The following is a 43,093-nucleotide window of genomic DNA, read 5'->3' on the forward strand; positions in this document are numbered from 1 at the left end:
GTGAAAGCCTTGTTCGGCAAGCCAGAAGTCCGCTACGCAGCCGGCTAACCACGGCACCTTTGGGTTACTGGTCAATAAGCGTCCTCCGATCTCGCCGGCCCCGCCGAGATTCATGCCGACCGGCGAACGACGGAGTTAAGTTAACGCCAACATCGACGAACTGAAATATAAAGCGGACGGTCACGGAGGTGGCTCATCCGACCTGGACATCTCTCCCGGACGCGGCGGGCTCGGTGGCCACCGGTGGCGTTCGCCCGGGCAGCAGGAGCGGGGTGGCGGGCAGGAGAACGCCGGAGACAGTGATCGCCGCGAGAGGGCTGGTGAGGGTCGCGAGGACCCCCCAGAGCACCACCAGGACCGCCTGGACGAGTCTGCTGACGGCACTCCACGTGCTGAGGACGCGTGCGGTGTGGCCGAGCGGGGTGCGGTGCAGTCGCTCGGTCGCGGAGATCGGGTTGAAGACACCCATGCAGGTGATCAGCAGTCCCTCGACGACGATCACGGTGACGAGTCCGGGGATGCCCGGCTGGACGAACGCGAGACCGAGTGGGAAGACCGAGCGCAACCACCCGGAGACGATCATGACCCGGTGCCGTCCGTGGCGGGCCACGAGGCGCGCGGACAGGCGGGCGCCCGCCAGGCCGCCGAGCGCCGGGATGCCGAAGGCGAGACCGTACTGCCACGCCGGGAGGTGGTACTGACCCAGCAGGAGCACGGCCAGCAACGGCGCGGTGGCCATGATGAGGCCGCCGACCAGGATCGAGTTCAGGAACAGCCCGCGCAGGGCACCGTCGTGCAGGATGAACCGCCAGCCGACCAGAAGATCGGCGCCGCGCATCCGGCCGGCACGGGCCGGGGGCGACGCGACGTCGCCGCCGCGGATGCGCAGGACCGCGAGCGCCGAGAGCAGGTAGCTGAGGGCGTCGGCCGCGACGGTGACGACCGGGCCGAGCAGCCCGACCAGCGCGCCACCGAGGGGCGGGCCCACCGCGGTCGCCGCCCAGTTCGTGGCCTCGAACCGCCCGTTCGCCACCAGCAGGTCATAGCCCTGGACGAGGTACTTGAGGTACGCGCCGGACGCGGCGGCGAAGGCGATGCCCGCGGTCCCGGAGAGGACCGCGACGACCAGCAACTGGCCGTAGGACAGCAGACCGAAGGCGTACGCGAGCGGGACACTCGCCATGGCCACGAACCGGAGCAGGTCCATGCCGACCAGCACCGGACGCTTCGCCCGGCGCTCGACCCACGGCCCGAGCGAGAACGCCACGACCGCCGCGACTGCCGGCCCGGCCGCCGCCAGGATCGACACGGCGAACGCCGGTGAGTGCAGGACGCGAACCGCGATCAACGGGAACGCGCCGAAGGCTATCCACGTGCCGTACGTGCTGACGGCGTAGGCCGACCACAGCCAACCGAAACCGGACCCCCACCGCGCGCGCATCCGCCCCCCTCGTGACAACCGACGCTCGGGTCCGGGTAGCACACCAACGCCGTCGACGTCGGCGCAAACAACCGCTCACCGGGCGTGTCACAACCGTCGGTTGTGCGGGTGGATGATGGGCCGATGGATACCGAGGCGGTGCGGTCGTTCGTGCGGGCGGCCGAGTTCGGGCAGTTGCAGCACGCGGCCGAGGAGCTGGGCGTGACGCAGCAGGCCGTGTCGAAGCGGATCGCGGCCCTTGAGCGCGCCCTCGACGTCCGGTTGTTCACGCGTACCCCCCGAGGGGTCGAGCTGACACTCGACGGCCAGGCGTTCCTCCCGCACGCCCGGGGCATCGTGGCCGGGGTGGACCGCGCCCTCGCCGCGATCAGACCGGGCTCGCGGGCCCTGCGGATCGACGTACTCGGCCTGCGGTCCGCGCAGGCAGTCGTCCTGCACGACTACTGGCGGTCACATCCGGAGATCGATCTCGACGTGGTGACCCTGCGGGTCACCGACCCGCGCGAGGCGGTCGCCGCCGTCCAGGCGGGCGATGTCGACGCCTCGTTCCGGTCGGTCACCGACCCGGCGACGCTGCCGCGCGACGTACGGATGGTCCACGCGTTCGACTCGCCGCTGGAACTGCTCGTCGGCCCACGGCACCCGCTCGCCGCCGCGCGCACGCTGACACCGGCCCGACTGCGCGGGCACCGGATCTGGGTGCCGGGCATCGCGCCCGGAAGCGAGTGGGCGGACTTCTACGACCAACTCGCCACCGAGTTCGACCTGCGCATCGACGCCGCCGGCCCGAACTTCGGCAACGAGGTGCTGCTCGACATCCTCGCGGCGTCCGCCGACGTGGCGACCCTCGTCGACACGCGCGACCGGTACCTCTGGCCGACAGGCCACGACCTGCGGCGCATCCCGATCGCGCGCCCGACGCTCGCGTACCCACTCTCGCTCATCCTGCGCCGCGCGAACCCGCACCCGGGGCTACGCGCGGTGATCGACCACTGCGCGGGCCTGGCGCCGTCACCCGCGGGGACGTGGCGCCCGTCCTGGGCGCTGGCACCGACGGTCAGCTCCGGAGAGGGCAGGCGCTAGCAGGACGTCCGGATGTCGAGAACGACCGGGACCCCCTGCGTGACGCTGCCGTCGCTGGCCTCAAGCCGCGGCACGTACCGGCCGGGCGCGACACCACTGAGACGGAACGCGGCCAGCACCTGGACGACGTGTCCGTCCCCGGAGCCGGGGAGGGCGGTCAGCGGGCTGTACACCTCGACGCCGTTCGGCATGCCCGTGTAGCCGACGGAGATCGGCGCCGACCAGGTGCCGTCGAGGACGACGAAGTAGTACAGGGTGCGCGGGTCGTCCGGGGTGGCGCAGATGCGCTGCGGCAGGTCGACGAGCGTCCAGGTCGACGAGGTGCCCGCCGTCGGGGCGGGTGCCGCCGTGACCGGGCTGCCGCCGACGAGGGCGAGCAGCATCGTCGCCGTCGCGGTGGCGGCGATCCGTAGGGCTGTGCGGGAGAACGTCATCGTGAACTCCTGAACTCTGCGACGTGTCGACAGGGTCAGCTCGCCCGGTAGGTGAGGTAGAAGCCGGTCGACCAGCTGTGGACGTTGTTGAGCTCGGCCGCCGGGCCGCTGCAGTCGGCGGTCCGGTAGCCCGGGACGCTGCCGAAGCCGCCGCTCCAGGTGAGCAGCCACCTCGCGTCGGCCGGGACCCGGTGGCAGAGTCCGTCGGGGGTGGCCTGCCTGCCGACCACTTCGGTGGGGTACGCCGAGTAGAAGACCAGGCCGACGTCCGGGCTCTGGAACGGCTCACCAGCCACCGCGGGCGACGCCGGTACCGTCGCGGCAAGGGGGGGGTGATCACGACGGCGGCGAGTATCCCGGCGATGCGGTGCACGGAAATACGCATGGCTGTCCTTTCGCGACGACGTTCCGGGGGCCTCGGTCCAGTCGTTGACATAGCGATGTTTGCCGATGCAACGATCCGCCGAGTATGCCCGTCTGTCAACCGCCCCCGGTGACGTCGAGCCGCGTCGGCAACGGTGTGGCGGCTCGCTTCGTGGCGCTGCCGCGGGTCGGTGCGGGGTGGCGTCACGACGACGTCCTGGCCCTGATGTTCGTCAGTTGTCACCCGGTGCTCCCGCCCGCTCAACCGGGCCGTCGCCGTGGCCATGGCCACCGGTCCGGCGCGGGCGCTGGCCATCGTGGAGGAGCTCGTCGCCGCCGGCCGACTCCCCCGCTCACATCTGGTGCCGACCGTACGCGGCGAACTGCTGGCCCGGCTCGGGCGGCGGGCCGAGGCCCGCGCCGAGCTGGAACTGGCGGCCCGGCTCTGCGCCAACCAGCGCGAACGCTCCGTGCTGCTGCGCAGGGCGGCCACCCTGAGCTGACGGGCTGCGACGGCGCACGTCACCCGTGCGGCAATCCGGTGACGTGAACGGTGACGACGTGCGAACCCCTCGCGCCCAGGTCGGGTCCAGCCCGCAGCACCTGTTGGCGACCGTGCTCGGCGAGTATCTCGACTCGGCGGACGCCGATCTGCCGTCTGCGGCGGTCATCGCTGTCCTGCGGGAGTTCGGGGTCAGCGAGTCCAGCGCTCGTGCCGCCCTGTCCCGCCTGGTCAGGCGTGGCCTCATCGCGACGAGGGCGGACCGGAGGCCCCCGGTCTACCACCTGACGCCCGAGGCGATCGCCCGGCATCGCGCGCGGATGCGGCAATTCCTGACCTTCGGTGCCCAGCCGCCGCACTGGACCGGCGACTGGGTGCTGGCCTCCTTCTCGATCCCGAGCTCCGGTCAGGCGTCGCGGCACGCCGTGCGCAGGGCGCTGGGCGCGCTGCGCTTCGCGGGCCTGTACGACAGCGTGTGGATCCGGCCGGGGTCCGACGCCACACCCGCGAAGGGCGTGCTGAGTGAGCTGCTGAGCCACGTCGAGGGCGCCCGGTGGCCGGTCCTGCACGTCCGGTTCGACGAGGAGTCCGGACCGCACGGGCCGGCCGCCGCGTACGACCTGGCCGCGCTCTCGTCCGCGTACGCGAACTTCATCCAGCGGTACGCGCCGCTGCGGCTGGCCGTGCGTGACAGCGCGGTGGGTGCGGCACGGGCACTGGTGGCGCGGACCTCGGCCATGGACTCCTGGCGGAGGTTCGCCGACATCGACCCGGACCTGCCCGACCATCTACTGCCGAAGCCGTGGCCTCGCCGGGAGGCGAGGGAGACCTTCCTGGAGATCCACTCCGCGCTCGGCGCGCTCGCGCAGGCGCGGCTGGTCGAAGTGGCGACACCGCACTGGCCGGAGGCCGCCGCGTGGATCACCCACTTCGAGGCGTCGGACGACCTTTCGACACCGGGATCGACCGCCGGCAGGCGCGCGGGCTGACGACGGCGGTGGCCGCCGCACGATAGACGAGACATTGACACTTTTCGTTACAGCAGTGATAGTAACTGCACGCTGCTCCCATCGGATCGCCTGTGGGGACCCCGCCGGGTGGTCGACGCGTACACATCGACCTGGCCCGTGGCCTGCGCCGACCACCGGTCACTGCGCGAACGAACAGCCGCCACCGCCGCCGCCGCCGCAGGGAGCCCACGTGACATCCGTTGGAGGGGTGCATGAGAAGAAGAGCGAAGATCTACGCGGGCTTGGCCGCCGCCGTCGTCCCGGTCGCCTCGGTGATCATCGCGCTCGGCGCGACACCGGCGGGTGCCGCCGTCGGCGGTTCCGGCCCCTATCCCGCCGACTACGAGACCTCGGCCAGCCTGGCCAACCACACCATCTTCCGGCCCCAGACGCTCCCGTCCGAACGCCTCCCCATCTTCGTCTGGGGCAACGGCGGATGCTCGGCCAACGGCCTCTCCCAGGGCAACTTCCTGCGCGAGATCGCCTCGCACGGCTTCCTCGTCATCGCCAACGGCGCTCCGAACGGGTCCGGCTCCACCAATTCCCAGATGCTGACCCAGTCGATCGACTGGGCCATCGCGGAGAACTCCCGGCAGGGCAGCAAGTACCTCAACAAGATCGACACGACCAAGGTCGCGGTCGCGGGCTTCTCCTGCGGCGGACTGGAGGCGTACGCCGTCTCCAACGACCCACGCGTCACCACGACCGGCATCTTCAGCAGTGGCCTGCTCAACGACGCCGACGATTACCAGCTCAGGAGACTGACCAAGCCGATCGCCTACATCATCGGTGGACCCAGCGACATCGCCTACCCGAACGCCATCGACGACTGGGGCAAGCTGCCGTCCGGGCTGCCCGCCTTCATGGGCAACCTCAACGTCGGGCACGGCGGCACCTACGACCAGACCAACGGCGGTGAGTTCGGCCGCGTCGCGGTGCTCTACCTCAAGTGGCGCCTGAAGGGCGACACCACCGCCGGCGCCAACTTCGTCGGCGCCAACTGCGGTCTCTGCCGTACGCAGTGGACCGTCCAGCAGAGGAACCTGACGCTCGACGGCGGCACGCCGCCCACCACGCCACCGCCGACCACGCCACCGCCGACCACCCCTCCGCCGACCACCCCGCCGCCCACGACTCCCCCGCCCACCACCCCGCCACCCACCACTCCGCCGCCGACCGGCACCGCCTGCACCGCTACCTACGCCGTGCAGGACCAGTGGAACGGTGGATTCGTCGCCAACGTCACCGTCACCGCCGGAAGCAGCGCCCTCAGCGGTTGGCGGGTCACCCTCAACCTGCCGAGCGGCGCGACCGTGACCTCACTGTGGAACGGGGTCGCGACCGGCAGCAGCGGCACCATCACGGTCACCAACCAGAGCTACAACGGACGGCTGGCCGCGGGCCAGACCACCAGTTTCGGATTCCAGGGCACCGGAAACGGCAGCGGCACCACCGCCACCTGCACCGGAAGCTGAAATCGACTCGCCTCAGCGGCCGGCGCGTGACGCGCCGGCCGCCGAGCGTGTTCCGCCGCACCGAGGAGACGACGATCGCCGGGAACACGTTGGCCGACATCCTGCGAGCGGCAGCGAACGGGCAGTTCCCGCCGGCGGACGGCGGGACCACCGTCGTACCGCAGCCATGCCACCGCGACGCCGGAGTCATCGCGTTCACCGCACACTCTGTGGTGTTCACCGACGAAGACCCCCAATGGGTACGTCGCACCCTGGCGACTCTCGACTGCGACGGCCTGGCGGCCACGATGAACCCGCGCTTCCTCGCCGCGCTGCTCGACCGCACCGGGCGATCCACCGACACCATCGACCTCCTGACGGTCGCGAGCCCTCTTCCCGGCGCGCCCCCGCTGACGCTGACCGAGGTGACGAAGAGCGGGCACGGCCGCGCGGGCCGGGCGCGTCGGCGTCGCGACGACGTCCGGGTCTGGGCCGCCGACGGCGGGGTGGTCATCCTGGGTCGAGGCGTGGCGGGTCGCTGGGAGACGTCGGTCGAGGTCGACGAGGGATGCCGTCACCGGGGCCTGGGACGGGCGCTGGCGACGGCCGCCCGGCATCTCGTACCCGACGGGCAACCGCTCTGGGCACAGCAGGCCGCCGGCAACGCGCGCAGTGTGCGCGCCTTCCAGGCGGCCGGGTTCCGCCCGGTCGGCGCGGAGGCGCTGCTCCTGCCACCGGCCCGGGTATAGCGCCCCCGCCGCGACCGGGCGTCCGTGCGGAAAGTCGGGCCCCGCCGTCCGTCAGGAAACCGCTTACCTCGGATCTATTGACGCTCGCAACTGGCTGTCAGTACCGTGATGCGGGCAGCGAGAAAGCGCTTTCCGACCCTCACCGTCCGACAGGGAGCGCCCCCCATGCCCAAACACCTGCGCGCGATCTGCCTCGCCCTGCTCACCGTCGCCACCATCCTGAGCACCACCACCGCCCTGCCCGCCGAGGCGGCCCCACGCTTCCGGGTGCTGGTCTTCTCGAAGATCACCAACTTCTACCACGACTCGATCCCGGCCGGCGTCGCCGCGATCCAACAGCTCGGGACGGCGCACAACTTCGAGGTGGTCGCCACCACCGACGCGGGCGCCTTCACCGACGCCAACCTCGCCACCTTCGACGCCCTGGTCTTCAACAACACCAACTCCACCCCCGCCTCGGGTGACCTGCTCAACGCCAGCCAGCGCGCGGCGTTGCAGACGTTCATCCGCAACGGCGGCGGCTGGGCCGGGCTGCACGCCGCCTCGGCGAGCGAACGGGACTGGCCCTGGTACGAGGGCCTGGTCGGCACCATCTTCGACCACCACCCCGACTTCTCGGCCACCGGCGGGACGTACCCGGGTCGGGTCAAGGTCCTCGACCGCGCCCACCCCTCCACCCGCAACCTGCCGGAGCTGTGGGAGCAGAGCGAGGAGTGGTACAACTGGCGGACCAACCCCACCGGCAACGTGCACACCCTCGCGCAGATCAAGGTGCGTGACGGGATCAACGGCCTGGACGAGGGCGTCGACCACGCGTACTCCTGGTGTCAGCGCTACGACGGCGGCCGGTCCTGGTTCACCGCCGGCGGGCACGCCAGCTCCCGGTTCAGCGAGCCGGCGTTCCTGGAGCATCTGCGCTACGGCATCGAGTGGGCCGCCGGCGCGGTCGCTGGCGACTGCTCGGCGACCGAAACCGGCACCTTCGAGCGGGTGGGTCTGGTCACCGAGAACCTGGCCGACCCCTTCGAGCTGGCCGTCGCCCCCGACCGCAGGGTCTACTACATCCAGCGCACCGGCGCACTCAAGGTGGTCGACTCGAACACGCTCCAGGTCACCACGCTGCTCGACTTCGCGTACACCTCGGCGATGACCGACCAGTCCGACGGCCTGCTCGGGATGACCCTGGACCGTGACTTCGCCAGCAACGGCTGGGTCTACCTGCTCTGGTCGGACAAGACCCTCAAACAGCTCAACCTGTCGCGGTTCACGGTGGCGAACAACAGCGTCGCGCTCTCCTCGGAGAAGCGGCTGCTGACCGTCCCGACGCACCGGGGCGTCGGGCGGGCCAACTCGCACATGGGCGGATCGCTGGCCATGGACGCGGCCGGTCGCCTGTACGCCGCGATCGGCGACAACACCGACCCGTTCGCCTCCAGCGGCTACACCCCCATCGACGAGCAGTCCGGCCGGGCCGCCTGGGACGCCCAGGGCACCGCCGGCAACACCAACGACCTGCGCGGCAAGATCCTGCGGATCACTCCGCAGGCCGACGGTACGTACACCGTGCCGAGCGGCAACCTCTTCCCGGCCGGCACGGCGAGAACCCGGCCGGAGATCTACGCGATGGGCATGCGCAACCCGTTCCGGATCACCATCGAGCCGCAGACGAACGCGGTGCTCGTCGGTGACTACGGCCCGGACGCCCGCGCCGCCGACCCCAACCGCGGCCCGGAAGGGACGGTCGAGTTCAACCGCATCACCGCCCCCGGCAACTACGGCTGGCCGTACTGCGTGGGCAACAACATCCCGTTCAACGACTACAACTTCGCCACCAGCACTTCCGGGGCGAAGTTCAACTGCGCCGCGCCGACGAACAACTCCCCCAACAACACCGGCCTGACCACCCTGCCGGCGGCGAAGTCGGCGCTGGTCTGGTACGCGTACTCCGCCTCCACCCAGTTCCCGGAGGTAGGCACCGGCGGTGGCGGCCCGATGAGCGGGCCGGTCTACGACTACGACCCCGCGAACACCCGCACCACCAAGTTCCCGGAGTACTTCGAGGGCAAGTGGATCACGTACGAGTTCACGCGTAAGTGGTTCAAGACGCTCTCGATCCACCGGACGGCGCAAACCTTTACCAACTCGCGCTTCGGTCCCACCGCGGTCGGCGACCTCCAGTCGATCAACGGGATCTTCGACAACATGAGCTGGATCCAGCCCTTCGAGGCGGAGTTCGGCCCGGACGGCTCGCTCTACGTCATCGACTTCGGCGAGGGCACCGGCAGCGGTCGCGGCGGCAGCAACGCCGGCGCCGGCATCTACCGGATCGACTACGTGGCCAACGGCCGACCACCGACCGCGAAGATCGCCGCCACCCCGGACAGCGGGCGCGCGCCGCTCACGGTCAGCTTCTCCTCGGCCGGCACGACGGCCGGTGACGGCACGGCGCTCAGCTACGCCTGGGACTTCACCAACGACGGCACCACCGACTCCACCGCCGCCAATCCGAGCTTCACCTACCCGACCGCCGGGACGCACACCGCCCGGCTGACCGTCCGCAACAGCGGCAACGGGCTGACCGCCACCGCCGTCACCGACGTCGTCGTCGGCAACACCCGGCCGACGGTCACCATCAGCGTGCCCGACGGTGGCTTCTTCGACTTCGGGGACAAGATTCCGTACACGGTGACGGTCACCGACCCGGAGGACACCACCATCGACTGCGCCAAGGTGACCGTGCAGACGCAGCTCGGCCACGACACGCACGCCCACCCGCTGGACGTCTACACCGGTTGCTCCGGGTTGCTGGCCACCGAGGCGGACGCCGGCGACGGGCACGGGCCGGGGCAGAACCTCTACACCCTGATCACCGCGCAGTACACCGACGGCGGCGCGGCCGGCGGCGTGCCGGCGCTGACCGGCTCGACCCGGGTCCAGTTGCAGCCCAAGAGCAAGGAGGCCGAGCACTTCACCGCCCAGTCCGGCCTCATCGTCAACGACCGGACCACCGCCCGCGCCGGCAAGCGGCTCGGCGACGTCGACCACAACGACTGGGCGGCGTACGGGCCGGTGGACCTCCGCAACATCGGCTCGGTGACGCTCGGGGTGACCAACGGCGGCCTCGGCGGCACCATCGAGCTGCGGACCGGCTCGCCCACCGGGACGTTGATCGGTACGGCCACCATCGCCTCCACCGGAGGGTGGGACAACCTGGCGTCGCCCACCGTCACGCTGACCAACAAGCCGACCGGCACCATCACCCTGTACGCGAAGTTCGTCAACGCCGCCCAGGTCGGCGGCACGCCGGACCTGATGTCGCTGGACTGGATGCGGTTCAACGGCGCCGGCGTCAAGCAGGAGCCGGGCGGGACCCTGTCGATCGCGGCAAACCCGACCGGCGGTGCCGCTCCGTTGACGACCACGCTGACCGCCACCGCGACCGCGCCGTCGGGGCAGAGCATCACCGACTACGCGTGGGACTTCGGCGACAACAGCACCGTCACGCACGGTACGACGCTGCGGTCGACGAGTCACAGCTACCCGCGCAAGGGCACCTTCACCGCGCGGGTGACGATCACCTATACCGGCGGGGAGACGCGATCGCTCAACCTGACCGTCACGGTCACCTGATTGCCCGCCGCAGCGGGCGGGGCCAGCCCTCGCCCGCCCCGTGGGGCGGCTGGCACCGCGGATCTGACCGGTAGAGCCGCGAGCGGAGGTGTTGCCGGACCCTGGCGGTGGCGCTGATCGTTTCCGCTCGGTCGTGGCAGGGAACTGTTCGGGTCGAGGTGAGGGGGAACCATGAGCCGATACGCGCTGTCGCCGACCACCCGAGCCATGATCCTGCCGTTGCTCGGCACCGTCGCGCTGAGCACCGCCTGTACGACGGGCGCAGACGCGCCCGAGTCGGCGTCGTCCACCGGGTCGGCGACGACTCGAACCCGAACGGCGAGCGCACCGGAGGCGACACGTCCAGCCAGATCGCCGTGGCCCGGGTCGACGGCGTGGTGACGGTCTTCAACGACCGGGGCTGGGAAGGCAGCAACGGCAACTTCGCCATCCTGGACCGGACCCTGCGCGACGGCGTACGCGCCATCGACGCCTGGCAGCGCTAGGAAGAGCAGTGGGGCGGCGCACAACGGCGCCGCCCCACGATTTCGGTACGGCTACTCCTCCCAGGCGCTCTGCTGGGTGTAGACCAGGTTGCCGGGGACGACCGTGCCGTTGGTGCGGTACTCGGTGTACGCCCAGAAGTCGCCCGCGGGCAGCGGCTGGTTGGGCTTCAACGTGAAGTTGAGGCTCTTACCGCGCTCGGTCGCCGACGGCAACGTCAGCGTGGCCGGCGAGTACGTGGCGTCGCGGCCGATGATGGCATGACCAAACTGGAAGTCCACGACCGGGCCACCGGGCACCTGGGCGAACACGTACGCCGTGTAGCGCCCCGGCTCGGGCAGGAACTTGTAGGCCTGCTCCGCGCTGGTCCAGTACCTGTCACTGCTGTCGACGAGGGTGTCGCCCTTGTACAGGTACAGGTCGAGGTTGGTGTTCGGGTCCTCGGTGTTGGCCTCGACGATGATGCCGGCGGTGTTCGCCGGCACCGTGAAGTCAATCTTCTTCACCCCGGACGCGCTGGGGTCGAAGACGCCGCCGTACACGTCGGCCGGCATCGAGTATGACTCCCGGCGCATCGGCGTGTAGCCGGTGCTACGACCGGTGAGCGGCCCGCTGAACCCCGGCTGGGCATAGCCGAACGAGCCGCTGGCCATCCGACCGAACTCCTCGCCGTCGTCAGCGTACGGCCGGGGGGTGATACCCCACGGGCGGGCGGCGACGGGGATGCGGGCGCTGTGGGCCTTGCCGCGCCAGGTGATCGACCCGGTGACGTACCGGTCCCAGGGGGCGCTACCCCGACGAAACGTGATGGTCACCGTCGCGGACTTGCCGGGCGCGAGCGTCACCGACGCGGGTGACACCGTGACCTTCATGCCGGGCAGGCCGGACACCGACGACCGGTAGGTCTCCCGCGTCGTGCCCACGTTGGTCATGGTGCGGGTGACGGTCACCGGGCGGGTGCCGTCGTACTCGCGCAGCGAGATGGCCGGCAGGTTGAGTTCCTTGCCATCGGGCTGGGCCGTCTCACTGAACGTGACCAGGTCGGCCGCGGCCGGTTCGATGACCAGCCCCGGGTCTATGGCTCCGGCCAGGTTGATGAAACCGCTGCCCTGGTCCAACGGGCTGGTGGTGCCCCGGGTGTCGGTGGCGGTGGTCCGCAGGGCCGAGGCGACCGATCCCGGCGACCAGGTCGGGTGCGTGGCGCGCAGGATCGCCGCCGCGCCGGCCACGTAGGGCGAGGCCATCGAGGTGCCGGAGTACGCGTCGTAGTTCCGCCCGAAGTTGCCTGCCGGCGAGACCGCCGCGATGATATCCGCTCCCGGCGCGACCAGATCCGGCTTGAAGACGCCGAGGGTCACCATGGCCGGGCCGGTGGAGGAGAAGTCCGCCACGCTCGGTACGCCCGGAACGCTGGAGCCGTCGCCGCCGCTACGCAGGGAGACAGTGGCATCGGTCGGGTGGCGCATCAGGTAGTTGAACAGCGTGCCGGCCTGCTTCTCGGTGTTCAGATAGACCACCGGGAAGTTGTAGACGGAGTTGACCCGGTAGTTGCCGACCGGGGCGAACACCACCATCGCCGTCCCACCCTTCTCCTTCACCTCCATCGCGGAGTCGAAGGGGGTCGACAGCGCGCAGGCCACCACCTTGCCCTTGATCTTGCCCGGGTCCAGGCTGCCCGGCTCGCAGTATGCCGAGCCCTGCTCCAGCGAGCCGGCCTGGTCGCCGAAGACGATCTGCCGCGAGCCGCCGGGCAACGCGTCCAGCGAGCCGCCGACCAGCTTCGCGCCGTCGCCCAGCTTGACGGTGGCCTCGTCGAGGTTGGTCACCGCCGCGCCCACCGTGGTGACCCAGGGCGCCGCGTTGCTGATGGCCCCGCTCACGATGCCGGTGTTCCCCGCCGACGCCGCGACGAAGACCCCGGACAGCGTGGCGTTGAGGAAGGCGACGCCGATGGGGGTGTTGGCCTCCCAGTCGCCGAAGTCGCTGCCGATGGAGAAGTTCAGGACCTGCACACCGTCGGCGACGGCCGCGTCGATGCCGGCGATGATGTCGGCGTCGAAGCCCATCCCGCCCCAGAGCACCTTGTAGACGGCGATCTGGGCGTCCGGCGCCACACCGGAGACCGGACCGAAGGACCGGCCGTCGATCGTGACGTCCCGCACCGGCAGACCGGCGGCGGTGGACGCGGTGTGCGTACCGTGCCCCGCCATGTCGCGGGGGGACAGCACCTCACCCTCGGGCACCGAGCCACCGCCGGCGAGCCAGGTGTCGGCGAAGTACCGGGCACCGACGATTTTGCCGTTGCAGTGCTCCGCCACGAAGGCGACGCCGGTCTGGCACGTGCCGTGCCAGCCCTTGGGGGCGGGCATCTTCTTGGCGAACGACGCGCTCTCCGGCCAGATGCCGGTGTCCAGGATGCCGACCACCATGCCCGCGCCGGTGGCGGGGCCGGGCTTGACCGGCGTGACCGGCTTGGCGGCGGACTCCACGGCGGAGGGATCAACGGCGGAGGGATCAACGTTGGACGTACCGGCGGTGGTGGCGCTCGGGGAGGCCGCGAGCGGCGTCGCCGATCGGGTGCCCAGTGCCCGTGCGGCGGTGACGGCGCGGACGCGCTTGTCGGCCCGCAACGCGGTCGCCTGCTTCGCGGTCAGCGTCGCCGAGAACCCGTTGAAGGCGGCGGTGTAGGCCGCCTTGACCTGGACACCGGCCGCGGCGGCGACGGCGGACCGCTGCGCGTCGAGGTGCCGGCGGTACGCCTGCGACGGTGCAGACGTCACGTCGAGTCGGCTGCCCGGCGTCGGGCGGGTTCGCGCCAGCCCCGACGTCCCGCCGACGTACGTGGTCAGCGGCTCCTCAGCCAACTCGACGACATAGACCCCGGAGCCGGTGGCGTCCACGGCGGTCTTCGGGCTGGTCCCGTCGGCGTCGGCGCGACGATCGGCCCCGTCGGTCAGGGTGGTGCGCCTGTCGGATCCGTTGGTGAAGTAGCCAGGGCCGCCGCTGGCCGGCCGGTCTCCGGGGGCCGCCGACGCCGATCCCGCGACACCGGTTGTGCCGGTGATCAAAGCGATGACCAGCGTCGGTATCGCCAGTCTTCGCAGGTTGTTCCCGCTCGTGCGTATCGACACGAGACTCCCTTCCATCGCTCCTGTGCGGAGCTTTCCCATTGAACGCGACCCGCATGGGAGCGCTCCCCCACCTAAGCCCCCGACGGTTAATCGAGGGTTTGAACGGTGTTACGGATCGCCGGTGCACATAAGATCACGATGTGTCGACGGTGCCTAGATCATGTTTCCGCCGCGACTGAGGGGAGAATCACCCGCTACGGCCAGAGCCGCACCACGGCGACGACGGCGGCGATGACGACCGCGGGCAGCACCACGTGGATCACCAGGAGCACCCAGGGCAGCAGGCGGAACGCCCTGGCCAGAGGGCTCTCCGCCGGGGTGTAGCGGACCGGGGACCCCATGCCCGTCCGCACCCAGACCAGCCCGGCCGCGTCCGTGAAGCGGATCCTCGCCTGCCCGACGTACGCGGCGCTACCGGTCAGCTCGAAGCGGACCACCTCGGACTTCTCCACGACGGCGAAGTCGACATGACCAACCCGGCCTGGCTCCCCCACGCCTGCATCCAGTCCGTGATCTTCGGGGCTTCGGCGGCGAGCATCGGATCAGGGTAGGTACGGAACGGCTCCCTGCCTATGGGACGCGTCGATCGGGAAGCGACCCTGACGCCACTGCCAGTGCCGCCCGGCCGACAGGTGGTCGACGATCGCGCGTTGCAGGACGGTGCGGCGCGGCAGCTCGTCGAGCGGCGTGGTCAGCGTACGGAACACGAACCGCAGCACCTCGACGTCGGCGTCCAGCCCCTCCGGCTCCTGGTAGGGCTCCAGCTCGAACCGTCGCTGGAACCGGATGATGTTGGAATCCTCGGGCAGGTACTCCCGCAACTGGGGGTCGAGTAGCCACGAGCCGCAGGAGAACGCCGTGTAGCGCTCGTCGGGGAAGTGGCGCGCGAAGAAGGCGCGGCCCTGGTCGAGCGACGCCGAGACCGCCTCCGGGGTCAGCGGCCCCGCGTCGGGGATGTGCAGGCCGATGGCGCCGTCGCCGCGGTGGTGCTGCAACCGGCCCAACTCGTAGACCGCACCGCGCACGTGCAGCGTCAACCAGCTCTGCATGACCGGCCAACCCTCGCCGCGCATCCGCCGGTCGACGGCCAGGTTGCGACCCAGGTCGGCGAGGGTCGCCCAGGACACGGCGTCGGGAACGCCGTGGTCGCGGTGGTAGCCCCGCACCACCTCGACCAGGGCGAGGTACGCGTACACGTAGAGATGCCGCCAAGCGGGACCACGGTCGCGCGGCAGCTCCGGGCCGGGCGGCAGCCAGCCGTACCCGCCGAGATCCGCGCGGACCAGCGCGATCGAACGGTCGAGCAGCCAGCGCAGCTCCGGCGTCCACAGTGGTGACCCGTCGTCCGGCCAGCCTGCCATGATCTCGGCGGCGTCGTCCGGCGGCACCGCGAGCCGGTCGAGGATCGCGGGCGCACCGGCCTTGGCGGGCAGCGGGGCCGAGGGCCGGTCGCCGGCGAGCCGGTGCACACGCTCGACGGCTTCGACGGGTGCCCCGAGCAGGGCTGCGGTCTCGAACAGATCCACGCGGACGACCCTACCGCCGACCGGCGTCTCCCCCACGGCCCGGACCGCCCCGCGTCGATCAGACGACGTGGCGTAGGTAACCGGCGATGGCCGCGTCCAGCACCTCCGCGCCCGGCCGTGCCCAGACCTCGGCGGAGAAGACCTCCACCTCGATCGGGCCACGATAGCCGGCCGCGTCCACCGCCTCGCGCAGCCGCCGCAGCTCGATGCACCCGTCGCCGGGCAGCGCCCGGCCGAGCAGCACGCCCTCCGGCAGCGGCGTGACCCAGTCGCAGACCTGGAACGCGGCGATCCGCGCGCCGGCCCGGGCGATCTGCGCGTACACCGTGTCGTCCCACCACACGTGGTACGCGTCCACGACCACGCCGACCACCGCCGGATCGAACCGCTCGGCGATGTCGAGCGCCTGGCCGAGGGTGGCGATCACGCAGCGGTCGGCGGCGAACATCGGGTGCAGCGGTTCGATCGCCAGCCGTACGCCGGCCGCCGCCGCGTGCGGCGCCAGCTCGCCGATCGCGTCGGCGACCCGACGCCGGGCACCGTCGACGTCCCGGCTGCCCGCCGGCAGCCCGCCGGCGACGAGCACCAGCTCAGGCGCGCCCAGCGCGGCAGCCTCCTCGATGGCCCGTAGGTTCTCCGCGCGCCAGTCGTCGGCGGAGAAGAAGCCGCCCCGACACAGCGAGGTGACGGTCAGGCCGGCGTCGCGGACCAGCTCCGCCGCACGGGCCAACCCGTACCCGGCCACCGGCTCCCGCCACAGCCCGATACCTGGTACGCCCGCCGCCACACAGCCGGCGACCACCTCGGGCAACGGCCAGTGCTGGGCGGTGGCCTGGTTGAACGAGAAACGCGTGAGGTCTGCGGGGCTGCTCATCGCTCGCGACTGCGGGGCTCGCAAGACCGGCTCACTCCTCGCGCTCACTGGGCGACCCCGGCCACGGTGAAGAACGCCCGCGCGCGGGCGGCGGCCAGCTCCGCGTCGGGCAGCAGCCCGGCCGCGTCGGCGAGGGTGAGCAGGGTCGCCAGGTGCGCCGGGGACCGGCCGGACTGGACGCCGCCGACCATCGTGAAATGGTCCTGGTGCCCGGCCAGCCACGCCAGGAACACGATGCCCGTCTTGTAGTGCCAGGTCGGCGCCGCGAAGAGGTGCCGGGCCAGCGGCACGGTGGGGGCGAAGATCTCGTCGTACGCGGGCAGGTCCCCCCGGTCGAGGGCGGCCAGCGCGGCGGCGGCGGCCGGCGCGATGGCCGCGAACACACCGAGCAGCGCGTCGGAGTGGCCCACCTCGTCACCCCGGATCAGCTCCGGATAGTGGAAGTCGTCGCCGGTGTAGAGGCGTACCCCGGCCGGCAGGCGGCGGCGCAACGCCACCTCCCGGTCGGCGTCGAGCAGTGACACCTTGATGCCGTCCACGGTCCGCTGGTGCGCCTTGATCAGTTCGATGACCGTGTCGGCGGCCAGGTCCAGGTCGACGGACCCCCAGTAACCGGTCAGCGCCGGGTCGAACATCGGGCCCAGCCAGTGCAGCACCACCGGCTCACCGGCGGCGGACAGCAGCTCGTCGTACACCCGGAGGTAGTCCTCGGGGCCGTGGGCAGCGGCGGCCAGGTGCCGGCTGCACATCAGCACCGGCCGGGCGCCGGCGGCGCGGACGTCGTCGAGCTGCTCGCGGTACGCGGCGGTGACCTCGGCCAGGGTGGCCGGGCCGGCCGGGAGCTGGTCGGTGCCGAGACCGGCGACGATTCGGCCGCCCACGGCGCGGGCCTCGGCGGCGCTGCGCCGGATCAGCTCCCGGGTCGCCGGATAGTCCAACCCCATCCCCCGCTGGGCGGTGTCCATCGCCTCGGCGACACCCAGCCCGTACGACCACAGGTGCCGCCGGAAAGCGAGGGTGGTGTCCCAGTCCACGACCGCCGGGGCGCCCGGCACGTTCTCCGCCCTCGGGTCGGCGACCACGTGCGCGGCGGCGTACGCGATCCGGCCGGTCGCCGGGGCGGCCGGGCGGTCGAAACCGCCCGCCCCGGCCAGCCGGTGCCGCCGACCGCCGGGCAGGACCACCTCGGCGACGGTCATGCGGGCAGCTCCGGGACCTCGACGCGGACGCCCTCGCGGGCCGCGCGGAGCCCCAGCTCGGCGAGGTGCACGCCGCGCGCGCCGGCCAGGAAGTCCCACCGGAACGGCTCCCCGGCGACGACGTGTCGCAGGAACGCCTCCCACTGCACCTTGAAGCCGTTGTCGAACTCCTCGTTGTCGGGGACCTCGGTCCACTGGGCGCGGAAGTCCTCGGTGACCGGCAGGTCCGGGTTCCACACCGGTTTCGGGGTGACCGCCCGGTGCTGTACCCGGCAGTTGCGCAGCCCGGCGACCGCGCTGCCCTCGGTGCCGTCGACCTGGAACTCCACCAGCTCGTCGCGGTACACCCGCACGCCCCACGACGAGTTGATCTGGGCGATCACGCCGCCTTCGAGTTCGAAGATGGCGTACGCGGCGTCGTCGGCGGTGGCCGCGTAGGTGCGGCCGTCCTCGTCGACCCGCTCGGGCACGTGGGTGCGGGTCACGCAGGAGACCGCGGTGACCCGACCGAACAGCTCCTGGAGCACGTAGTGCCAGTGCGGGAACATGTCCGAGGTGATGCCGCCGCCGGCCTCGGCGCGGTAGTTCCACGAGGGGCGCTGGGCCGGCTGCCAGTCGCCCTCGAAGACCCAGTAGCCGAACTCGCCGCGCACCGAGAGGATCCGTCCGAAGAAGCCGCCGTCGACGAGCCGCTTGAGCTTGCGCAGCCCGGGCAGGAACAGCTTGTCCTGCACGACGCCGGTGCGCACACCGGCCGCGTCGGCGGCGCGCGCCAGGTCGAGCGCGGCGGCGGTGTCCTCGGCGAGCGGCTTCTCGGTGTAGATGTGCTTGCCGGCCTCGATCGCCTGGCGGATCGCCTTCTCCCGCTGCTGGGTGACCAGGGCGTCAAAGTAGATCTCGACGTCGTCGCGGGCCAGCGCGGAGGTCAGGTCGGTGGTCCAGTCGGTGAGGCCGTGTCGCTCGGCGAGCTCGCGGAGCTTCGTCTCGTTGCGCCCCACCAGGACCGGTTCCGGCCAGATGGTCGTACCATCGGCCACCGGCACGCCGCCGGACTCGCGGATGGCCAACAGGGACCGGACGAGGTGCTGGCGGTAGCCCATCCGTCCGGTCACGCCGTTGACGATGATGCCGATCGACCTACGGGTCATGGTGATTCCTTTCGTCGTGCTGGTCGTTCAGTGGTTGGCGGCCGCACTGCCGAGCAACCCGCGCAGTTCGGTGGCGAGCCGGTCGAAGCGGGGGTCCGACATCACCTGCGCGTAGTCGCGGTGCGCCGGCAGCTCGACACCGAAGGTGCGGATGATCCGACCGGGCCGGGCGCTCATCACCACGACCCGGGTGCCGAGGAAGACCGCCTCGGCGATGGAGTGGGTGACCAGCACCACCGTGGTGCCGGTCTCCCGCCAGATGCGGTGTAGCTCGGCGTTCATCTGCTCGCGGGTCAACGCGTCCAGGGCGCCGAACGGCTCGTCCATCAGCAGCACCGGCGGGGCGTGCAGCAGCGCGCGGCACAGCGCCACCCGCTGCTGCATGCCGCCGGACAGCTCGTGCGGGAGCGCCTTCTCGAAACCGGTCAGGCCGGTCATCTCGATCAGCTCGTCGGCGCGGCGGGCCGCCCGTGCCCGGTCCATGCCGCGCATCTCGGCCTGGAGCAGGATGTTGGCCCGCGCGCCGCGCCACTCGAGCAGCGCGGCCTTCTGGAAGACGAAGCCGATCTCCTTCTGTGGGCCGCGTACCGGCTGTCGCAGCAGCGAGACCTCGCCGCTGGTGGGCTTCACCAGCCCGGCGACGATCTTCAGCAGGGTGGACTTGCCGCAGCCGGACGGGCCGACGATGGTGACGAACTCCCCCGGCTCGATGTGCAGGGACACGTCGTCGAGGGCGGTGGTCTGCGACCGTCGGGTGGTGAACCGGACGGTCACCCCGGACATCCCGATGGCGGTGCCGGTGGTGGCCGGCGCGGCGCTCACCTCGTCACCCCTTGGCCGCGTACGACGAATCCCAGTACGCGTTCGGCGCGCCCGGGTCCTTCAGCTCCGCGAAGCGGGACATCAGGTCGATGGTCTCGGACCACTGGGCGTCGGTGTTCACGCCGGGCGGGCCGTCGCCGCCGAGCAGCGGCAGGTTGAGGGTGAGCTGCTTGGTGAGCACCTCGGGTGCGGGCTCGTTCTCGGCGAGCGCGACCATGGCGCTCACCGCGCCGGCCGGGTCGCGTGCCGCGTCGGCCCAGGACTTCTGGGTGGCCCGCACGAACTTGCGGGCCAGCTCCGGGTCCTTCTGCAGGGTCTGGGTGTTGGCGATCAGGCCGGTGCCGAGCAGGTTCATCCCGTAGTCGGCGAAGAGCAGCACGTCGACCTTCTTGCCGGTCTTGCTCTCGATGGTGGGCGCCTGGTCGTGGAAGAAGCCCATGATGGCGTCGACCTTGCCCTCGGCGAGGGCGGCGATCTTGCCGGCGGCGTCCACGTTGACCACCTTGACGTCGTCCTTCTTGAGGCCGTTCTTCTCCAACCAGGCCGGGAAGGTCGCGTAGAGGGCGTCGCCGGGCGTACCGCCGACGGTCTTGCCCTTCAGGTCGGCCGGGGTCTTGATGTTCTTCTCGGTGAAGAACTCCACCGAGGAGGGGCCCTTCTCCAGGTACGCGCCGAGGCTGCGCACCGGCATTCCGCTGGCCACCGACTTGAGCAGGACGGGGCTGTCGGCCCAACCGAAGTCGGTCTGCTTCTGGGCGACCTGCTTGACCGTGTTGCCGGAGCCGTTGCCGGGCAGGATCTTCAGGTCGATGCCCTCGGCGGAGTAGTAGCCCTTCTGCAGGCCGTAGTAGAAGGGGGCGTGCTCGCCGTACGGCACCCAGTTGAGGGTCAGGGTGACCTGTTTCTTTCCGTCGGCGCCCGTCTTGCCGGCGGAGTCGCTGTCGCCGCAGCCGGTGGCGGCGAGCAGCAGGACGGCGGTGGCCAGGATGGTGGTGGCGGTGCGTTTCATCGGTGCCTCCGTGATGGGGTCGGTCAGGAGGTGGTGAGGGACACGCCGACGCGGCGGCTGGCGTGCCACGGGATGAGCAGCGCCTCGGCGATCTCGACCAGGACGAACAGGACGATGCCGATGGCGGACATCAGGATCAGGTCGGCGAACAGGAGCGGGGCGTCGAGGTTGCCGTTGGCCAGCAACAGGACGTAGCCGAGCCCTTCGCTGGCGCCGACGAACTCGCCGACCACGGCGCCGACCACCGCGAGGGTGACCGCCACCTTCAGACCGGCCATCAGGTGCGGCAGCGCGTTCGGAAAGCGGATCTTGCGGAAGGTACGCCACGGCCCAGCCCCCATCGTGGCGGAGAGGTCGAGCAGTTCCGGGTCGGTCGAGCGCAGGCCGGCCACGCCGGAGATGACCACCGGGAAGAACGCGATGAGCACCGCCAGGATGATCTTCGGGGTGAGGCCGAGGCCGAACCAGACGACCAGCAGCGGCGCGATGGCGATCTTCGGGATGACCTGTGCGAACAGGACGATCGGGTAGAGCGCCTTGTCCAGGGTGCGCGAGTAGGCGATGGCGACCGCAGTGACCAGCCCCAGCGCGGCGGCCAGGACGAAGCCGAGCACGGTCTCGTAGAGCGTGACCATGGTGTGTCGCGCCAGTTCGGACCACTGGTCGGTCATCGTGGTCCAGACCTGGCCGGGGGTGGGTACGAGGTAGTTCGGCACGTACTCACGGGCCGCGACGAACCACCAGGCGAGGAAGAAGGCCGCCAGCACGAGCGCCGGCCGCCACAGCGAGTCGGCGACCGTCGCCGCGCGGCGGCCGAGGTTGCGTCGCACCGGGCGTTCGACCGACGGCCGACCGGCCACCGTGGACACCGCCCGGCGACCGGCGGATGCCGGTGCGTCCACGGGATCGGTCGGTGTCGGGGACACCGTCTCCGACTCAGTGGCGGCCTGCCCGCCCGCCGTGTCCAGAGCGTTCTCGGTCACGGGGAACCTCCTCGGAGCCCGGAACAGCGGTGGCGGCCCGGGCCGGTAGGCGTATCAGGCAAACGCTTTCCTGGGAGCGTAGGCGGCCCCCTGACCACAGGCAAGGCCTTTCCTCGATCTGTTCAGGCGCTCGTGGGATACGTGTCGAGCAGCCCGCACATGCCCAGCCGACCTCGCTCGACCGGCTCACCCACCGCGTACACCCCGGCGTCGCCCAGGTGCCCGGCGTCGCCCCGGTCGAGGGCGTCGAGCTGGTCGCCCGTACCGGCGGCGGCACGGGCCGCACCCGCGGCCCACCGCTGCCGCCACCGATCGAGCAACGGCCGGCGCAGCGCGAGCGCCGCATCGTGGAACGCGGCCAGCGCCGCCGGACCGCCGGTCCGCAGCGCCGCGAAGCCGGTCACCGCCAGGTCCCTGCGGCGGTACGCGGCGCGCACGTCCGCCCCCGGCGCCCCGCCGTCGGGCAGCGCCGCCGTGGCGGCGTACGCGGCCGGATCGGCGAGCACCTCCGGCGGAAAGGTCAGCACCGCGTCACCGGCCTCGGGCAGGCCACTGTTCTGCATGAGCACCACAATGGTCAGACCGCCGCCGTTGACGAGACGGTGCACGGTGCCCGGCTCGAACCAGACCACCGCGCCCGGGCGCAGCGGGGTCTCCGAGAAGCCGTCGGCGCTGGTCAGGGTCTGCACCGCGCCCTCGCCGCCGGTCACCACGTACCCCTCCGTGCAGCAGAGATGCACGTGCGGGGTACCACCGACCACGCCGTCCGGCGCGGCCGTGTCGTAGACGCGCAGCCGGGACACACCGATCCCACCGGGCAGCGCCGCGAAGCGATCCGACATGGCCGGGCCTCCCTGCGGGAAAGGGCTTTCTCTGCGGTACGGTGACGCTAGCCGGCGCGGCGAAACGCCGTCAACAGACCGAGGGGGCGGGCCATGGCGACCCTGTCCGACGTGGCGCGGCGCGCGGGCGTCTCACCCGCCACGGCCTCCCGCGTCATCAACGGCAGCAGCAAACCGGTCACCGACGAGCTGCGCGAGCGCGTGCTCGCCGCCGTGGCCGAGTTGCAGTACGTGCCGAACGCCCACGCCCAACTGCTGGCCCGCTCGCACCGCAGCGCGGTCGGCGTGATCGTGCACGACGTCTCCGACCCGTACTTCGCCGAGATCACGCGTGGGCTGCAACGGGTCGCCACCGACCAGGGCCGGCTGCTGATGATCTGCAACAGCTACCGCGACCCGGATCGCGAGCTGGAGTACGTGGAGCTGCTGCGCGGCCACCAGGTGGCGGCGCTGATCCTCGCCGGATCCGGCTACCACGACGAGACGTTCACCCGTCAGCTCAACGAGAAGCTGGCGGCGTACGAGGCGACCGGCGGGCGGGTCGCGGTCATCGGTCGCCACGAGCACTCCGGCGACGCCGTCATGCCGGACAACCGGGCCGGCGGCCACCTTGCCGGCCGCGAACTCTGCGAGCTGGGCCACCGTGCGATCGGCGTGGTCGCCGGCCCGCGCATCCTCACCACCACCACCGATCGGCTGGCCGGGCTCCGGCAGGCCCTCGCCGCGCACGGCCTCGACCTGCCCGAGCGGCGCGTCCGGTACGCCGAGTTCGACCGCGACGGCGGCGCGGAGGCCACCGCCCGGCTACTCGACGCCGATCCGGAGCTGACCGCGATCGTGGCGCTCAACGACTCGATGGCCATCGGCGCTCTCGCCACCCTGCGGGCCCGCTCGCTCGCCGTACCGGGACGGATCTCCGTCGTCGGCTTCGACGACATGCCGATCGCCCGCGACGTCACGCCCGCGTTGACCACGGTGCGGCTCCCCCTCGTCGATATGGGAGTGCGGGCGATGTCGCTGGTGCTCGGCGCGGCCGCGCCGACGCCTCGGATCGAGGTGCTCCCCGCCGAGCTGATCCGCCGGGACACCTCCGGGCCGGCGGCGGGCCGACCGCGCGACACGGCAACGTCGACGCCCCGCGCCCGGCGAGCCGGCACCGCCTCGTGACGGGGCCGGCGGACCTGGTCCGCGCAAACCCGTTGTCCCCGCCGGCCAGTCCTGCGTAGCCTGCGCCGGTGTTGATTCGTACGTTCACCGACCAGGACTGGTCGCAGGTGTGGCCGATCGTCGAGGACGTCATCCGGGCACAGGACACCTTCGCCTACGACCCTCAGATGACCGCAGACGAGGCGTACCACATCTGGGTGGAGGCCCCGCCCGGGCGGACCGTCGTCGCGGTGGACGGCGGGCGGGTGCTCGGCAGCGCGAAGATGGGCGCCAACCGGCCGGGGCCCGGCGCGCACGTCTCCACCGCCAGCTTCCTGGTCGCCGCCGACGCCCGCGGTCGGGGCGTGGGCACCGCGCTGTGCCGCGACGCCCTGACCTGGGCACGCCGTCAGGGGTACGCCGGCATGCAGTTCAACGCCGTGGTGGAGACGAACCAGACGGCGGTCGAGCTGTACCTGCGGGAGGGCTTCGAGGTGGTCGGCACCGTGCCGGGCGCGTTCCGCCACCGAACCCTCGGCCGGGTCGGCCTGCACGTCATGTACCAGGAGTTCTGACTCCCCGCCGGCAACGCGCCTCAGCCGCCGGTCGTGCCCACGGCCGGTGTCGGTCCGAGCCCGCGTGGGTCGGCTGCCGGCTCGGCGCCCGCTCGACGGACCGGGGTGAACAGATGCCGCACCCGCGACGGCGGTGAGCAGGCCCATCTGCGCCACCGATCCGGTCGCCTGCAACACCAGCAGCGGCACCGCCAGGTAGGCGAACGCGTCGCCCGCCGCGGAGAACGACTGCGCAATCCAGTAGGTGCCGAAGGAGCGGTCCCGCGACAGCGGGGGCCGGGCCAGCCGGGGCGCTTTGCTCATCCCGCCGAGGCTATGGTGCTCGACCCGGGCGGTGGGTACGCGGACGGCCGCGGGAGCGAGTCCCGCAGCCGTCTCGAGGCGTACGCGAAGGGGTCAGCCCTGGCGCAGCGGCGCGAGCGCGGCGCTCCAGGCCACGACCTGGTCGAGGGTGGTGGTCAGCGCCTGCAGGTGCTGGTCGCCGGGCTTGAAGGTGCTGAAGTTCTCGAAGTCGGTGAAGAGCGAGAGCGCGACCTGCGAGCGCACGTCGGCCATCTGCAGCTCACCGGCGATCAGGCGCAGGTGCTCGACGGCCCGGGTGCCGCCGACGGAGCCGTAGCTGACGAACCCGACGGCCTTGTTGTTCCACTCGCCGTAGAGGAAGTCGATGGCGTTCTTCAGGGCGCCGGAGGTCGAGTGGTTGTACTCGGGCGTCACCATCACGAAACCGTCGAACGACGCGATGGTCTCGGCCCAGCGCAGTGTGTGCGGCTGGCTGTACTGGCCCATCGCCGGCGGCATTGCCTCGTCGAGGTGCGGCAGCTTGTAGTCGAGCAGGTCGATCAGCTCGAACTGCGCGTCGGTGCGCTGCTGGGCGATCTCGTGGACCCAGCGGGCGACGGCTTCGCCGTTGCGCCCCGGGCGGGTGCTTCCGAGGATGATCCCGATCCTGGTCATGGCTACGCCTTTCGGTGGTTGTCCGAACTTGAAGCCGGAACGCTAGCCGCTCCTTGCTTCGTCAAGCAAATGGCGATCGCATGATCATGACCATGATCACACGCTGGGTAAGCAATTGCTCGGTCAAGCAACTATGCTTGCGGGATGGCCGATCCCCGCCAAGAGTCTCCGCGACCCCTCGAACCCGACGAGGAGGCGCTGGTCCGCGCCTTGGGCCAGGTGATGTACGTGGTACCACGCACGATCGACGCCGACATGGTCGGCGACCGCCAACTGCCGCTGACCGAGTACACCGCCCTGATGAGCCTCTCCGAGGCCCCGGCCCGGCGGATGCGGATGCACGAACTCGCCACGGCCTGCTACCTCTCGCTGAGCGGCATGACCCGGACAATCAGCCGGCTGGAGAGCCAGGGACTGGTCAAGCGGGAACGGTGCGAGGAGGACGCCCGGGGCTGGAACGCGGTGCTCACCGACGCGGGTTTCGCCCGCCTCCAGGAGTCCTGGCCCAGCCACCTGGCGGCCGTACGCCGGCGGTTCCTGCGCCACTTCGAAGGGCTCGACCTGATCGAGCTGGCCCGCGCGTTCCGGCGCGCGGGAGCAGCCGACTGAGCGCAGTCACCGTCGGTCACCTCGACCGGGGCGGATGGGGTGGTGGGCGGCATACCTCAGAGGTATGAATATGACTCTGAGGTATGCCGCTCCTCCACACGTTGCCAGGTCGGGCCGGCCGTAGGCCGGTCCCACCCTCGCTGTCTAGGCGTTCGCCACCAACCGCCAGCGGTTGTCCGCGCTGCCGTTGTCCGGGTCCTGCACAGCCTGCGCGCCACGGGCGGTGGAGTTGTTCAGGATGCCGAGCAGCTTGCCGCTGTTGACGTTGCGGATCTTGTAGGTGCCGTCCCCGTTGTCGACAAGGGTCCACCGGTGGTCGGCAGTGCCGTTGTCCGACCACTGCAGGACGCGGGCGTTGTCGGCGGTGGACATGTTCTCCACGCCGAGGACCTTGCCGCTGTTGACGTTGCGGAACCGGACGGCGTTGCCGTCGGTGATCATGACCCAGTTGTGGTCGGCGGTGCCGCTGTCGTCCCACTGCAGAGCCAGCCCACCGTCGGCGGTGGACATGTCCTGGATGCCGAGGACCATCCCGCTGCCGACGTTGACCAGCCGGTAGCTGCCTCCGCCGCTGCTGCCGCTGGTGTTCCAGTAGACCGTGTAGTTGTAGCCGTGGGCGTCCTGGAACGGCGCGAGGTTGACGGTGGATCCGGTCGCGGTGGCGGTGAACGCGAGCGAGCTGGTGCTGGTCCGCGCGATCGACGAGACCACGAGCGACGGCAGCGCGTTGAGCGTGGTGTTGCCGTAGTTGCCGCAGAGCACACTCGGGCCGTACGTGACGGCGGCGACGCTGGGATTGTCGTTGGCGGCCCGCATGACCACCCGCATCGGCAGCCGTACGGTGATGGTGTCACCGGCGGCCCAGGTGCGGGTGATGGTGGCGTAGCTGCCCGGCGTCGTGGTGACGGACTCCGCCACACCGTTGACGCTGATGGTCGCGCCGCTCGTCCACGCCGGGATACGCACCCGGATGCTCCACGAGCCACTCATCGTGCCGGAGAGCGTCAGGGTGGTGGTGTCGCTCACCGGGTACGTGGTGCTCTGGGTGACCGTGATGCCGCGCTGCGACCAGTTCAGCTCCGACGGGACGAAGAGGTTCACCGTCAGCGTCGTGCCGTTGTAGAAGTAGACGGAGTCCATCAACTTCGTGTTGATCTCCAGGCCGGTGCCCTGGCAGCACCAGAACGAGTTGTAGTCGGTGCTCCAGGTGCCGCCGCCCCACGCCGGGCCCACCCCCCGCCGTCCGCCGGGCTTGAGCGGGGTGAAGTAGGTGATGTGACCGCGGCTGTCGGCCGGGTTCTGCGCGCCGATCAGGTGGTTGATCATCGCGCGCTCGTAGAAGTCGACGTAGTCGGCCCGGTTCGGGTCGAGCAGCCACAACTCGCGCGTCAGCTTGAGCATGTTGTAGGTGTTGCACTGCTCGCAGGTGTCGTTGCTCAGGTAACCGGCTATCGCGTTGGGCGCCCGGAAGTGCTCGGCCTGGCTGTTGCCGCCGATGACGTAGGAGTGCGCACTCACGGTGATGTTCCACGCGTTGCTGGCGATGTCCCGGTAGCGGGTGGTCCCCGTGGCCTTGAACTCGCGGGCGGCGCCAATCCACTTGGGCACCTGCGTGTTGGCGTGCAGGCCGTTGAGCTGGTCCTGGTTGTTCGCCAGGGGGTTGAACACGGCGGCGTGGTCGAACCGCTGGGCGGTCGTGAGCCACCGGCTGTCACCGGTCTGCTGGTAGATGTCGGTCAGCACGTCGTTCATGCCGCCGAACTCGGTGCCGAGCATCGACTGCATCTGGCTGGAGCTGAGCCGGGACGTGCGGGTGTCGACCCAGCCGGCGAGGGCCAGCAGCACCGTACGGGCCTGGGTGTTGCCGGTGTAGCGCCAGACGTCGAGCAGGCCGGCGAGCGTCTTGTGGATGCAGTAGTAGGGCACGTTGCCGTTGGACAGCGTCCGCGCCTCGAGCGCGGCGAAGTCCGACTCCGGGAAGCCGGACAGGTAGCCGGCGGAGAAGCCTGCCGCGCCGTTGTTCGCCTGGCACTTGGCCATCTCGGCGACCATGTAGTTCGCCCTGTCCCGGCAGGTGGTGTCGCCCAGCACCGCGTAGGCGTAGGCCCACGCGGTGAGGAAGTGCCCCTGCATGTGGGTGCGGAACGGGAAGTTCGGCGCGTCCCAACCACCGTTGGTGGCGGCGCCGTTCGTGGACAGCCGGTGGTTGGCGCGGAAGTTGTAGAGCATGCGGTCGACGTCGACGAAGCGCAGGTAGTTCAATGTGCGGTTCTGGTTGTCGAACCAACGGCCGCTGGTCAGTCGCACCTGACCGAGGTCGAAGGGGTAGGCGGCGACGCCGATGTCCGGCCGCGCCGGCGGGACCACGGCAGCGGCGGCGGGGCCCGCGCCGAGCGTCGTGGCACCGGTCGCGGAGAGCACGGCGGTGGCGCCGGCGGCCTGCAGCACGCGGCGTCGGCTGAGGGGCAGGGACGACATGGGACCTCCAGATGAGCGCTACCGGCGGCGGGACGGCAACCGGGCGGGACGGGCTCGGGGGATGCAGGGGTCCGAACGTTAGCGTTCACATCCGTGTTCGGCATGTTACGGCTGGGCGACGTACAAATTCAAGGTTCTAACTATTATGGCTCGCTGTGCACCCGGCTGAGCTGGGAGATCAGGTGCGTTGAGGAGGACGTGGGACGGCGGGTCACCTCGTGTTATCGATAACACCAGCGGCCTGCCGCACCGCTCGGCCCACCGCCGGCGCGCGCCGAAACGGGATAGCGCGCCGGTGGCTGTCGCTGGTGGAATCTCGGGATGAAGCACGATCTTGTACGTCCCCCGAAGGCGCGTCCCGGCGACCACATCGCGGTCCTGTCCCCCTCGTTCGCCGCGGCCGGCGCCTTTCCCGAGATCCACCAGCAGGCCATGCGCCGGCTCGCCGACGTGACCGGCCTCGTCCCGGTCGAGTACCCCACCACCCGCACGGTCGGCGCGACCGCGCAGGCGCGCGCGGCGGACCTCAATACCGCCTTCGCCGATCCTCGGGTACGCGCCATCCTCGCCGTCATCGGCGGCGAGGACCAGATCACCGTCATCCCCCACCTGGACGCCGACCTGGCCCGCGCCGACCCGAAGCCGTTCCTCGGCACCAGCGACAACACCAACCTGCACCAGTGGCTCTGGGGACTCGGCATCGCGAGCTTCTACGGCGGGTCGTCCCAGGTGCACCTCGGCCCCGGCCCCGCCGTGGACGACATCCACGCCCGGTCGCTGCGTGCCGCGCTCCTCACCGGCGAGCGGTTGGAGATCACCGATCCGGGCGAGTCCGAGGACATCGGGTTCGACTGGGCCGACCCACGGGCGTTGCAGTCGTACGGGGAACGCGAGCCGACCGAACCGTGGAGCTGGTACGGGCCGCGCCGCACGGTCACCGGCCCCACCTGGGGTGGCTGCCTGGAGGTCCTCCAGTGGATCCTCACGGCGGGACGCTTCCCGTTCCCGCCGGAGACCCTGCGGGGCGGCGTGCTGATCATCGAGACGTCGGAGGAGCTCCTGCCCGCCCGCGAGGTCGGTTGGATCGTCCGCGCGCTGGGTGAACGCGGTCTCCTGGCCGCCGTCGACGCGGTCCTGGTCGCCCGTCCCCCGGTCTCCGACCTCACCCGCAGACCCACCGCCGAGGAACGGGCCGGCCTCCGCGAGCAGCAGCGCGACACCGTCGTCGACGTGGTGCGCCGCTACAACCCCGACGCGGTCGTCTGCGTCGGCGTCCCGTTCGGCCACACCAGGCCGCAGTGGATCCTTCCGCACGGCGGCCCGGTCACCGTCGACGGCGTGGAGCGGCGGATCTTCGCCGACTACCGGTAGGGCCAACACCCGCGGCGCGGGCCGCGTCACTCCGCGTCCCGGCAGCGCTGGGACGCGGAGGACGTCAGCGGGCCGGGGCGTGGGCCGCCAGTGGATTCGTGAGGGTGCCGACGAACTGCAGGGCCGCCGACGGGTCGGCCAGGTCGATCATCTGCTGGTTGTCGCGGAGCTGAAGGCGGTTGAGGCAGGACAGCGTGAACTCGGGGGCGAACAGGTCGTAGTGGCGTACGCGCTCGGCCAGGTGCGGCACTCGGGCGAAGTAGTCGGCGGCGCAGGCCGCGACCGTGCCCCAGAAAGCGTCCTCGGTCAGCACTCCCGCCTCGACCAGCACCGCGCTGAGGTGGCGCAGAAAGCAGTCCACGACGTCGGTGAAGATGGTCAGCAGCTTCGTGTCGTCGGGCACCTCGACGCGGACCCGCTCCACCTCGGCCGGCAACTCGACGTCGGCGCTCAGCACCGCGATCTCCTCGGCGATGTCCTTGAAGATCACCCGCTGGACGGTGTGGTGCTCGTCGAGGACCAGGATGACGTTCTCACCGTGCGGCATGAAGGCCAGGTCGTGGGCGTAGAAGCTGTGCAGCAGCGGGGTCAGGTAGGCGTCCAGGTAGCGGCGCAGCCACACCTCGGGCGTCCGGCCCGACCGGTGGATCAGCGCCGCCGCCAGCGAGCCGCCGTCGTCGTCGACGTGCAGCAGCGCGGCCATCGTGGACAGTCGCTCCCCCGGGGCCAGGCCGGGCACCGGGCTCTCCCGCCACAGCGCGGCGAGCATCTTGCGGTACGGGGACGTCCGCTCGGTGGCCGCCTCGTACTGCCGGTGCCGGTAGCCGACCGCCGCCCGCTCCCGGATGACCGTCAGGCCCGTGCCGGTCAACACCTCGTCGCCGGCGATCAGGTCGGCCAGCCAGTCGTTGATGGCGGGGGTGGCGGCCATGTACGCGGCCGACAGTCCCCGCATGAAGCCCATGTTGAGCACCGACAGCGCGGTCTTGACGTAGTGCCGGCCCGGCTCGCTGACGTTGAAGAAGGTGCGGATGGACTGCTGCGCGAGGTATGAGTCCGGACCGGGCCCCAGGTGCACCAGCCGTCGTTCGGCCAGCTCCCCCGCGAACGTCACGGCCAGCTTGTTCCACCACTGCCAGGGGTGCGCCGGAATGAGGTGGTAGTCGGCGAGGTCGAGCCCGAGGTCGGCCATCGTGGCGGCGAACCGTGCCCGGGTGTCGGCGTCCAACTCGCCCGCGATGAGCGCGTCGTAGTCGAGGTCGGCGGCGCTGCTGAACGTCGAGTGGTCCCGGTGGGCGGCCAACCACTCCAGGCGTACCGGAGTGGCGACCTCTGGCGCGTAGCGGTGGTACTCGTCGACGCCGAAGCCGAGCCGGCCGTTGTTGGCCACGAAGCAGGGGTGACCCTCGGTCATCGACGTCTCGATGGTCTGGAAGTCCGCCCCGGCCAGCTCGGCGGCGCTCGGCGCGGACTGGGCCAGCTTGTACGCCGTACCCGCGAGGGTGGAGGTGATCTCCTCCAGGTAGACCGGGAGCACCCGCGCGGAGAGCCCGAGGGTGCCGCGCAGCTCGACGATCAGGTCCACCGCGTCGGGTGGCATCGACGTGCCGTCGCGGTATCGGGTGATGCTGTCGGCGTCGATCTGCCAGTGGGCCAGGGCGAGCACCCGGGCGGCGAACCGGTAGGTGACGGTGCCGTCGTCGCTGCGGACCTCGTACCACTGGCGGTCGTCGGGGCCGGGCACGGGCGCCGGGGTGAGCAGCCGCTCGTGGGTGAACTCGGCGAGCGCCTTGCGGACCAGCAACCGGTTGGCCCGCGCCCAGCGCTGCGGAGTGAGGTGCGCGACCGGGTCGCCGGGGGCGGTCTGGCCGGCGACGGTCGGCGGGGTGGGTACGGCGGTGGCGGTCACGCCAGGGCTCCTTCGTCTCGTGTGGCGGCGGCCTCGGCGGCCGGCTCGGCGGCGGCCGGCTCGGCGGCGGCCGGCTCGGCGGCGGCCGGCTCGGCGGCGGCCAGGAAATGGGCGCGGGTGCAGACGCTGAGCAGCGCCTCCTTCTCCGGCTTGATGACCGGGCCGACGACCTCGAAGCCGACAACGGCGTTCAGCGCGTGCACGGCGGTGTTGCGGACGTCGGGCTCGACCACCACGCGCACGGTCGCCTGGTCGGCGAAGAGCCACGCCATGACGGTACGGATCACCGCGCGGGTGAAGCCGTGCACCGGCGTGCCGGCGGGCGCGCACAGGAAGTGCATGCCCACGTCGCCCGGCCGGTGGTCGTAGAGGCCGACCAGTTCCACGTGGGCCGGGTCGTAGCGCTCGGCCAGGAAAGCCGGACTCCCCCGCCACAGACCGAGGTACGCGTCGTGGTGCGGGTGCGCGGCGATGCGCCGGTACTCCTCGACGACCTGCGTCTCGTCGGCGTCCTGCATCAACCAGAACGCCGACCTCGGGTGGGTCACCCAGCCGTGCAGCAGCGCGCCGTCGGCCTCCGGATCGAGGGTACGCAGGGCGAACTCACCGAGCCGGTCGTCGGCGCGGGTGAAGACCACGCTCACGACACCACCCCGAACTCCTGGAAGGTGATGCTCTTCTCGATCGGGTAGTGCTCCCGGCCGAGCAGCGCGCGGATGATCCAGGAGTTGCGGTACGCGCCCATGCCCAGATCCGGCGAGGTGACGCTGTGCGTGTGGGTGCCCGCGTTCTGCAGGAAGATGCCCCGCCCGTCGTGGTCGATGCTGTAGTTGCGGGCCACGTCGAAGCGGCCGTGCGCGTCCCAGCGAATCCGCTCGCGTACCGGTTCGAGGAACGTCGGCACCCGGTAGTGGTAGCCAGTGGCCAGGACCAGGCCGTCGGTGCGCAGGGTGAAGTCCCGCTCCTGCTCCACGTGCCGCAACCCGAGCGTGTACTCCCCGTCGTGGTGGGCGGCGTCGACCAGCTCGGTGTTGGTGATCAGTCGGGTGTGCACCGGCCCGTGGACGCTGTGCGCGTAGAGCAGGTCGAAGATGTCGTTGATCAGGTCGGCGTTGATCCCCTTGAACAGGCCCTTCTGCTCGGCTTCCAGCCGGTAGCGGGTCTGCTCCGGTAGCGCGTGGAAGTAGTCCACGTAGTCCGGCGACGTCATCTCCAGCGTCAGCTTGGTGTATTCCAGCGGGAAGAACCGGGGCGAGCGGGTGACCCAGTTGAGCTGGTAGCCGTACCTGCCGATGTCGCCGAGCAGGTCGTGGTAGATCTCGGCGGCGCTCTGCCCGCTGCCCACGACGGTGATGCTGCCTTTGGCCCGCAGCGCGTCCCGGTGCTCCAGGTAGCGCGAGTTGTGCACGGCGTCGCCAGGCAGCCCGGCGACCGCGGGCGGCAGATGCGGCGGCGTGCCGGTGCCGAGCACCAGGTGCCGGGCCCGGTACTCGACGCTCTCGGACCCGCCGGTGGTCGCCCGCACGACGTACCGCTCGTCGGCGCTGTCGTACTCCACCGTGGTCACCGTCTGGCCGAAGCGCAGGTTCGGCAGCTTCGCCGCCGCCCACCGGCAGTAGGCGTCGTACTCGCTGCGCAGTGGGTAGAAGCTCTCCCGGATGTAGAACGGGTAGAGCCGGCCGATCTCCTTGAGGTAGTTGAGGAACGAGTACGGGGAGGTTGGATCGGCGAGGCTGACCAGGTCGGCGATGAACGGGGTCTGCAACCGGGCGGACTCCAGCAGCATGCCGGGGTGCCAGGCGAGGCTGGGTCGAGCTTCCAGGAAGACCCCGTCCAGCTCGTCGATCGGCGCGGTGAGACAGGCCAGGCCCAGGTTGTACGGGCCGAGCCCGATGGCGACGAAGTCGTGGGTGGACATCTTCTACTCCAGGCGGGGATTCGGGGTCAGCCGACGGGGCAGGTCAGGTCGGCCGCGACGGTGTCGCGCACGTACCGCCCGGCGTGGCCGGCGATCAGTTCGAGCACGTGACCGATGTCGTCGACGGTCGTGGCGGGGTTGAGCAGCGTGAACTTGAGGAAGTGCCGGCCGTCCACGCGGGTGCCGGCGACCACGGCGAGGCCGGAGGCGGCCAGCGCCTCCCGGGCGTGCAGGTTGGCGGCGTCGGCCAGCTCGCGGCCCGGACCGGTGGGCAGGTAGCGGAAGACCACGGTGCTCAACTGCGACCGGGTCACCACCTCGAAACGTGGATCCTCGCTGACGAGCTGCCAGGCGTCGGCCGCCCGGTCGACCACCTCGTCGAAGAGCGCGCCGAGCGCGTCCGGGCCCATCACCCGCAGGGTCAGCCAGAGCTTGAGCGCGTCGAAACGGCGGGTCGTCTGCAGGCTCTTGTCGACCTGATTGGGGATCTGCTGCTCCACCATCCGCGCCGGGTTGAGGTAGTCGGCGTGGTAGGTGGCGTGCCGCAGCGTCCGTCGGTCGCGTACCAGCAGCGCGCTGGAACTGACCGGCTGGAAGAACGACTTGTGGTAGTCCACGGTCACCGAGTCGGCGCGTTCGATGCCGTCGAGCAGGTGCCGGCGCGTCGGCGAGACGAGCAGCCCGCAGCCGTACGCGGCGTCGACGTGCAGCCAGACGCCCGTCGCCGCGCAGACCCCGGCCAACTCCACGAGCGGGTCGATGGAGCCGAAGTCGGTGGTGCCGGCCGTCCCCACGACGGCCATCACGACCAGTCCGGCCTGCCGGCACCGGGCGATCTCGTCACGGACGGCGGCGGGCCGGATTCGCCGCTGCGCGTCGGTGGGCACCGCGATCACGGCGTCCGGGGCGAGGCCGAGGAGCTTGGCGGACTTCTGGACGCTGAAGTGCCCGGCGACGGAGGTGAGCACCCGGAGGCGGGGCAGCAGCTCAAGACGTGCCGCCGGAGTGGTCGCGGCAGCGCACGCCTCCTCCCGGGCCAGCAGCAGCGCCTGGAGGTTGGACTGGCTGCCCCCGCTGGTGAACACGCCGTCGGCATCCGGACCGAGGCCGACCCGGGCGGCGGTCCAGTCGATCAGCCGACGCTCGATGAGCGTGGCGCCGGCGCTCTGGTCCCAGGTGTCCAGCGAGGAGTTGACCGCGCTGAGCACCGCTTCGCCGAGCAGCGCCGGGATGACCACCGGGCAGTTGAGGTGGGCCAGGTAGCGAGGGTGGTGGAACCAGACGGCGTCACGCAGGTAGACGCCCTCCAACTCGTCCAGCGCCGCGCCGGCGTCGCCCAGGGGCTGGTCCAGGTCGACCCCGTCGACCAGGGGGGCCAGCTCGGCGGGAGCGACGCCGGTGGCGGGCCGGTCCACCGTGGCGACCCGGCGGGCGACCCGGTCGACGCCGTCGGCGATCGCCCGCCGGTACTGCTCGACCGAACCGTCGTGCAGCAGGTGGGCCTGCGCCGCGGCCGATGCTCCGGCCGGTGGTGGAGCGGCCTGCGCTCCGGTTGGCACGGGTGGGTCGGTCTCGCCGGGGTACGTCGGCACGGTCACGGGATGTGTCCTCCACGTTCTGACGATGGGCAGCCGGAACCCTCCCCCGGCGCGTTCGCGCGCCCGGGGGCCGTGCTGCGTTTGGTGGGGTCGCCCCTCAGGCGGTGGCGCCGGCCAGCGCCTCGGCGCGCAGGTCCTCCTCGGACAGCCCGCGCCGCCAATAGCCGGCGAAGGTCACCCGTCGACGGTCGAAGCCGCGCTCACCGACCAGGTGCCGGCGCAGCGCCCGCACCACGCCGGACTCGCCGGCGATCCAGGCGTACGGCGCGACGGCCGGTAGCCGGGCGGCGCGCAGCGCGCTGACCAGCAGGTCACTCCCGGGTGCGGTGCTGCCGCGCACGATCCAGCGGATCTCCGCGGCGGCCTCGGTGGGCAGCTCGGTGATGTCCGCGGCGTCCGGGACCTCGATCCAGGCACGCACCCGGGTGCCGGCGGGCAGCCAGGCCAGGATTCCGGCGGTGGCCGGCAGCGCGGTCTCGTCGGCGGCCAGCACCACGAGGTCGGTGTCGTCCGGCGGGCGGAAGCAGACGCTGCGGTTGTCGTACACCGCCGGGCCGAGCAGCAGCACGCGGTCACCGAGCCCGGCCAGGCTGGCCCACCGCGAGGCGGGACCTGTGCCGCCGTGGCCCACGAAGTCGATGTCCACCTCGCCGGCCGGCGGACGGTGCTCCCGGATGGTGTACGAGCGCATGACCGCGCGGACGTCCGACGGGAGCGCCCGCCACGCGTCGAACCAGTCCTCGCCCCGCTCGACCGGGACCACCGGGGCGTCCTGACCCGGCTGTGGCAGGAACAGGGAGACGCTCTGGTCCCGGCCGCCGCCGGCGAAGTCGACCAGCTCCGCGCCGCCGAAGGTGACCCGGATCAGCGAGGCGCCGACCCGACGGGCCCGTACGACGTGCGCGGCGAAGAAGCGGTACTGCAGGGCGACGGGTTCGACGGTGCGCGTACTCACGGTGCGCGTACTCATGGTGTCAGCCGACCTTCTTCGCGTTCCGGATGGCGGTGGCGAGGTTCTCCAGCAGCGGCGCGGACCCGGCGTACGAGAAGCGGGGCACCGCGGCCCACGGGGTCACCTGGTTGGCCCGGACGGCGGGGAGCTGCCCCCAGGTCGGCTTGGCGGTGAGGTCCTTGGGTTGCAGCGCGGTGCTGCGGTTGTCCAGCAGGATCAGGTCGGCGGGGAATTTGCCGGCGTTCTCCCAGCTCAGCGCCTCGAAGTAGTCGCCGGCTTCGAGTTTGGTGGGCACCACGATGTCGACGCCCAGCTCGGCGAAGTACATGAGGTCGGTGCTGACCTTGGGGTTGGACACGTAGAACAGGTCGGGGCTGCCGGAGCAGGCCATCACCTTTATGCCCGGGTTGGCCTTGACGGCCTGACGGACGGCGTCGGCGGCGGCGTCGAAGCGGGTCTTCGCGTCGGTGACCTTCTTGGCCGACAGGTCGGCGCCGAGCGACTTCGCCAGCGCGGCGTACCGCTCGATGGGCTTGGTCATCGGCACCCGGGCGGTCGTGATCGCCACGCTGGGCGCGAGCGGCAGGATCTTGTCCTTGCTCTCGTCTGGCACGTACCAGAGGGCGTCCGGGTCGTACATGTGCGTGACCAGCAGCTCGGGGCGCAGGGCGGCGTACTTCTCCAGGCTGAACTCGCCCCAGGTGTTGCCGAGGATCTCGACGGCCTCGACGTTCAGGTCGCCGGCCTGCGGGTCGGCCGTGCCGTCGGTGCGCTTGGTCTCCCCGAACACCCCAACGACCTGCTTGTCGAGACCGAAATCGACCAGTGCTGCCGCCACTCCAGTGAAGGCCACCACGCGTGCCGGACGGGCCGCCGCCTCGACCTTCTTGTTGCGGTCGTCGGTGAACGACCAAGGGCCACCGGCATTTCCGCTGCCAGCAGGCTTGGCAGCATCGTCCTTGCCGCAGCCGGCTAGCAGCGCGGCCAGCGTGGCGGCACCGCCAGCGGCCAGCAGGCCACGACGAGAGAGGCGACGGGCGGACAGTGCATCGGGCATGGTGTCGTCTTTCGATCAAGGGAAGGCCGGGGTCGACCGGGACAGCTGGGTTAGGTTAGCCTAACCTCGGTCGTTGTCAACAGCGGTTCGCCGTGTCGCCACACCCCCGGGAGCCCACACTGGACACCACACCCACCGTCATTGCATCGGCACCCACCGTGCCGGACGCGTCGACGGCCCCCGTACCGAAGCGACGCCACGCGGCCCGCGCCGCCGGCCTGCTCGGCGCCGTGGCGCTGCTCGGCGTGATCGTGGTGCTCAGCATCGCCGTCGGCGCGAAGTCGCTGCCGCTCGCCGACGTCTGGTCCGGGCTGCTGCACCGCGACGCCACCGAGTACGCCGTGGTGCACCGGATGCGCCTGCCCCGCACCCTGCTCGGGCTGCTCGCCGGCACGGCGCTCGGGGTGGCCGGCGCGGTGATGCAGGCGCTCACCCGCAACCCCCTCGCCGACCCCGGGCTGCTCGGCATCAACGCCGGGGCGTCCGCCGCTGTGGCCACCGCCGCCGCCTTCCTGGGCGTCACGGCCATCGGCGGGTACGTCTGGTTCGCGCTGCTCGGCGCCGCCCTGGTCACCGCGCTGGTCTACGCCGTGGGCGGCGGACGCGGGGCCACCCCGGCCCGCCTCGCGCTGGCCGGCGCGGCGCTCAACGCCACCCTGTACTCGTTCGTGAGCGCGGTCATGCTGCTGGACACCGCCTCGCTGGACCGGCTGCGGTTCTGGACGGTCGGCTCGCTGGCCAGCGCCGACGCCGCGACGGTGGCCCGGGTGACGCCGTTCATCCTGGTCGGTCTGCTGGTCGCCCTCGGCGCGGCCCGTCCGCTGAACGCCCTCGCACTCGGCGACGACGCGGCCCGGGCCCTGGGCGCCCGACCGGCCCTGATCCGGGCCGCCGTGATCGTCGCGGTCACCCTGCTCTGCGGCGCGGCGACCGCGGCCTGCGGCCCCATCGTCTTCGTCGGCCTGCTCGTGCCACACCTGGTACGTGCGCTGACCGGGCCCGACCTGCACTGGCTGCTGCCGTACTGCGCGGTGCTCGCGCCGGTGCTGCTGCTCGGCGCCGACGTGCTGGGCCGGGTGCTCGGCCGGCCCGGTGAACTCCAGGTCGGCATGGTCACCGCCGTGCTGGGCGGCCCGCTGTTCCTCTGGCTGGTCAGCCGCTCACGGGTGGCCCACCCGTGAGCGCCCGCACCAGCGGTCGCACGCGGCGACGTGGAGCGGCGACATGACGGTCATCCGTACCCCCGGGGGGTTGTCGGTGCGGTTCCGCCCCCGCGCCCTGGCCGTCGGTCTCGGCGCGGCGCTGCTCGCCGCCGTGCTCTCGCTGGTCGCGATGGGCAGCGGCGATTACCCCATGGGCCCGGCCGACGTGCTGCGCACCCTGACCGGCGGCGGCAGCCCGGCGGAGCAGTTCATCGTGACCGAGCTGCGCCTGCCCCGACTGGTCGCCGCCCTGCTGGTCGGCGCGGCGCTGGCGCTGGGCGGCACGCTGTTCCAGTCGCTGGTCCGCAACCCGCTGGGCAGCCCGGACACCCTCGGCTTCACCCAGGGCGCGTCGACCGGCGCGCTGGTGGTGGTCGTCCTCGGGGGCGGCAGCCTGGCCCTGGCCGGCGCGGCGGTCGTCGGCGGGCTCGCCACCGGCCTGCTGATCTACGCACTCGCGTGGCGGCGAGGCGTGCACGGCTACCGGCTCGTCCTGGTCGGCATCGGCGTCGCCGCGATCCTCACCGGCGTCAACGGCTACCTGCTGACCAGGGCCCCGCTGATGGACGCCGCCCGCGCGGTGCTCTGGCTCACCGGCAGCCTGGACGGGCGGGGCTGGGCCAACGCCGGGCCGCTGCTGGCCGTGACCGCCGTGCTGACCCCGCTCGTGCTCGTCGGCTGCGCCCCGGCGCTGCGGATGATGGAGCTGGGCGACGACACGGCCAGCGCGCTCGGCGTGCCGGTACGCGGGATGCGCCTGGCGCTGCTCGCCGCGGCGGTGCTGCTCGTCTCGTTCGCGGCGGCGGCGGCCGGTCCCGTGTCGTTCGTGGCGCTCGTCGCGCCGCACGTCGCGAAGCGGCTGACCCGTGCCCCCGGGCCGAACATGCTGCCCTCGATGGGGGTCGGCGCGGCGCTGCTGGTCGGCGCCGACCTGGTGGCCCAGCGCGCGTTCACCGGGCACCAACTCCCGGTCGGCGTGGTGACCGGCGTGCTCGGCGGCGGGTACCTGGTCTGGCTGCTGGCCGTCGAACGCCGGGCGGGCCGGCTGTGAAAATCCCCTCCAAAGGAGCATCCATGACGTCCCGCCTCGGCGGCACCGCGCTGACCCTCGCCTACGACCGGCGCACCATCTCCGAGGACCTGACCGTGGCGGTGCCCGATCGGTCGTTCACGGTGATCATCGGTCCGAACGCGTGCGGCAAGTCGACGCTCCTGCGCGCGCTGTCGCGGATGCTGCGCCCGAACGCCGGCGCGGTGCTACTGGACGGCCGGGACATCCACGACCAGCCCGCCCGCAAGGTCGCTCGCACCCTCGGCCTGCTGCCGCAGACGTCGATCGCGCCGGACGGGATCGGCGTCGCCGAGCTGGTCGCTCGTGGTCGCTACCCCCACCAGGGTCTGCTGCGGCAGTGGTCGCGCGAGGACGAGCGGATCGTCGACGAGTCGATGGCCGCCACCGGGGTCGCCGACCTCGCCGACCGACCGGTGGACGAGCTGTCCGGCGGCCAGCGGCAGCGCGTGTGGATCGCGATGGCGCTGGCGCAGCAGACGCCGCTGCTGCTGCTCGACGAGCCGACCACGTACCTCGACATCGCCCACCAGATCGAGATCCTGGACCTGTGCGCCCGGCTGCACGAGGACCAGGGCCGCACACTTGTCGCGGTGCTGCACGACCTCAACCACGCCGCCCGGTACGCCACCCACCTCATCGCGATGCGCGACGGTCGGGTGGTGGCCGCCGGCGACCCGCGCGAGGTGGTGACCGCCGACCTGGTCGCCGAGGTCTACGGGCTGCCCTGCCGGGTGATCGACGACCCGGAGACCGGCACCCCGCTGGTCGTCCCGGCCGCCCGTCGGCGAGCGACCGAACCAGCATGACGACGCGGCTCTTCCGCGACCCGTGGGGCGTGCCGCACGTACGCGCGGACGACCCGCTCGCCCTCGCGACGGCGCAGGGCCGGGTGACCGCGTACGACCGGGCGTGGCAGATCGAGGTGGAGCGGCACCGGTCGCAGGGCACCAGCGCGGCCTTCCTCGGCGTCGACGCGCTCGGTTGGGACCGCTTCGCCCGGCAGGTGCGGCTGGACGACACCGCCCGCCGCTGTCACGCCAACCTGGACCCGGCGACCGCCGAGTGGGTGGGCGCGTACGTGGACGGGGTGAACGCCGGCCTCGCCGCCGGGACGGCCCGTGCGCCGGAGTTCGCCGCCGTCGGGCTGACGGCGGGCCGATGGGAGCCGTGGACGCCGCTCGCGGTGTGGCTGGGGCATCACATCCTGTTCGCGGGTTTCCCCGGCAAGCTCTGGCGCGAGCACGTCGCGCAGCGCCTCGGCCCGACGGCGGTCGAGGCGTTCGCCACCGACGGGCCAGCGGTTGCCGGCAGCAACGGCTGGCTGCTAGCCGGTTCGCACACCGCCACCGGCGCCGCGCTGCTCGCCGGCGACCCGCACCGGTTTCTCGAGGACCCGGGCGTCTACCAGCAAATCCGGCTGGCCTGCCCGGAGTACGACGTGGTCGGGCTGGCCGTGCCCGGCGTGCCGGGCATCGCGCACTTCGGCCACACCGGTGCGGTGGCGTGGGCGATCACCAACGCGATGGCCGACTACCAGGACGTCTACGTCGAGCGGCTACGCCGGCACGACACCGGGGTTCTGGCGCTCGGCCCGGACGGCTGGCGGGAAGCGTCCGTCCACGTGGAGACGATCGAGGTAGCCGGCGTGGACCCCGTCCAGGTGGAGGTGGTGGAGACCGACCGGGGGCCGGTGATCGCCGGCGGGCCGGACGACGACACCGCGCTGAGCCTGCGCTACCCACCCCGGGTCCGCGGCGAGCTGGGCTTCGCGGCGTTACCGGAGCTGCTGCGGGCCCGTACCGTGGCCGACGTGGACGGCGCGCTGCGACACTGGGTGGAACCCGTGAACGTGGTGCAGGCGGCGGACACCGCCGGGGCTCTGCTGCACCGGGTCGCCGGCGCGGTGCCCGTGCGGCACCCGGACAACGGCCGGCGTCCGGTCCCGGCGTGGGAGGACGCGTACGCCTGGCGTGGCTGGTACGCGCCGATGCCCCGCGCCGAGGTGACCGGCCGGGCGGTGATGGCCAACGAGCGGGGGCTGGCGGCGCCGCTCGGCGTCGAGTTCGCCCCACCGCACCGCGCGCGCCGGATCGCCGAACTGCTCGACGCCGGCCGGAACTTCACGGTCGGGGACATGGCCTCGGTGCACACCGACACGTACCTCGGTTCGGCCGGGGCGCTGCTGGCGGTGCTCGACGGGGTTGCCGGGCTCGGTCCGGCCGCTGCGGCGCTCCGCGACCGGCTGCGGCGCTGGGACCGGCGGATGGACGCGGACAGCGTCGATGCCGGCGACTTCGCCCTCCTGCGGGCCGCCGTCGTACGCCGGATCGCCGCGCATCCGGCGCTGGCCGCGCTGGCCGAGCCGCCCGCGTACCCCGAGGTGTTCGCGCCCTGGCTGGCCCTCACGCCGCGGGTCGGTTACGCGCTGGAGCACCTGCTCGGCGCGGCCCCGCTGCCCGGCGTCGACGCCGCGGCGGTGGTGCGGGCGGCGGCCGAGGAGGTCGCCGGCGCGGCGGACGGCACGATGCGCTGGGGTGACCTGCACCGGCTGGCGACGTGGCGGGCGCTGCCCGACCCGGACGCCGCGCCCGGCCCCCGCCTCGACGGCGACCACGACTGCGTGCTGGCCACGTCGAGCGTTCCCGGGGTCACGCACGGATGCTTCCGGGGGCCGGCCGCGCGTTTCGTCTGGGACCTGGCCCGGCGGCAGGACAGCCGGTGGGTGGTCCCGTTGGGCGCCAGCGGAGTGCCCGGCGATGAGCACCACGACGACCAGCAGTCCGCGTGGCTGGCCGGCGACCTGGTGCCGGTGACCACCGACTGGGAACGCCTCACCGAGGAGCGGGATGAGCAGTGACGGACAGCACTACCGGCGCGACGTCCCCGGGTTCGGGGTGGTCACCATCCGGCCGGTACGCCCCGACGAGGACGCCGACCTGCTGCACGGCTGGGTCGCGACCGACCGGGCCCGGTTCTGGGGGATGCGCGACGCCAGCCGCGAGCGGGTGCACGAGATCTACGCGTACCTGGATTCGTTGACCACCCACCACGCGTACCTGGTGCACCGCGACGGCGTGCCGGCGGCGCTGGCGCAGACGTACGAGCCCGGGGCCGATCCGGTCGGCGGCTACTACGAGGTGCGCACCGGCGACGTCGGCGTCCACCTGCTCATCGGGCCCGCGGTGACCCCCGAGCCGGGTTTCACCGACGCGTTGTTCGGGACGATCCTGGAGTTCGTCTTCGCCGACCCGGGGCGGCTGCGGGTCGTGATGGAGCCGGACGTGCGCAACGACCGGATGCTCCGGCGGCTGCGGCGCAGCGGATTCCGGGCCGGCCCGGTGATCGAGCTGCCGGAGAAGCGGGCGCGGCTGCACTTCCTCGACCGGCCGGAGGGCGCCGGCCTCGCCGCCGGCAGAGACCACGACGGTGACGGCAGAGCCCGCGACGGTGACGGCCGCCGGTCGGGGTGCGTGCACCCCCACCGGCGGCCCGGTCGGTGCGAGAGCGGACCGGAGGGCCGCGTGGTGCGGTGGCAGACGGTGTTTACCGCCCCGGCGCGGGCGCGC

General features: G+C 71.8%; 35 protein-coding genes and 2 pseudogenes. 16 read left to right on the plus strand and 21 right to left on the minus strand.

The annotated features are described in order from the left end of the window. Nucleotides 1–193 precede the first annotated feature (193 nt). Nucleotides 194–1,441, minus strand: coding sequence for an MFS transporter (locus ACLQ24_RS07065; RefSeq protein WP_425889776.1), 1,248 nt, complete (start codon nucleotides 1,439–1,441; stop codon nucleotides 194–196). 123 nt (nucleotides 1,442–1,564) lie between these two features. Between ACLQ24_RS07065 and ACLQ24_RS07070 the strand changes: the two genes are divergently transcribed. After that, nucleotides 1,565–2,524, plus strand: coding sequence for a LysR family transcriptional regulator (locus ACLQ24_RS07070; RefSeq protein WP_425889777.1), 960 nt, complete (start codon nucleotides 1,565–1,567; stop codon nucleotides 2,522–2,524). Here ACLQ24_RS07070 and ACLQ24_RS07075 read toward each other — a convergent pair. Next, entirely contained in the window at nucleotides 2,521–2,958 is a 438-nt protein-coding gene (locus ACLQ24_RS07075; protein ID WP_425889779.1) for a DUF5980 family protein, read from the minus strand. The genes ACLQ24_RS07070 and ACLQ24_RS07075 overlap by 4 nt on opposite strands. A 35-nt stretch (nucleotides 2,959–2,993) precedes the next feature. Next, entirely contained in the window at nucleotides 2,994–3,254 is a 261-nt protein-coding gene (locus ACLQ24_RS07080; RefSeq protein ID WP_425889781.1) for a hypothetical protein, read from the minus strand. A gap of 351 nt (nucleotides 3,255–3,605) precedes the next feature. On the opposite strand from ACLQ24_RS07080, the gene ACLQ24_RS07085 reads away from it, so the two are divergent. The 6 genes from ACLQ24_RS07085 (at nucleotide 3,606) to ACLQ24_RS07110 (ending at nucleotide 11,151) form a co-directional block, all read left to right on the plus strand. Further along, nucleotides 3,606–3,824, plus strand: coding sequence for a hypothetical protein (locus tag ACLQ24_RS07085; RefSeq protein WP_425889783.1), 219 nt, complete (start codon nucleotides 3,606–3,608; stop codon nucleotides 3,822–3,824). A 58-nt stretch (nucleotides 3,825–3,882) separates the two neighbouring features. After that, the gene (locus ACLQ24_RS07090; protein WP_425889784.1) at nucleotides 3,883–4,812 is read left to right on the plus strand and encodes a PaaX family transcriptional regulator C-terminal domain-containing protein; all 930 of its coding nucleotides are present in this window, start codon (nucleotides 3,883–3,885) and stop codon (nucleotides 4,810–4,812) included. A 233-nt stretch (nucleotides 4,813–5,045) separates the two neighbouring features. After that, a complete protein-coding gene (locus ACLQ24_RS07095; RefSeq protein WP_425889786.1) occupies nucleotides 5,046–6,308 on the plus strand; it encodes a cellulose binding domain-containing protein in 1,263 nt (420 codons plus the stop codon). A gap of 74 nt (nucleotides 6,309–6,382) precedes the next feature. After that, entirely contained in the window at nucleotides 6,383–7,036 is a 654-nt protein-coding gene (locus tag ACLQ24_RS07100; protein ID WP_425889864.1) for a GNAT family N-acetyltransferase, read from the plus strand. A gap of 165 nt (nucleotides 7,037–7,201) precedes the next feature. Further along, nucleotides 7,202–10,666, plus strand: coding sequence for a ThuA domain-containing protein (locus ACLQ24_RS07105; protein WP_425889788.1), 3,465 nt, complete (start codon nucleotides 7,202–7,204; stop codon nucleotides 10,664–10,666). 158 nt (nucleotides 10,667–10,824) lie between these two features. Then, nucleotides 10,825–11,151: a hypothetical protein gene (locus ACLQ24_RS07110; RefSeq protein WP_425889790.1), complete on the plus strand. Its 327-nt coding sequence runs from the start codon at nucleotides 10,825–10,827 to the stop codon at nucleotides 11,149–11,151. A gap of 51 nt (nucleotides 11,152–11,202) precedes the next feature. Here ACLQ24_RS07110 and ACLQ24_RS07115 read toward each other — a convergent pair whose 3' ends face one another. From ACLQ24_RS07115 to ACLQ24_RS07160, 10 genes are all read right to left on the minus strand, one after another. Continuing rightward, nucleotides 11,203–14,280, minus strand: a complete 3,078-nt coding sequence (locus tag ACLQ24_RS07115; RefSeq protein ID WP_425889791.1) for a S8 family serine peptidase — start codon at nucleotides 14,278–14,280, stop codon at nucleotides 11,203–11,205. 194 nt (nucleotides 14,281–14,474) lie between these two features. Then, entirely contained in the window at nucleotides 14,475–14,774 is a 300-nt protein-coding gene (locus ACLQ24_RS07120; RefSeq protein WP_425889793.1) for a hypothetical protein, read from the minus strand. Between the two features lie 48 nt (nucleotides 14,775–14,822). Then, complete coding sequence (locus ACLQ24_RS07125) at nucleotides 14,823–15,806, minus strand: acyltransferase domain-containing protein (protein WP_425889795.1); 984 nt, start codon at nucleotides 15,804–15,806, stop codon at nucleotides 14,823–14,825. 58 nt (nucleotides 15,807–15,864) lie between these two features. Then, complete coding sequence (locus ACLQ24_RS07130; RefSeq protein WP_425889796.1) at nucleotides 15,865–16,680, minus strand: sugar phosphate isomerase/epimerase family protein; 816 nt, start codon at nucleotides 16,678–16,680, stop codon at nucleotides 15,865–15,867. A gap of 44 nt (nucleotides 16,681–16,724) precedes the next feature. Continuing rightward, the gene (locus tag ACLQ24_RS07135; protein WP_425889797.1) at nucleotides 16,725–17,879 is read right to left on the minus strand and encodes a dihydrodipicolinate synthase family protein; all 1,155 of its coding nucleotides are present in this window, start codon (nucleotides 17,877–17,879) and stop codon (nucleotides 16,725–16,727) included. Next, nucleotides 17,876–19,027 carry a Gfo/Idh/MocA family protein gene (locus ACLQ24_RS07140; protein ID WP_425889799.1) on the minus strand — a complete coding sequence of 384 codons (1,152 nt, stop codon included), beginning with the start codon at nucleotides 19,025–19,027 and terminating at the stop codon, nucleotides 17,876–17,878. Before ACLQ24_RS07140 ends, ACLQ24_RS07135 begins: the two co-directional genes overlap by 4 nt. A 27-nt stretch (nucleotides 19,028–19,054) precedes the next feature. Continuing rightward, on the minus strand, nucleotides 19,055–19,810 hold the full coding sequence (locus ACLQ24_RS07145; protein ID WP_425889866.1) for an ABC transporter ATP-binding protein: 756 nt from the start codon (nucleotides 19,808–19,810) through the stop codon (nucleotides 19,055–19,057). 43 nt (nucleotides 19,811–19,853) lie between these two features. Further along, nucleotides 19,854–20,858, minus strand: coding sequence for an ABC transporter substrate-binding protein (locus ACLQ24_RS07150; protein ID WP_425889800.1), 1,005 nt, complete (start codon nucleotides 20,856–20,858; stop codon nucleotides 19,854–19,856). Between the two features lie 23 nt (nucleotides 20,859–20,881). Continuing rightward, a complete protein-coding gene (locus ACLQ24_RS07155) occupies nucleotides 20,882–21,841 on the minus strand; it encodes an ABC transporter permease (protein WP_425889802.1) in 960 nt (319 codons plus the stop codon). A 122-nt stretch (nucleotides 21,842–21,963) separates the two neighbouring features. Continuing rightward, complete coding sequence (locus tag ACLQ24_RS07160) at nucleotides 21,964–22,683, minus strand: cupin domain-containing protein (RefSeq protein WP_425889804.1); 720 nt, start codon at nucleotides 22,681–22,683, stop codon at nucleotides 21,964–21,966. A 93-nt stretch (nucleotides 22,684–22,776) separates the two neighbouring features. On the opposite strand from ACLQ24_RS07160, the gene ACLQ24_RS07165 reads away from it, so the two are divergent. Continuing rightward, nucleotides 22,777–23,850, plus strand: coding sequence for a LacI family DNA-binding transcriptional regulator (locus ACLQ24_RS07165; RefSeq protein ID WP_425889806.1), 1,074 nt, complete (start codon nucleotides 22,777–22,779; stop codon nucleotides 23,848–23,850). A 68-nt stretch (nucleotides 23,851–23,918) separates the two neighbouring features. Further along, on the plus strand, nucleotides 23,919–24,404 hold the full coding sequence (locus ACLQ24_RS07170) for a GNAT family N-acetyltransferase (protein WP_425889808.1): 486 nt from the start codon (nucleotides 23,919–23,921) through the stop codon (nucleotides 24,402–24,404). Between the two features lie 396 nt (nucleotides 24,405–24,800). Here the strand turns inward: ACLQ24_RS07170 and ACLQ24_RS07175 are convergent, their stop codons facing one another. Next, complete coding sequence (locus ACLQ24_RS07175) at nucleotides 24,801–25,361, minus strand: NADPH-dependent FMN reductase (RefSeq protein WP_425889810.1); 561 nt, start codon at nucleotides 25,359–25,361, stop codon at nucleotides 24,801–24,803. A 144-nt stretch (nucleotides 25,362–25,505) separates the two neighbouring features. On the opposite strand from ACLQ24_RS07175, the gene ACLQ24_RS07180 reads away from it, so the two are divergent. Further along, nucleotides 25,506–25,970 carry a MarR family winged helix-turn-helix transcriptional regulator gene (locus ACLQ24_RS07180; RefSeq protein ID WP_425889811.1) on the plus strand — a complete coding sequence of 155 codons (465 nt, stop codon included), beginning with the start codon at nucleotides 25,506–25,508 and terminating at the stop codon, nucleotides 25,968–25,970. Nucleotides 25,971–26,114: 144 nt separating this feature from the next. Here ACLQ24_RS07180 and ACLQ24_RS07185 read toward each other — a convergent pair whose 3' ends face one another. After that, nucleotides 26,115–28,448 carry a beta-L-arabinofuranosidase domain-containing protein gene (locus ACLQ24_RS07185; protein WP_425889812.1) on the minus strand — a complete coding sequence of 778 codons (2,334 nt, stop codon included), beginning with the start codon at nucleotides 28,446–28,448 and terminating at the stop codon, nucleotides 26,115–26,117. 321 nt (nucleotides 28,449–28,769) lie between these two features. On the opposite strand from ACLQ24_RS07185, the gene ACLQ24_RS07190 reads away from it, so the two are divergent. After that, the gene (locus ACLQ24_RS07190; protein ID WP_425889814.1) at nucleotides 28,770–29,819 is read left to right on the plus strand and encodes a S66 family peptidase; all 1,050 of its coding nucleotides are present in this window, start codon (nucleotides 28,770–28,772) and stop codon (nucleotides 29,817–29,819) included. A gap of 64 nt (nucleotides 29,820–29,883) precedes the next feature. Here the strand turns inward: ACLQ24_RS07190 and ACLQ24_RS07195 are convergent, their stop codons facing one another. The 6 genes and pseudogenes from ACLQ24_RS07195 to ACLQ24_RS07220 form a co-directional block, all read right to left on the minus strand. Continuing rightward, nucleotides 29,884–31,728: an IucA/IucC family protein gene (locus ACLQ24_RS07195; protein ID WP_425889815.1), complete on the minus strand. Its 1,845-nt coding sequence runs from the start codon at nucleotides 31,726–31,728 to the stop codon at nucleotides 29,884–29,886. Between the two features lie 77 nt (nucleotides 31,729–31,805). After that, nucleotides 31,806–32,372: pseudogene (locus ACLQ24_RS07200) on the minus strand (GNAT family N-acetyltransferase); the annotation flags it as partial. After that, nucleotides 32,369–33,646, minus strand: coding sequence for a lysine N(6)-hydroxylase/L-ornithine N(5)-oxygenase family protein (locus ACLQ24_RS07205; RefSeq protein ID WP_425889816.1), 1,278 nt, complete (start codon nucleotides 33,644–33,646; stop codon nucleotides 32,369–32,371). The pseudogene ACLQ24_RS07200 and the gene ACLQ24_RS07205, both read right to left, overlap by 4 nt. A gap of 26 nt (nucleotides 33,647–33,672) precedes the next feature. Further along, a complete protein-coding gene (locus ACLQ24_RS07210; RefSeq protein ID WP_425889817.1) occupies nucleotides 33,673–35,244 on the minus strand; it encodes a pyridoxal phosphate-dependent decarboxylase family protein in 1,572 nt (523 codons plus the stop codon). A gap of 97 nt (nucleotides 35,245–35,341) precedes the next feature. Then, complete coding sequence (locus ACLQ24_RS07215) at nucleotides 35,342–36,214, minus strand: siderophore-interacting protein (RefSeq protein ID WP_425889818.1); 873 nt, start codon at nucleotides 36,212–36,214, stop codon at nucleotides 35,342–35,344. A gap of 4 nt (nucleotides 36,215–36,218) precedes the next feature. Further along, nucleotides 36,219–37,253, minus strand: coding sequence for an ABC transporter substrate-binding protein (locus ACLQ24_RS07220; RefSeq protein ID WP_425889819.1), 1,035 nt, complete (start codon nucleotides 37,251–37,253; stop codon nucleotides 36,219–36,221). Nucleotides 37,254–37,345: 92 nt separating this feature from the next. On the opposite strand from ACLQ24_RS07220, the gene ACLQ24_RS07225 reads away from it, so the two are divergent. The 5 genes and pseudogenes from ACLQ24_RS07225 to ACLQ24_RS07245 all read left to right on the plus strand — a co-directional run. Then, nucleotides 37,346–38,434 carry a FecCD family ABC transporter permease gene (locus ACLQ24_RS07225; protein ID WP_425889821.1) on the plus strand — a complete coding sequence of 363 codons (1,089 nt, stop codon included), beginning with the start codon at nucleotides 37,346–37,348 and terminating at the stop codon, nucleotides 38,432–38,434. Nucleotides 38,435–38,477: 43 nt separating this feature from the next. Beyond that, on the plus strand, nucleotides 38,478–39,506 hold the full coding sequence (locus ACLQ24_RS07230) for a FecCD family ABC transporter permease (protein ID WP_425889823.1): 1,029 nt from the start codon (nucleotides 38,478–38,480) through the stop codon (nucleotides 39,504–39,506). Nucleotides 39,507–39,529: 23 nt separating this feature from the next. Continuing rightward, the gene (locus ACLQ24_RS07235) at nucleotides 39,530–40,333 is read left to right on the plus strand and encodes an ABC transporter ATP-binding protein (RefSeq protein WP_425889825.1); all 804 of its coding nucleotides are present in this window, start codon (nucleotides 39,530–39,532) and stop codon (nucleotides 40,331–40,333) included. Then, nucleotides 40,330–42,384 carry a penicillin acylase family protein gene (locus tag ACLQ24_RS07240; protein WP_425889826.1) on the plus strand — a complete coding sequence of 685 codons (2,055 nt, stop codon included), beginning with the start codon at nucleotides 40,330–40,332 and terminating at the stop codon, nucleotides 42,382–42,384. Before ACLQ24_RS07235 ends, ACLQ24_RS07240 begins: the two co-directional genes overlap by 4 nt. Beyond that, nucleotides 42,374–42,937 (plus strand): annotated as a pseudogene (locus ACLQ24_RS07245) (GNAT family N-acetyltransferase); the annotation flags it as partial. The gene ACLQ24_RS07240 and the pseudogene ACLQ24_RS07245, both read left to right, overlap by 11 nt. Nucleotides 42,938–43,093 lie beyond the last annotated feature (156 nt).

The organism is Micromonospora sp. DT4, assembly GCF_049841675.1.
In the GTDB taxonomy this organism is placed as follows: domain Bacteria; phylum Actinomycetota; class Actinomycetes; order Mycobacteriales; family Micromonosporaceae; genus Micromonospora.

Bases quoted from the DNA above. Each gene is read 5' to 3' on its own strand.
- ACLQ24_RS07065 (WP_425889776.1), bottom strand. From the start codon at position 1,441: ATGCGCGCGCGGTGGGGGTCCGGTTTCGGTTGGCTGTGGTCGGCCTAC.
- ACLQ24_RS07070 (WP_425889777.1), top strand. From the start codon at position 1,565: ATGGATACCGAGGCGGTGCGGTCGTTCGTGCGGGCGGCCGAGTTCGGG.
- ACLQ24_RS07075 (WP_425889779.1), bottom strand. From the start codon at position 2,958: ATGACGTTCTCCCGCACAGCCCTACGGATCGCCGCCACCGCGACGGCG.
- ACLQ24_RS07085 (WP_425889783.1), top strand. From the start codon at position 3,606: ATGGCCACCGGTCCGGCGCGGGCGCTGGCCATCGTGGAGGAGCTCGTC.
- ACLQ24_RS07095 (WP_425889786.1), top strand. From the start codon at position 5,046: ATGAGAAGAAGAGCGAAGATCTACGCGGGCTTGGCCGCCGCCGTCGTC.
- ACLQ24_RS07105 (WP_425889788.1), top strand. From the start codon at position 7,202: ATGCCCAAACACCTGCGCGCGATCTGCCTCGCCCTGCTCACCGTCGCC.
- ACLQ24_RS07130 (WP_425889796.1), bottom strand. From the start codon at position 16,680: ATGAGCAGCCCCGCAGACCTCACGCGTTTCTCGTTCAACCAGGCCACC.
- ACLQ24_RS07135 (WP_425889797.1), bottom strand. From the start codon at position 17,879: ATGACCGTCGCCGAGGTGGTCCTGCCCGGCGGTCGGCGGCACCGGCTG.
- ACLQ24_RS07140 (WP_425889799.1), bottom strand. From the start codon at position 19,027: ATGACCCGTAGGTCGATCGGCATCATCGTCAACGGCGTGACCGGACGG.
- ACLQ24_RS07145 (WP_425889866.1), bottom strand. From the start codon at position 19,810: ATGTCCGGGGTGACCGTCCGGTTCACCACCCGACGGTCGCAGACCACC.
- ACLQ24_RS07150 (WP_425889800.1), bottom strand. From the start codon at position 20,858: ATGAAACGCACCGCCACCACCATCCTGGCCACCGCCGTCCTGCTGCTC.
- ACLQ24_RS07160 (WP_425889804.1), bottom strand. From the start codon at position 22,683: ATGTCGGATCGCTTCGCGGCGCTGCCCGGTGGGATCGGTGTGTCCCGG.
- ACLQ24_RS07165 (WP_425889806.1), top strand. From the start codon at position 22,777: ATGGCGACCCTGTCCGACGTGGCGCGGCGCGCGGGCGTCTCACCCGCC.
- ACLQ24_RS07175 (WP_425889810.1), bottom strand. From the start codon at position 25,361: ATGACCAGGATCGGGATCATCCTCGGAAGCACCCGCCCGGGGCGCAAC.
- ACLQ24_RS07180 (WP_425889811.1), top strand. From the start codon at position 25,506: ATGGCCGATCCCCGCCAAGAGTCTCCGCGACCCCTCGAACCCGACGAG.
- ACLQ24_RS07185 (WP_425889812.1), bottom strand. From the start codon at position 28,448: ATGTCGTCCCTGCCCCTCAGCCGACGCCGCGTGCTGCAGGCCGCCGGC.
- ACLQ24_RS07190 (WP_425889814.1), top strand. From the start codon at position 28,770: ATGAAGCACGATCTTGTACGTCCCCCGAAGGCGCGTCCCGGCGACCAC.
- ACLQ24_RS07205 (WP_425889816.1), bottom strand. From the start codon at position 33,646: ATGTCCACCCACGACTTCGTCGCCATCGGGCTCGGCCCGTACAACCTG.
- ACLQ24_RS07215 (WP_425889818.1), bottom strand. From the start codon at position 36,214: ATGAGTACGCGCACCGTGAGTACGCGCACCGTCGAACCCGTCGCCCTG.
- ACLQ24_RS07220 (WP_425889819.1), bottom strand. From the start codon at position 37,253: ATGCCCGATGCACTGTCCGCCCGTCGCCTCTCTCGTCGTGGCCTGCTG.
- ACLQ24_RS07230 (WP_425889823.1), top strand. From the start codon at position 38,478: ATGACGGTCATCCGTACCCCCGGGGGGTTGTCGGTGCGGTTCCGCCCC.
- ACLQ24_RS07235 (WP_425889825.1), top strand. From the start codon at position 39,530: ATGACGTCCCGCCTCGGCGGCACCGCGCTGACCCTCGCCTACGACCGG.
- ACLQ24_RS07240 (WP_425889826.1), top strand. From the start codon at position 40,330: ATGACGACGCGGCTCTTCCGCGACCCGTGGGGCGTGCCGCACGTACGC.